The following is a 56,136-nucleotide window of genomic DNA, read 5'->3' as shown; positions in this document are numbered from 1 at the left end:
CTGTGGTTGAGGACGCCGAGGCAGCGGAGCGAGACCAGCGAGAGTTCGATGTCATCCTGTACGGGGCGACCGGATTCGTGGGTGAACTGACCGCGCAGTACCTGGCCGCGCATGCGCCCCGTTCCTGTCGCTGGGCGCTGGCCGGGCGCAGTCAGCAGAAGTTGACGGCTCTGCGCGACCGTCTGGCCGCGGCGCACCCGCACACTGCCGAGCTGCCCTTGGTGACCGCCGACGCCGACGATGCCCGCTCCCTGGCCGAACTGGCGGCCCGCTCCCGGGTGGTGGCCAGCACCGTGGGCCCCTACCTGCGGTACGGCACCCGGCTGGTGGCCGCCTGCGCCGAAGCCGGTACGGACTATCTCGATCTCACAGGCGAGCCGGAGTTCGTGGATCTGATGTATCTGCGGCACCACTCCCGCGCCAAGCAGACCGGTGCGCGGCTCGTGCACGCCTGCGGCTTCGACTCGGTACCGCACGACCTGGGCGCCCGCTTCACCGTGGAGCAGCTGCCGGTGGGCATGCCGCTGAGCGTGGACGGCTTCGTACGCTCCAACGCGGCCTTCTCCGGCGGTACGTGGGGAAGCGCGCTGCTGTCCTTCTCCCGTGCCGACCGGATGCTCCGCACCGCCAAGTCCCGCCGCGCCGCCGACCCACGCCCTGTGCACCGTACGATCCGCACACCCACCGGCAGGGTGCACCGCGAGGACGAGCTGGGTCTGTGGGCCGTGCCGCTGCCGACGATCGACCCGCAGATCGTGGGGCGCTCGGCCGCCGCGCTGGAGCGGTACGGTCCCGCCTTCACCTACCGCCACTACGCGGCCGTACGGCGGCTGCCGGTCGCCGTCGGCGGCATCGCGGGCGTGGGCGGCCTGTTCGCCGCGGCGCAGCTGCCGCCCCTTCGGCGCTTCCTCGCCGCGCGGCTGGCCCCCGGCGAGGGACCGGACGAGCAGCGGCGGGCGCGCAGCTGGTTCTCGGTGCGCTTCGTGGGCCGGGGCGGCGGGCGCCGGGTGGTCACGGAGGTCGCGGGCGGTGACCCCGGCTACGACGAGACGGCCAAGATGCTCGCCGAGGGTGCGCTCTGCCTCGCCCACGACAACCTGCCGCCCACCTCGGGCCAGGTGACGACCTCCGTCGCGATGGGCGAGGCGCTGACCGGCCGACTGATCCGCGCCGGACTGGAGTTCCGCGTACTGGAAGACTCCGAGGACTGAGCTACGGCAACGCCGGCGAGCTGTGCTGGTACCCGCAGGACGTCGCGGGGACTGACGCCGGGCGTCAGGCCACGGTTCCGTCCACATACATCCAGACACCGTCCACCCGGGTGAACCGGCTGCGCTCCTCCTGCACTCCGGGCTCGCCGTCAGCTCCGAGATAGTGCGCACGGAACGTGACCGTTCCCTCGTCGTGGAAGGCGCTGCCGCCGGAAGTGGCGAGGATCTCCAGTCCGGTCCAGCGGGGGCCACCGCTCAGGTCGAGGGTCGCCGGGCGGGTGTCCGGGTGCCACGTGCGCAGCAGATACGCCGTCTCCCCCAGCGCGAACGCGGCGTAGCGGGAGCGCATCAGCTCCTCCGGGGTGGCGGGCGCCGCATCGCCGCGGTGGAAACGGCCGCAGCACTCTGCGTAGCGGGCGGCTCCGCAGGGGCAGACCGAAGGCGGGGCGGGGCGGCGTGCTGGGCGGGCGGATTTGCGTCGGGCCATGTGTTCATGATGCCGGACCTATGGACAGCGGGCTGTTCTCGAACCAACCTTGCGGAACGATCAGTTCGGCACGGGTCTGTTCGAGGGCGAGGGTGAGATATGTACCGGCCTGACCTGTCCCCCGTGGCCGACAGCCTCGCGCTGTCCGCCTTGGTGGGAGCGCTGCCCCTGCTCACCCTGTTCGTACTGCTGGGGGGTCTGCGGCTGAAGGCCCACTGGGCAGGGCTCGCCGCGCTGGGCACCTCGGTGGTGGTGGCGGTGTGGGCTTACGGGATGCCGGTGGACCTGGCGCTGCTGGCCGGGACGGAGGGGGCGACCTTCGGACTGTTCCCGATCATGTGGATCGTGCTCGCCGCGCTGTGGGTGCACCAACTCACCGTCACCAGCGGCCGGTTCGCGGATCTGCGGCGCGCCTTCAACCTCGTCAGTGACGATCCGCGAATCCAGGCCCTCATCATCGCCTTCTGCTTCGGCGCGCTGCTGGAGGCGCTGGCCGGGTTCGGCGCCCCGGTGGCGATCACCGGTGTGATGCTGATGGCGCTCGGCTTCTCGCCGGTGCGGGCCGCCGTCACGGTGCTGGTGGCCAACACCGCTCCGGTGGCGTTCGGGGCGATCGCGACGCCGATCATCACCGCGGGCACCCTGACCGACATCGACTACACGGACATCGGTGCGTACGTCGGCCGCCAGACACCGCTGCTGGCGCTGTTCGTCCCGCTGCTGCTGGTGGCGCTGGTGGACGGGGTGCCGGGCCTGCGGCAGACGTGGCCCGCCGCGCTGGTGTGCGGAGGGGCTTTCGCCGTGGCGCAGTTCGTGAGCGCCAACTACATCTCCGTGGAGCTCACCGACATCATCGCCTCGCTGGTCGCGCTGGGGGCCGTCGTCGCCTTCCTCCGCGTCTGGCGGCCGGCCGAGAGCGAGCGGGTACGGGAGGAGCTGCGCCGCGCGGCGGAAAGCGAGCGCCAGGAGGCGGCGGGCGGCAGCACCGGGCCGTCCGGCGCGGGGCCGACCGGCGCCGGGGTGCCCGACGAGGGGGTGCCCGGCGAGGGGTCGCCCGACGGGGTGGAGCGGGACGGTGGGGCCCGGCCGCTGTCCGGGGCCCGGATCGTGCTGGCCTTCGTTCCGTATCTCATCGTGATCGCCGTCTTCTCGGTCGCCAAGCTCTGGGAGCCCGCCAAGGAGTTCCTCGCCGACAGCGATGTGTCGGTGCCGTGGCCGGGGCTCGACGGGGAGGTGCTCACGGCCTCCGGGGAGCAGTCCTCCACCACCACGTACGTCTTCCCGTGGCTGTCCTCCCCCGGCTCGCTGCTTCTGCTGTGCGGGGTGCTGGTGGCCGCCGTCTACCGGGTGCGTGCGTGGGACGCGGTGCGGGAGTTCGCCCGTACGGTGCTTACGTTGCGTTGGGCGCTTCTCACGGTGGGTTCGGTGCTGGCGCTCGCGTATGTGATGAACCTGTCCGGCCAGACCATCACCATCGGCACCTGGATCGCGGGCGCGGGTGCGGCGTTCGCTTTCCTCTCACCGCTCCTCGGCTGGCTCGGCACCGCGGTGACCGGCTCGGACACCTCGGCCAACGCGCTGTTCGCCACCCTTCAGCAGACCGCGGCCGACAAGGCGGGGCTGGACCCGACGCTGCTGGTCGCCGCGAACACCTCCGGCGGGGTCGTCGGCAAAATGATCAGCCCGCAGAATCTGACGATTGCAGCTACTGCGGTGGGGTTGCTCGGCAAGGAGGCCGTCCTTTTCCGGAAGGCCATCGGCTGGAGCGCGCTGCTTCTCCTGGCCATCTGCCTGTTGGTGCTGCTCCAGTCGCATGCGCTGGCGTGGATGCTGCCGTAGCCGGTCGGTCCGGAACAGGGCGTAGCCGGTCGGTCCGGAACAGCGCTGAGGCCCGCACCTGGTCGGTGCGGGCCTCAGTGATGGTGCTATGCGTCAAGCGTCAGCTTCACGCGGGGGTGATGTTCTCCGCCTGCGGGCCCTTCTGGCCCTGCGTGACGTCGAAGTTGACCTTCTGGCCTTCGTGGAGCTCACGGAAGCCCTGGGCCGCGATGTTCGAGTAGTGGGCGAAGACGTCGGCGCCGCCGCCGTCCTGCTCGATGAACCCGAAGCCCTTTTCCGAGTTGAACCACTTCACGGTGCCGGATGCCATCTTCTTCTCCTTCAGGGTGGCTGGGAGTCGCACACCTCGTACGCTCCGCGTCGCCGCAATGACCCCTTCCAGAAAGGCTCCGGAAGACAAAACACGCCCGAGCCACAAAGCTCAGGCGCGCATAAGTATGGGTACCAAAACTGCAACAACTTCACCCTACCACGCCCGACGCAGGGGTGCGTTGTCGCAGTTCAGCGGCCTCGGCGCGCAGCGGTCAGCGGTGGCCCGCATGGCCCCCATGACCCCCGTGGTCCCCATGGTCCCCGTGGCCCGGCACGGTGCCGTCCGGTTTGGCGATCAGCAGCAGGCCCGCCATACCCATGTCGGAGTGGCTCTGGACGTGGCAGTGGTACATCCATGCGCCCGCTCCCACGCCCTCCCCCGCGATGAGCTGGAAGCCGAAGGAGTCCGCGGGGCCGGTGATCTTGTTGTCGATGATCCGGCTGGTGTCCTCGGGGCCCTCCAGCAGTCCGGTGCGGTTGTCCGCCCAGCGGTGACCGTGCACATGGAAGGTGTGGTAGTACTCACCGTGCGTGATCATGATGATCTCGATGCGGTCGCCCACCGTCGCCTTGAAGTCGGGGCCCTTCTTGAGGTTGTTGGTGGTCATGTCGTTGAAGACGATGGTGAACTGCCGGTCGGGGTCGGGCAGGATGTCGCCCTCGCGGCGCACGATCACGGGCCCGTAGAGGCCGTTGCGGATTCCTCCGGTGCCGTGCTCGGTGCCGACGACGTGATCGTGGTAGTGCCAATAGCCGGCGCTGCCGGGGCGCCAGGTGCCGTCCTTGCGGCGGCCGGGCTTGTGGGTGCGCCAGGTGTAGGTGCGCTTGCCGCCGGGCTCGACGTGGCTGTTGTTCATCTTGGTGCCGTCGTTGGCGATGTCGTAGTCCACGCCGTGCGGGTGGAGGCTGGCGGCGACATCCATGGTGTTCTCGAACTCGATGTGCAGGGTGTCGCCCTCGATCAGCTCGATGAGCGGGCCGGGGACGGTGGCCTTGCCCTTCTCCAGGCCGTAGCCCATCTGCCCGTCGGAGAGCTTCTCGGCATACATCTTGATCCGCCGGGTCTCGCCGCCCTTGCCCGCCCGGCGTACGGCCGCGGAGCGGACGGGTGCGGCCGTGGACGACGTGGTCGCGGCGGTCAGCGCGCTGCCGCCGACCGCTGCGACGGCGCCTGAAGCCAGCAGACCTCTGCTGAAGGAACGGCGGCTCGGGGTGCTGGAGTTTCCGCTCATCGTTCTCGTTCTCCCCGGATACGTGAGGCGTGAGGCGTGGCGTGAGGTGTACGGGGTGCTGAACGGTGCGCCGTACGAGGCGAGTTGAGGACGGCCGAGGGGGACGGTAGCGCCGACGGCACTGTTTATCCACACTCAGGACAAAGTTCGTCGAGTTGTGGTCATAGACCTTGGCGAGCCGCCGAAAGAGGTCTAGCTTCTGCCACGTTTCTGTGACGGAAGAGGGGTGGATCACGCATGCGGCTCCAACCGCACCCAAAACGGGCGAGACCCCGGCGCAGAAGGATTGCCGCGCTGCTGGCCGGTGCACTCGCCGCCGGGCTGCTCGGCGCACCGGCGCTCGCGGCTCCGCCGCCGGGAGCACCCGCACCCAAGTTGGCGCTGCCGAGCCCGCCGGGCAGCGAGGACGTACGCGTCCTGGTCTTCCACGGCGCGACGGGTGAGGAGTCCCCCACCGTCGACGCCGCGATCGAGGCCATCGAGAAGATCGGGCAACAGGGGCCGGTCCAGGAGCGGTTCACGATCCAGGCCACCGACGACCCGGCGATCTTCACCAAACCGCGGCTGGGCCGCTTCAACGCGGTTGTCTTCCTCACCGGTGACGGCGATGTGCTCGACCCCGAGCAGGAGGCCGGGCTGGAGAGCTTCATGGAGGCGGGCGGCGGCTTCCTCGGTATCCATGATGCGGCGCGCGCCGAACCGTACTCGGACTGGTACTCCGGGCTGATCGGCGCCCGCCCCGCCGAGCACAGCCCGGCGAAGGTGCAGCGTGCCGTCGTCGAGGTCGGCGACCGGCAGCACCCGGCGACCAAGGAGCTGCCCGTCGAGTGGAAGCGCCCCGACAAGTGGCTCAACTGGCGGGAGAGCCCCTCAGGGAAGGTGCACACGGTCGCACGGGTCCGTACCAACAGCTACGACCCCGGTCAGGACGCGGGCAGTTGGGACCACCCCGTCTCCTGGTGCCGCGACTACGACGGCGGCCGCTCGTTCTACACCGCCATGGGCGGCACCAGGTCCAGCTTCGCGGAGACCGACTTCCGCAGCCATCTGCGGGGTGCGCTGATGTGGACGACACGGCTGGCGCGGGCCGACTGCCAGGCGGCGATCTCGTCCAACTACGAGGCGAAGCGGTTGACCAAGCCCAACCAGCCGGGCCAGTCGGACCAGATCGGTGAGCCGCACGGTGTGGTCACGGCGAAGGACGGCCGGGTCTTCTACATCGGCCGCGGCGGCGGCGACGCCGACCAGCCGGTGGTCACCGACTGGAACGACCCGGACATCGGCAAGGGCAAGGGCCAGGTGCACATCTGGAACCCGAAGACGGAGAAAGTCACCCTCGCGGGCGAGCTGACGGTCTTCGGCAACAAGGGCGGCGGCGACGAGCTGGTCAAGAACGAGGAGGGGCTGCTCGGCATCGAGCTGGACCCGGACTTCGCCGAGAACGGCTGGGTCTATCTGCACTACACGCCGCACAGCGAGATCGACCGCGAGACGCATATGGCCGAGCGACGCGTCTCCCGCTTCACCCTGGACAAGGCGACCGACAAGCTGGCCCTGGACTCGGAGAAGGTGCTGCTCAAGTGGCCGGTCCAGATCCACAGCTGCTGCCACGCGGGCGGCGGCATGGCCTGGGACTCCAAGGACAACCTCTACATCGCAACGGGGGACAACAACTCCTCCCGGTTCAGCGACGGTTACTCGGGCAACAATCCGGAGCCGAACTTCAAGGGCGTCTCCTTCGCCGACGCGCGCCGTACCGCGGGCAACACCAACAACCTCAACGGCAAGATCCTGCGTATCCACCCCGAGGACGACGGCACCTACACCCTCCCCAAGGGCAACCTCTTCACCGGCAAGGAGACCGATGAGGGCGGCGGCAAGACCCGCGGGGAGATCTATGTGATGGGCGTGCGCAATCCGTCGCGGATCGCCGTCGACAAGAAGACGGACACCCTGTACGCGGGCTGGGTCGGCCCCGACGCGCAGACGCCGAGCCCGACCTGGGGTCCCGCGAAGTACGACACCTTCGCCAAGATCACCAGCGCGGGCAACCAGGGCTGGCCGTACTGCATGGGCAACAAGCAGCCCTACCGCGACCGCAATCTGCCCGACCCGAGCAAGCCGCTGGGCTGGTACGACTGCGACCATCTGAAGAACGAGTCGCCGAACAACGACGGTCTGGTCAACATCCCGCCGGCCCGCAACAACAACATCTGGTATTCCCCGCAGGGCGGAGGTCCCGACTTCCCCCGCGACGAGAACGGCGTTCCGAGCTACCAGCAGGCCGAGCAGAAGCTCACCCTCTCCTGGCTCAAGGGCGGCGGCCAGGCGGCGATGAACGGGCCGCTGTACCGGTACGACGACGAACTCCCGTCGCAGCAGAAGTGGCCCTCCTACTGGGACGGCAAGTGGTTCGTGGGCGACTTCTACGACGGTGACCAGCCACGGCACGCACTGGTGATGCCCGAGGGCGACACCGTGGGCGCGCTGCCAGCGCACCCGGAGAGCCTGGACCGGATCGTCCCCGTCGGCGAGGGCGGCATCCGCAACCTCATGGACTGGAAGTTCGGTCCGGACGGGGCGCTGTACGTCCTGGACTACGGGCGCGGGTTCTTCACCTCCGACGAGAAGTCGGCGCTGTGGCGGGTGACGTACAAGGGCGGCGAGCCGACGCCGAGCCCTGAGGACATGGCCGAACCGGCACTGCGGAAGGGGACGGGCCGATGACGGCGAGCGCACGGGTGAGGCGCCGGCAAAGACGGGAGCGGCGCAGACTGCTGACGGCCCTGCTGGCGGCGCTGCTGATGGTGCTCGGTCTCACCTCCGCCACGGCGTGGGGCAAGGGCTCTGCTCCGGCCGGGACCGCAGGCGCCCAGCGGGGCGGGGCCGGGGCAGCTGAGCAGGTGCTGACCTGGACCGCCGACGACGACATGACGAAGTACGCCTCGGCGCCGACGACCGCGGTGGCGGGCAAGGCGACGATCGTCTTCGAGAACAGCGCGGCCACCGGCAACACCTCCGGTATGTCGCACACCCTCACCTTCGTCACCTCCGACCCGGACTACAACCAGGACGTCGACCTCAACATCCTGGCCTCGCCCAACGACGCGCAGGGCGGCAAGCACACGGCGGAGGTCACCCTGACCCCGGGAACCTACAAGTACCACTGCACCATCCCGGGGCATCAGCAGATGCAGGGCACCCTGGTGGTGACCGGCGGCGATCCGGGTGAGGACACCACGCCGCCGCAGACCTCCGCCACGGTGGAGGGCGACAAGGACGAGGCCGGCAACTACCTGGGCAGCGCGACGGTCACGGTGACGGCCTCGGACGCGGGTTCGGGCGTCGACACCGTCGAATACGCCCTCGGCAGCGGTGACTTCCAGCCCTACACCGCCCCCGTGACGGTCACCGACCCGGGCACGCACACCGTCCGCTACCGGGCCAAGGACAAGGCCGGGAACACGGCGGAGGAGAAGGCGGTGAGCTTCACCGTCGTCGAGCCGCCGGATGTGGACACCACGCCGCCGACGACCCAGGGCAAGGCCGAGGGCAGCAAGAACTCGGACGGCAACTTCGTCGGCAAGGCCACGGTCACGGTGACCGCGGCGGACGACAAGTCCGGCGTGGCGAAGATCGAGTACTCGCTGGACGGCGCGCCGTACGTCACCTACTCCGGGCCACTGGTCGTCGACCGGGCCGGCCATCACGCGGTGACGTACCGCGCAACCGACAAGGCGGGCAACACCTCCGAGCCGCAGAAGGTGTCCTTCCGCGTCGTGGCGGGCGGCGGGGTGCCCGCTCCCGACTGTCCGGAGTACGACGAGCGGGAGACGGTGATCGTCGGCACCGTCGACACCGGCGTACCCAATCGGATGACGAAGCGCCGTTGCACCGTCAACGAGTTGATCGAGGACGAGAAGGAGTGGACGTCACAGGCTCTGTTCCTCAAGCACGTGCGCGGTGTCACCGCGCAGCTCGTCAAGGAGGGCGTGATCGTCGCCCGCGAGCAGCAGCTCATCAATCGCGCCGCGAAGAGTTCCGGCATCGGCACCCCCGGCCAGAACACCGGCTACCGCGATCTGTTCGACGGCAGCAAGGAGTCCTTCGCCAACTGGGAGCAGGTCGGCGGCGGCAGGTTCGGGCTCAACGACGACGGCACCATGACCAGCGATGCGAAGGTCGACGGCATGGGGATGCTGTGGTATCCGAAGCGGAAGTACGCGGACTTCTCGCTGAAGCTCCAGTTCCGCGACGACGCACCGGGTGAGGGCCGGGCCAACAGCGGCGTGTTCGTGCGGTTCCCCGATGTGCACGACCACCCGGAGGAGTCGCGTCCGGAGTGGGTGGCCATCAAGTACGGCCACGAGTTGCAGATCCTGGACCGCCCGGACGGGGACATGTACAAGACCGGCTCCGTCTACGGGTTCGACCGCGTCGGCCTGGCGGGCGCGGGCGTCACCCCGAAGGGCACCTGGAACGACTACGAGATCCGGGTGATCGGCCAGCACTACGAGATCTACCGCAACGGCAGGCTGATCAACGAGTTCGAGAACGACCGCGGCCAGGTCTTCGAACCGCCGCGGGGCGACGACCCCGGCACCGACGGTCGCCGCTACGCCTCCGGCTATCTCGGCCTCCAAGTCCACGGGGCCACTGACGTGGTGTCGTTCCGAAACGTGCGGCTCAAGGAGTTGTAGGGCCCCGCATGGTGTTGCCCTGCGTTGCGCTGCGCGGTGCTTTGCGGGGCAACGCTTGGGCTGCGCGGCGCTTTGCGGCCCAGCGCTTGGGCTGCGCAGCGCTTTGCGGCGCAGCGCTTTGCGGCGCAGCGCTTTGCGGCGCAGCGCTTTGCGGCGCAGCGCCGGCTGCGCTTGGGCAGTCTGCGCCAGGGGCGCAGGGTGGGCAAGCGCAGCGGCCACCGGGCCGCAGACGGCAAAGAAACGGCCCGCACCCCCCGGGCGACGGCCGCCCCTCGGAGGGGCCGGCGCATCGTCGCCGGGTGCGGGCCGGTGGGCTGCGCTTGCCAGCCCTGCTCCCCCAAGCTCTTCGAGCAGGGGGTACCCCCACGCGCAGACCTCCCAAGCACAGCAGCGCAACGCGGCGCGGCGCGGCGCGGCGCGGCGCGAGGGCGGCACCGCACAGCGCAGCACAGCGCGAGGCGGCACAGCGCAGCGCAACGCGCGCGGGGAGTCAGGACGGGCGTTGGTCCGGGATGCCCATGTGGGAGGCGAACTCTTCGGGGGCGCCGTCATAGCCGCGGAGCACGACGGTGTGGTGCCACTCCCCCGCCTCGCCGCGGACGAACTCGGCGACCGTCGCGGCCGTGGAGCGCGCGACGCCGGAGAAGTCGTTCGCGGACAGCTCCTCGTAGCCCTCGCGGATCTGCACCGCTGTGTTGGGCACCTGGTCGAACGTCTTGCGGCCCTCGCCCTGCTGGATGGCGACGCCCACGACCACCCGTGCGTAGGTGTCGGCCAGCCGCTCCAGTTCGAGGGTCATCACCTCGTCGGAGCCGAACCCCTGGCCGGTCTTGCTGTCCCGGTTCAGGGTGATGGTGCCGTCCGGCGAGCGGCTGTCGAAGTGGACGAGGTAGGCGGGCTCACCGTAGGGGGCGTCCGCGGTGTACGTGGCGGCCACTATGTCGAGGTCGTGCGGGGGCTCCCCCATGGGGCTGGGGTCCCATTTGAGGGTGACCTCCACCTTGCCGATCCCTTTGTTGAGACTGCTCATCCTGCCCCCTCCTGCTGACGGGCCGCGCGCTGCAACCGACCGAACGTGCACGGCAGTTCCATCCTGCCATGTCGATCGTGTCCCGCTCAGGGCCGCTTCCGGGTGACACGGGAGCGCTCGAAGCCGGTCCACACGGCGTCGACCGCGGCCGACACCACCTTTTCGCGGGGCACTTCGGGGCGTTCGTGCCACCACAGGGCCAGCCCCTGGAGCACGCTGCGGCACACCTCCCAGGCCATCTCCGCCTCGATCCGGGTCTCTTCGTCGGGGGCCTTGTCGGGGGCCTCATGGAGGGGGATGCCGACCAGCCGGGCGAAGAAGGGGAGCAGCGCGTCGCGGCTCTCGGCGATGACGGCCTGGTGGTCGGCGCGGACCGCGGCGTCCCCCGTGGTGTCGCGGAAGAGCATCCGCCAGGCGTAGGGGTGGGTCTCGATGTAGCGGAACCAGGCGTCGAAGGCCCGGGCCACCTCCTCGGTGCCCAGCTCCTTTGGCGCACCGCCCGCGCCGGGGTCGGGGAGCCGCTCGCGCCACAGTCGGCGCAGGTCGGCGAAGTGCCGTTCCAGCAGGCGGCGATGGAGCTGGCGCTTGGAGGAGAAGTGGTCGTAGACGACGGGCACCGAGACGCCGGAGCGGCGGGCGATCTCCTCCATCGAGGCGCGCTGGTAGCCGTGCGCGGCGAAGACCTCGGTGGCGGCCTCCTCGATGACGGTACGGCGCTGCTCCGCGCTCATGCGCTTGCGGGGCTTGTCGGTTGACAACCTAGCAGTCCTTAGGTTTAGTCAGCTCAGAAGAACCTAGCAATGACTAGGTTACTGGTCAGGCTACGGCACGTGCAGCACGCGGACAACGCGAGGGGCAGCGATGAGCAGCGGTGACGAGCAGTACGACGTGGTCGTGGTCGGGGCCAGATGCGCGGGGGCTCCGCTGGCGACGCTGCTGGCCCGGGAGGGGTTCGAGGTCTGTCTGGTGGAGAAGGCGGAGCTGCCCTCCGACACCCCCTCGACCCATGTCTTCGAGGCCGACGCGCTGTCCTTCCTCGACTCGCTCGGCGTTCTGGACGAGCTGCGCGCGACGGGTGCCCCGATGATCGCGCGGGCCGACGCACGTGTGGGCGATGTGCGCTGGCCGGCGACCTGGCCGGTGCGCCCGGGCGATCCCGGCGGAGTGATGTCGGTGCGCCGCTTCCGGCTCGACCCCGTACTCGTCAGGGCCGCCCAGGACGCGGGCGCCGCGCTGCTGACCCGTACCGCGGTGACGGACCTGGTCAGGGCGGAGGACGGCAGGGTGACGGGAGTCCGGGTCTCCTCGGCCACGGGGGGCGAGGAGACCCGGAGCGGCACCGGGACGGCGACCCGGGGCGGCGCCGGCGAGGAGCGGGTGCTGCGGGCCCGGCTGGTGGTGGGTGCCGACGGCCGCGCCTCCACCGTCGCGCGGCTGGCGGGCGCCCGTTCCTACCATGTGACGCCCAATCAGTTCGCCTTGTTCTGGGGCTACTTCGCGGACGCCGAGATCGGGGATCCGACCTTCGTCTTCCACCGCTGGGCCGACCGCGTGGTGCTCGGACTGCCCACCGACGACGGGCTCTACCAGGTGCAGGTGGGGGTCGATCCGGCCCGGCTGCGCGAGTTCCGCGCCGGGCTGCCCGGCAGCCTGCTGGAGTACGCACGGGCCTCCGAGCCGGTGGCCAAGGCGCTGGCCGGCGCCCGGCTGGTCGGTGAGCCGCACGGGACGACCCACTGGAAGGGATACTTCCGCGAACCGACCGGCCCCGGCTGGGTGCTGGTGGGCGACGCGGGCCACTTCAAGGACCCGACAGCAGGACGTGGTATCGGCGATGCCTTCCTCCAGGCGGCTCGGCTGGCGGAGACCGTCGCCAGGCAACTCGGCGCGGGCGGCGGGGACACGGCAGAGCTGGACGAGGCACTGCGCCGCTGGGGCGCGTGGCGGGACGCGGAGTTCGTGGAGCCGTACTGGTTCGCGACCGACATCGGCAGCCTCGCACCGCTGCCCGCCGTCCTGCCCGAGGTGCTGCGCGGGATGCGTCGCGCAGGCGTGGCCGACAGCCTCTTCGAGATGGTCAACCACCGGGCGATGCCCACCGACATCGTCACCCGGCCCCGGCTGCTCGCAGCGGTCGGCCGACTGCTGGCCCGCGGCCGGGTGGGCGTCCTGCGGGAGGTCGCCCAACTGGCCGCCACCGACCGTCGGCGAGCTGCCCTGGGCCGCCGCCCCCGGTACGAGACGGACTGAGCCGAACCTTCAGCCGCTGCCCTCCCTCAGAAGGGCCAGCAGTTCCTCCTCCGTCGGCTCCTCGTGCAGGACTTGGCGGCCGTCGAGGAGGAAGACCGGGCCCGTTTCGCTGCCGAGCAGCCGCGTGTGGGCCAGTTCGGCATCGAGCTGGCCGGTGAGATCCGGTTCCTGTCGTACGCCCTCCTCGGCTGCCAGCCCGGCCAGCACCGTGGGGTCGGCGATATGCAGGCCGTCGGTGAAGTAGGCGCGGAAGAGGCGGGCGGCCATCCGGAGCGCGCGGCCCTGGGCGGCGGCCTGGGCCGTCAGATGGTGGGCCGCGTAGGTGTTGGTGAAGACCGCGCGGTCGAAGCGGAAGGTGAGGTCGTCGGCCGCGCCCAGGGTGCGGTCCGCGCGGATGGCGCGGGCGATCTCCTCGCCACGCTCGCGGCGGTGCACCTCGAACAGCGGCTCGCCCCGGGCCGGTGCCTCGGGCCGGATCCGGAACGGGCGCAGGACGAGTTCGGCCGCGCCGCCCTCCGCGCGGTGACGCGCGACGGCCCGCCGCAGCCGGGTGAAGGCCAGGTAGGAGCGGGCGCAGACGAGGTCGTGGACGAGCTCGACACGGGGCACGTCGTGCGTCCCCCGGCCGCTCACCACGGCAGTGCCCCGTGGTCGGCGAAGCAGCCGCCGGTGGGACCGTCCGGACCGACGCGGGCCATCCGCACGATGATCTCGGCGCCCTCGGAGACCGTCCGCCGACCGCGGTGGCCGTTGAAGTCGGTGGCGGTGAAGCCCGGGTCGACGGCGTTGATCCGGAAGCCGGGCAGGGCGTGCGCGTACTGGGCCGTGACCATGTTCAGGGCCGCCTTCGACGAGGCATAGGCGAGCGCCGGCAGCCAGTCGGGCACGGCGACCTCGCGGACCTTCGGGTCGCCCACGGCCCCGATGCAGCCCAGCCCGCTGCTGACGTTCACCACCACGGGTGCCCGCGAAGCGCGCAGCAGCGGCAGAAAGGCGCGGGTGGTGCGGACGACGCCGAAGACGTTGGTGTCGTAGACCGTGCTCATGTTGGCGGCCGTCGTCTCCTCGGCCGTCATGACAGCTCCGGAGACGCCCGCGTTGTTGACGAGGACGTCCAGGTGCTGCTCGCGTGCGCCGAGCAGTTCGGCGGCGGCTCGTACGGACTCCTCGCTGGTGACGTCGAGCGGCAGCAGGCGCCCGCCCGTCTCGCGTACCGCGCGCTCACCGCGTTCCGGGTCGCGGGCTCCGAGATAGACGATGTGGCCCTCGGCATGCAGCCGGCGGGCCGTCTCCAGGCCGAGGCCCCGGGTGGCGCCGGTGATCAAAGTGACCGGGCCGGTCGGTGTTGTCGGTGTGTTGCTCATGGCTCCCACCCTGGTGCGGGACGGCGATCACCGGGAGTAGCCGGTTCTTCCTGGGAAAAGCAGTACCAGGGCCGGCCCTTGCCCTCCGCAGCGCGGCCCGCAGACTGGACGCATGAGCGAGCTGGGCCGCACGTTGCGGCGGTGGCGGGACCGGGCGGACCCGGCCGACTCCGGGCTGCCCACGGGCCGGGCGCGCAGAGCAGCCGGGCTGCGGCGCGAGGAGCTGGCCGGGCTCGCGGGCATCTCGGTGGACTACGTCGTACGGCTGGAGCAGGGCCGCGCCGCCTCGCCGTCCGGACAGGTGCTCGCGGCGCTGGCGCGGGCGCTGCGGCTGTCGGAGGACGAGCGGCGCCACCTCTTCCTCCTGGGGGGCCGCGCGCTGCCGGACGGCGGACGGCTGCCCAGCCGGCTGTCGCCGGGCGTGCGACGGCTGCTGGAACAGCTGGCGGGCACGCCGGTCAGCGTCTACGACGCGGCGTGGACACTGCTGGAGTGGAACCCACTGTTCGCCGCGTTGATGGGTGATCCCTCGCCACTGCGCGGGCGGGAACGCAACGTGCTGTGGCAGCACTTCACCGGGCGGCCCACTCGCGTACGGCACACCGCCGAGCAGGCGGCGCGATTCGAGGTGGCCGCGGTGGCCGACCTGCGCGCGGCGACCGCCCACTATCCGTCCGACCCCGGACTGCACGGCCTGGTGGCCGAACTTTCGCAGCGCAGCCCCGTATTCCGGCAGCTGTGGGAGGAAGGCACGGTCGGCAGGCACACCATGGACACCAAGACGGTGGACCATCCGGAAGTCGGCGCGATCGTGCTGGACTGCGATGTCCTGGTAGCGCCCGACAGCGATCTGCGGGTGGTGCTCTACACGGCGGCGCCGGGTACGGACGCGGCGGAGAAGCTGGCGCTGCTGGGCGTGGTGGGTATCCAGCCGCTCTGGGCGTAGCCGAGTGCGGGAGGGAAGATTCCGCCCCGGCGTCCGGCCACCCCGCCAAGAGCGGTAGCGTGACCGTTCGATCATGGTCAGGGGCCTCGGTACGGGAACGGCGGGGCCGGGAACGGGGCGCGAGGGTGTACGCGGTAGGCGAGCAGGACGATCACGACGACATCTTCCCCGTGATCGAGTACGCGGGTGACGAAGGCTGTTGGAAGGCCCCGGCCGATCTGGAGCGGCGGCTGTACAAACTGCACGAGGTCGACGAGAGCTACACCTATCTGCGCGCCCTCGCCGAACACGGCGTCTACCATCCGGTGCCGATCGAGCAGGCCGATCGGAACCCCGCCGAGCGGCAGATGCTCACCAGCGAGATCACCGGTTCCGACGGCATCGCCAGGACCATCACCCAGGTCTACACCGACGGCGTGCTGCCCCGCCCGCACCCGTACGTCGTCTACGAGTTCATCACGCTGGGCACCCTCGCCGACATCCTGCCGCCCGAGGTGGATGTGCTGGTCGTCAACGCGGCGACGCCCTGCCAGGAGATGTTCCAGGTGGACGACGAGGAGCGGGAGGTGTGGTCGGACCTGCACGAGGAGCTGTTCGACCCGCATGCGCTCACCGACCGCCTCGTCACCCGCCGCACCGGGGCCCCGGAGCAGGGCCCGTTGCTGCACGGCCTGGCCTGCGGGGCCCACCTGTGCTACGGCAACGGCGACCCGTGGAACACCCTGGACTGGCACGGCGCCGGCTACAGCGCCGAGATCGAGCGGCTGGAGGAGAGCTGGGGAGTCAGCAGCAGGGAGGACTGGCTGGAGACCCAGCAGCGGCTGCTGGAGTGCGAGATCAGCCCCTGGTTCTGGGACTTCGTGCTGGGCGCCCGGATCGCGCTGCAGAAGGAGCACGGCGGTCGCGGCCCGGTGGACGCGGGTCTGTGGCGGGACAGCGTCGAGGCGACACTGCGGCACGTCATCGACGCGCCGCCCGGGCCGGAGTTCGAGACCTTCATCGCGGACATGCGCGAACTCGTCGGCAAGATCCTGCGCTACGAGGCCCGGTTCCGCGCCGACGAACTGCTCGGTCCCGACGAGATGGTCCGTACGATCGCGGCCTGGGATCTGGGCCGGGCCTCCAAGATGGCCCGCTGGGGCCGTGGCGCCCGCTATGCGACCCGCGCCGAGATGTACGACGCCATCGACCGGGTGAGCGCAGGCGTACGGAGCACCTACCGCTCCTGGGCGGAGTTCTCGGCGGCGTATGTGATGGGCCGCTGTCTGCACTTCGACGAGGAGCGGTTCGGCGAGTGGTACACCGAGGTGCTGGAGGCGCACCGCGCGCTGCTGCGGGCGCCCGCCGGCCCGTGGAACACGGTGCCGTTCCAGCTGCCGGGCTAGCGCCGTAACCGACTGCGGGTCCTTTGTGGCTGGTCGCGCAGTTCCCCGCGCCCTTCGGGGCGCGTCTCCCCCTGCTGTGCTTGGGAGGTCTGCTCCCCCAAGCTCTTCGAGCAGGGGGTACCCCCAGGGCGCAGGGCTGGCAAGCGCAGCCCCCGCGCCGGGTGCGCAGCGAAGTGGGCCCGCCTGGTCAGTCCCGTACTGCCGCTATCGCCTCGATCTCGACCAGCTGATCGGTGTAGCCGAGTACGGTGACGCCCATCAGTGTGCTGGGGACGTCGTGGGCGCCCATGGCGTCGCGGTAGACCTCCCAGGCCGCCACCAGGTCTTCCTGCCGGCTGGAGGCGACCAACACCCTGGTGCTGATCAGGTCCTGGAGGTCCGCGCCCGCCTCGCCGAGGGCGGTGCGCAGGTTGTCCACCGCCCGGGCCGCCTGTCCCGCGTAGTCGCCGACGGGGGTGACGGTGCCGTCGGCGGCCAGCGGACAGGCCCCCGCGAGGAAGATCAGACGGGCTTCGGGTGGTGCCGTGGCCGCGTAGGCGTACTCGGCCACGTCGGAGAGGGTTTGGGAGCGGATCAGGGTCACGGCTCGCGCCACGAGGGGTCCCTTCGGGGGCGTCAGTTGGGTCCTCCGGTACCCCAGCGCAGGGCCGCTGCCCGCGCAACCGGTTATTCGCCCCGCTTGAGGCGTCCGATCAGCTCCGCGTCGCAGAAGTCCAGGAAGCCCCTGGGATCCGGGCCCGCGTTCATCAGGACCAGACGGTCGTAGCCGGCCTCCGCGAAGGGCTTGGCGACCTCCAGGAAGCGCTGCGGGTCGTTGCCGCAGGCGAAGCGCTCCCGGATGTCCTCCTCGCGGACCTGCGCCGTGGCGGCCTCGAAGTTGACCGGGTTGGGGAGTTCGCTCATCACCTTCCAGCCGGCCAGCGCCCAGCGGAAGTACTTCAGCGCCGACTGGGCGCCCTCGCTCTCGCTCTCCGCCCAGGCCATCGGCACCTCGGCGTAGCCGGGCCCGGTACCGCCCGCCTCCCGGTAGTGGCGCACGATCTCGGGTTTCTCCTCGGTGGCGAAAAGCGCGTCGCCGAGTTCGGCGGCGATCCGGCAGGAGGCGGGGCCGCCGGCGGCGACCGCCATCAGCGGCGGTTCGGGAGGCAGGTCGAAGACGCGGGCGTCCTCGAGGCTGAGGTACTTGCCCTCGTAGGAGCGGTAGCCGCCCTGCCACAGCAGCCGGATGATCTCCAGGGCCTCGCGCAGCCTGGCGTGCCGTTCCGACACGGCGGGCCAGCCGACCCCGGTCACGTGCTCGTTCAGACGCTCCCCCGAGCCGACGCCGAGTACGAAGCGGCCCTCGGAGACGAGCGCCATCGTCGCGGCGGCCTGGGCGACGATGGCCGGGTGGTAGCGCATGCTGGGGCAGGTGACACCGGTGACCAGCCGGATACGCTCCGTCTTGGCGGCGATGGCGCCGAGCACGCTCCAGGTGAACGCGGAGTGGCCCTGGTCGTCCAGCCACGGATGGTAATGGTCGCTCATCTCGACGAAGTCGAATCCGGCGGCCTCGGCGGCGATGGCCTGGCGGATCAGTTCCTGGGGACCGTACTGCTCGGTGGCGAGCTTGTAACCGATCTGCATGTGTGCTGCTCCTTGGTCGCTCTCCCCCCTCGGGTACCTCCGCTTCCTCTCGCACACTCGCACCGTCCCACTGCCTGCGACGGGTGTGACACGGCGGATGCGGGGAACCGCCGGGTACCGACACCTCCGTCCGAAGGAGAGCGGGCATGGACACACTCTCGGATCTGTCGGTGCTGGTGACAGGCGGCTCACGGGGGCTGGGGCTGCTGCTGGCCCGGCAGTGCGTGGAGCGACGCTGCGACGTGACTGTCGCGGCGCGGGACGAGGAGGAGCTGGACCGCGCCGTCGGACTGCTCCGCCGCAGGGCACGCGGCACCACCGTGACCGGACGGGTGTGCGACGTGACCGACCGGGCGGCCGTCCATGAGCTGGTGGAGGGCACCGCGACCGACCAGCGGGGCCTCGACGTGGTGATCGCCAACGCCGGGAACATCCAGGTGGGGCCCGCGGAGGAGTCGGGCACCGAGGCGTTCCGCAGTGCGATGGAGACGATGTTCTTCGGCTCGCTGCACACCGCGATGGAGTCCCTCCCGCACCTGCGGGACAGCCCGGCGGGCGGACGGCTGGGGGTGATCGGCTCGGTGGGCGGACTGCTGCCGGTGCCGCATCTGCTGCCGTACTCGTGCGCGAAGTCCGCCGTCGCAGCACTCGCGGACGGGCTGCACGCCGAGCAGGCCGAGCACGGGGTCAGCGTCACCGCCGTCCATCCGGGCCTGATGCGGACAGGCTCGCACCACCAGGTGGAGCTGTCCGGCGACGAGGGCAAGGAGTTCGCCTGGTTCGCCACCCTCGCCGGGCTGCCCGGCCTGTCCATGGACGCGCTGCGCGCCGCCGAGCGCATCGTCCGGGCGCTCGAGCAGCGCCGGACGCGGGTGGTGCTGACGCCTGCGGCGCACTTGGGTGCCAAGGCGTACGGGGTCGCCCCGGCGTTGGTGACCCGCACCAATGAGCTGGTTTCTCGGCTGCTGCCCGAGCCGGACGACTCCGGCCGGGAGGGCCGTTCCCGTTGGCAGTCCGCGGTCAGCGCGCTGAACGACCGTGCGGCGCAGCGGTTGAACCAGACCCGTGCGTAGTGGTTGCGGCCGTCGCAACTTCCGCCCGACCCTCGCCGTCGTGGCGCGCCGCCGTACCACGGCCGCAAAGAACCTGGAGGACACATGAGGGCTCTCACCTATCAAGGGAAGCGGAACGTCAGCGTCGAGACGGTGCCGGATCCGGAGATCACGGAGCCGGACGACATCATCGTGCGGATCACCACGAGCGGGATCTGCGGATCGGACCTCCATGTGTACGAGGTGCTGGGGCCATTCCTTGCCGAGGGCGACATCCTGGGGCATGAGCCGATGGGGGTGGTCGAGGAGGTGGGGCCGGAAGTCGCGGCCCTCTCCCCCGGGGACCGGGTGGTCGTGCCGTTCAACGTCAGCTGCGGCACGTGCTGGATGTGCCAACAGGGGCTCCAGTCGCAGTGCGAGACCACACAGGTGAGGGAGTACGACAGCGGCGGTGCACTGTTCGGCTACAGCAAGCTGTACGGCCAGGTGCCGGGCGGCCAGGCGGAGTTCATGCGGGTGCCGTTCGGCAACCATCTGCCGGTGAAGGTGCCGGACGGGCCGCCGGACGAGCGGTTCGTGTATCTGTCCGACGTGCTGCCGACCGCGTGGCAGGCGGTGGCCTACGCCGACATCCCCAAGGGCGGCAGCGTCACCGTGCTGGGTCTGGGCCCCATCGGCGACATGGCGACCAGGATCGCGCTGCACCAGGGCGCTGAGCTGGTCATCGGCGTGGATCTGGTGCCCGACCGCCTGGAGCGGGCCCGCGCGCACGGCGTACACACCCTGGACCTGCGCGAGTATCACGATCTGGGCGCTGCCGTACGGGAGTTGACGCAGGGCCGGGGCACGGACGCGGCCATCGATGCGGTCGGCATGGAGGCGCACGGCGCACCCCTGGCCAAGGCCGCGCACCAGGCGGTCGGCCTGTTGCCGGATGCACTGAGCGCCAGGGTGATGCAGCGCGCCGGGGTCGACCGGCTGGCAGCGCTGAACGCGGCGTTCGACGTCGTACGACGCGGCGGCACCGTCTCGGTCTCCGGCGTCTACGGGGGCGCCACCGACCCGCTGCCGATGCTGAAGCTGTTCGACAAGCAGATCCAGCTGCGTATGGGCCAGGCGAACGTGCGCAACTGGGTGGACGACATCATCCCGCTGCTGACCGACGAGGACCCGCTGGGCGTCGACCACTTCGCGACCCACTCGCTCCCCCTGGAGAAGGCGCCGCGTGCCTACGGCACGTTTCAGCGCAAGGAAGACGGCATGGTCAAAACACTGCTGAAGCCATCGGCGACCTGAGCTGCCGCCCCTACGCCGGGGCAGCGGCGTCCTCCCCGCGCAGATCCCTGATCCGGCGGAACTTGCCGACGGAGCGCTCGATCGTCTCCGGATCGACGACGCGGGCCTCAACCGTCACCCCGATGCCCTCCTTGATGCGGCGGACGATGGTGGCTGCCGCCTTCTCCCGTTCCGCGGTCGTCGCCACCGGGCGGGCTTCCACCAGGACGGTGAGGTGGTCCAGCCGTCCCTGCCGGGTGAGCTGGAGCTGGAAGTGCGGGGCCACAGCGGGGATGTCGAGGACGATCTCCTCGATCTGGCTGGGGAAGACGTTGACGCCGCGCAGGATGATCATGTCGTCGCTGCGTCCGGTGATCTTCTCGATACGGCGGAACGCCGGCCGCGCCGTACCCGGGAGCAGCCGGGTCAGATCCCGGGTGCGGTAGCGGATGACGGGCAGCGCCTCCTTGGTGAGCGTCGTCAGCACCAGTTCGCCCTGCTGCCCCGCGGCGTACGGCTCCTCCCCCAGCGGGTCGACGATCTCCGGGTAGATGTGGTCCTCCCACAGGTGAAGCCCGTCCTTGGTCTCCACGCACTCCTGGGCGACCCCGGGCCCCATCACCTCCGAGAGCCCGTAGATGTCCACCGCGTGCAGAGCGAACCGCTCCTCGATCTCCCGCCGCATCGCCTCCGTCCACGGCTCGGCCCCGAAGATGCCGACCCGCAGCGAGGTGCCGCGCGGGTCGACGCCCTGGCGTTCGAACTCGTCCAGCAGCGTGAGCATGTAGGTCGGCGTCACCATGATGATCTCGGGCCGGAAATCCTGGATGAGCTGCACCTGCCGTGCCGTCATCCCGCCGGATGCCGGAATGACGGTGCAGCCGGCGCGCTCGGCGCCGTAGTGCGCCCCCAGTCCGCCGGTGAACAGCCCGTAGCCGTACGAGACATGCACCTTGTGCCCGGGCCGGCCGCCCGCAGCGCGGATGCAGCGCGCCACCAGGTCGGCCCAGGTGTCGAGATCGCGCTGGGTGTATCCGACGACCGTCGGGCGCCCGGTCGAGCCGCTGGAGGCGTGGATACGGCGCACGTCCCCCATGGGCACACCGAACATGCCGAACGGGTACGTCTCGTGCAGGTCCGCCTTTGTCGTGAAGGGGAACTTCGCCAGATCGTCCAACGTGCGGCAGTCCTCGGGCCGCACCCCTGCCGCGTCGAACTTCTTCCGGTACAGCTCCACGTCCGCGTACGCGTGCCGCAGTGTGCTCTGCAGCCGCTCCAGTTGCAGGTGGCGCAGCTCCTCGGCGCTCAACCGCTCGCCGGAATCGAGTAGTTCGTCCGTCATCTCCGAGCCCCCGTTTCGGCGGTGATCCGCATCCGCACGGTCGCAAACCCTTCGCCCATCTCGACCCGTTCGGTGCCCGGCGCGGTGGCGGCCCGGTCGGCGCCGAGGATCGCTTCCGCAGGTCCGCGCTCGGTTTCCGCACCGTCCCCCACCTGCGACCTCCCGCCCCTCGGCAGATACCGACCGACCATTCGGTGAGCCCAGTAATCCAGCGCGGACTCCGGCCTGTCAAGGGAGCCGCAGCGGCCTCCTCGGCAAACTGATCGTTTTCGTCCGCGATCGGAACCGAACAGATGCCGGGCTGCGTGGATGTTCACGTTCAACTATTCGAGAGATTAGTTTTAATGTCTGTGGGATCAGAAGATCCCGCGAGACGTGCCGAGGCATCGGTTGCGGGGGGCGGAGGGGAACGACGGGCGATGGATGTGACCTTGGAGATAGCCGCGATGCGTGCAGGGACCGGGGATCCCGGCACGCTGCTGGGGGAGTTCCGGCGTGCGGCGGTGCTGGTGCCCACGACGGGTGAGGACCAGCTGCTGACGCGGTCCTTCGGCGGGGTGCGCTGGATCCTCGCGTTCACTCACGAGGCGGCGCTGGCGCGGTTTGCCATCGAGAGCGGCGGTGCGCCGGACCAGCCGTGGGAGTACGTGTCCGTCCTGGGCGCCCGGCTGCTGGACGCCGTCGTACCCGCGCTGGACGGCCCGACGGGCGTGGCCGTCGACATCGCGGACGAGGACGGCTCCATGCTCTTCCCGCCCGCGCGGGGGATCGTGCCGGACGAGGTGGCTGTGGGGAGCAACGACCAGGTGGGGGACTTCTGATGGGTGCCGGGGGCGGCAAGGGCGACGGAATCAACTGGAACGAGGAGTCGCTCAATCTGATCGAGAAGGGGCTCAAGGGCGCGATCGACGAGCTCAAGAAGTCCGGCAGCTCCGCCACGTCCTCCTTGCAGGGCGCGGGCTTCGAGGAGCTGTCCCTGACCGGGATGGAGGCCGGGGACGGCGGTGTGGCGGGCGACTTCGAGGACTTCTGCGAGAAGTGGGAGTGGGGCGTACGTGCCCTGGTGCAGAACGCCAACGGGCTGGCCGAGCGGCTCGGTCTGTCGGCGGGCATGGCGCACGAGGAGGACCGGTACGCGGAGGGGGCGCTGAAGGTCGGCCTCAACTCGGTCATGGTGACCGGCAATCCGCATGCGACCGAGGAAGAGATCGCCAAGCAGGGCTGGGGCGACATCATGACGCCGGACGCGCCGGACTACAGCTCGGAGTCCTGGAGCAAGGCGAAGGACGACATCACCCAGGACTGGAAGGACACCGGCCGGGAGTTGAACACCAAGGGCTACGGCGGCAGGCAGATGGACCTCATTCAGGACGCCTCCGGTATGAGCGACGAGCAGCTCGAGGCCGCAAGGGACAGGGCCTTCGGACCGTCGCCGGAAGAACGCGCGGCAGCGGCAGCCCAGCAGCAGAACGGTCAGCAGGGCGGCGGGGGTAACGGCTGATGGGCTTCGATCTGATCCCGGATTCCTGGGAGGACAAGGCCGAGGAGGTCACCGAGGACATCGGTGACGGCATCGAGGGCGCGGGCAATTGGTCGGCCGACCGGTTGGACGATGCCGGCTGGGAGAGCGGCGGGGACTGGGTACGGGACAAGTCCCGTTCGGCAGCGAACCGGCTCGGCGCGGAGACCTCCGAGTTCCAGCTGGACGAGACCGAGGACCCGAAGAAGCTGATCTTCGGCAGCCCGAGCAAGCTGCGTGCGACGGCCAAGCATCTGAAGAGTTTCCAGACGGCGTTCGACAATGTCGCCAAGGGCCTCAAGGGCTTGCACAAGGGCACGTTGAAGGGGAAGGCCGCGGACGCCTTCTGGGAGAAGGTCGGCCTGGAGCCCGCCAAGTGGATCAAGGCAGCCGACGCCTGCGAGAAGGCCGCCGGAGCGCTGGAAGACTTCGCCCACACCGTCGAACGCGCCCAGTCCCAGGCCCGCGAGGCGATCGCCAAGTACAAGGACGACAAGAAGGACGAGGCCCAGGAACAGCTGGACCGGGCCCGCACCCAGCGCAACACGGCCGCCGGCATCGCCCAGACCGCGATCAAGGCAGCGCGCGATGCAGCGCCGCCCAAGCCCGACTACTGGGACCAGGCCGGAGATGGCCTCCAGGGCCTGCAACTGGACGCCACCCACTTCTCCGGCGGCCTCATCAAGGGCACCGCCGGACTGGTCAACTTCGTCCGCGGCCTCAACCCCGCTGACCCGTACAACATCACCCACCCCGCCGAGTACGTCACCAACCTCAACTCCACCGCCACCGGCCTGCTGCGGGTCGCCAACGATCCGGTCGGCACGGGCAAGCGGATGTGGGACGCGTTCCAGAAGGACCCCGCGGAGGGTACCGGCCGCCTCATCCCCGAACTGCTCGGCACCAAGGGCGCCGGTATAGCGCTCAAGGCGGGCCGGGCCGGGAAGCTGGCCAGTCTCGCCGACGATGTGCCCGGCGGGCGCGGTGCCCTCGACGGGAAGGGTGCCGAGGCCGCGGCCAGGGGCGCGAAGGAGACACCGTGCAAGGGCACCGACCCGGTCGACCTGGCGACCGGGCGGATGTATCTGTCGCAGACCGATCTGTCCCTGCCCGGCGTCCTGCCGCTGGCGTTCACCCGCCGCGTGGAGTCCGGCTACCGGCTCGGCCACTGGTTCGGACCGTCCTGGAGCTCGACGGTGGACCAGCGGCTGGAGGTCGACGCCAAGGGCATCGTCTTCATCGGCGAGGACGGCCGGCTGCTCTCCTTCCCGCACCCGGCACCCGGGGTCCCCACACTGCCGTCGGCGGGCCCGGTGAACATGCGGCTGGAGCGCACACCCGACGGTGGCTACACCCTCACGGACCCGGACACCGGCTGGGTGCGGCACTTCGCGCCGCCTGAGGGCGGGCCCGACTCGGAGGACGACGGCGCGGCGCGGATCGAGCAGCTCACCGACCGCAACGGCAACAGCATCACCTTCGAGTACGACACGCAGACGGGCGCACCCTCCCGACTCGTACACAGCGGCGGCTACCAGGTGCGGCTGACGGTCGAGGGCGACCGCGTCACGGAACTCGCGCTGCTGAGCTCCGCCGACCCGGCGCTCTCCGTCATGCGCTACGGCTACACCGACGGCAACCTGACAGAGGTCATCAACTCCTCCGGCCGGCCGCTCCGGTTCGAGTACGACGACGAGAACCGCGTCATCGCCTGGACCGACACCAACGAGCGCCGCTACGACTACGTCTACGACAACCTGCACCGCGTCATCGCCGAAGGCGGCACCGCGGGCCACATGCAGATCCGTATCGACTACGACGGCATCGACGAGGCGACCGGCAACCGAGTCACCACGGTGACGACGCCCGAGGGGCACGCCACCCGGCATCTGTTCAACGACCGCGGCCAATTGACGGGCCAGATCGACGCGTTGGGCCACCGCACACGCATCGAGCGGGACCCGCACAACCGTCCGCTGGCCCACACCGACGCGCTGGGCCGGACCACGACACTGACCTACGACGGGGCAGGCCGCCTGGCGTCGGTCACCCACCCCGACGGGTCGACGGTCACCATCACCCGCAACGCGCTCGGCCTTCCGGTCGCCACGGCGGAGCCGGACGGCTCGGTGTGGCGTCAGGAGTGGGACGCCTACGGCAACCGCGTCTCGTTGACCGACCCGGCGGGCAACACCATGCGCTACGCCTACGACGGCCGGGGCCACCTCGTTTCCGTCACCGACGCCCTCGGCGCCACCACCCGGATACGCTGCGATGCCGCCGGGCTCCCGGTGGAGGTCACCGATCCCCTGGGCGGTGTGACGCGGTACGAGCGCGACGCTTTCGGCCGCCCCGTCCATGCCACCGACCCCACGGGCGCCCGGACCGAGCTGGAGTGGACCATCGAGGGCCGCCCCGCCCGGCGCACCGGCCCGGACGGAACGACGGAGCGCTGGGAGTGGGACGGCGAGGGCAACTGCATACGCCATCTGAACGCGGCGGGCGCCGAGTCGACGTACGAGTACGGCGACTTCGATGTGCTGTCGGCCCGCACGGGCCCGGACGGGGTGCGGTACGCATTCGCCTACGACGCGGAACTCCACCTCACCCGCGTCACCAACCCCCAGGGTCTGACCTGGGACTACTCCTACGACCCGGTGGGCCGACTGGTCACCGAGACGGACTTCGACAACCGTACGCGCCGCTACGAGCACGACGCCGCCGGCCAGTTGACGGCGCGGATCACCCCGCTGGGTGACCGGATCAGCTACGAGCACGACGTGCTGGGCCGCACGACGCGCAAGGACGCGGCGGGCAAGGTCACGACGTACGCCTACGACGCGGCGGGCCGGCTGGCCTGGGCAGTCGGCCCGGACGCGGAGGTGCGCTACCACCGCGACAAGCTGGGCCGCATCAAGACGGAGCTGGTCGACGGCCGCGTGGTGACCCATACCTATGACGCGCTGGGCCGCCGTACCCGCCGCACGACCCCCACCGGCTCCGTCTCCACCAGCACCTACGACGCGGCAGGCAGCCGCACCTCGCTGACGGTCAACGGCCACGCCCTCGACTTCGTCCACGACGCGATGGGCCGCGAGACGGAGCGCCGCATCGGTGACGCGGGGCTCGCCCTCACCCACGTCTGGGACCGGGCCGGACGGCTGACGGACCAGTCCCTGGCCCTCGCCGGAACGGAGACCGTCCAGGAACGCCGGTACTCCTACCGGGCCGACGGCCATCTGACCGGCATCGAGGATCTGCTGGCGGGCCCCAGCACCTTCGATCTGGACGCGGCCGGGCGGGTGACGGCCGTCAACGCCCGCAACTGGTCGGAGACTTACGCCTACGACGAGGCCGGCAACCTGACCCACGCGTCCTGGCCCGGCAAGCACGCGCCCGAGGCCACAGGTGCCCGTGCCTACAACGGCACCCAGGTCACCACGGCGGGCAAGGTCCGCTACGAGCACGACGCCGCCGGCCGGCTCACCCTCCGCCAGAAGACCCGGCTGTCGAAGAAGCCCGACACCTGGCGCTACACCTGGGACGCCGAGGACCGGCTCACCGAGGTGACCACACCCGAGGGTTCGGTCTGGCGCTATCTGTACGACCCGCTCGGCCGCCGTACGGAGAAGCGCCGGATGGCGCCCGACGGCGAGACGGTGCTGGAGCGCACGGTCTTCACCTGGGACGGCTCGACCCTCATCGAGCAGACCACCACGGGCGCCGACCTCCCCCACCCGGTCACCCTCACCTGGGATCACGACGGCACCACGCCGCTCAGCCAGACCGAGCGCCGCACGGAAGAGGCCACGCAGCAGGAGATCGACGCACGCTTCTTCGCCATCGTCACCGATCTGGTGGGCACCCCCACCGAACTCGTCGACGAGAGCGGCGGGATCGCCTGGCGCAGCCGCTCCACTTTGTGGGGTGCCACCGGCTGGCGTGCCGACAGCACCGCCTACACCCCGCTGCGCTTCCCGGGCCAGTACCACGACCCGGAGACGGGCCTCCACTACAACTACTTCCGCTACTACGACCCGGAGACCGCGCGCTACACCACGCCGGACCCCCTGGGCCTGGCCCCCGCGCCCAACCCGGCCACCTACGTCGACAACCCGCAGGCTTTCACCGACGTCCTCGGTCTGGCCCCCAAGTGCGGGCCGTCGCTGAAGGACCGGCTCAAGTCGCTCTTCGGCGGAGGCGGAAGCGACGAGGCACCGGCCCCGGAGCCGCCCAGGGAGCCACTGGCCCTCCCCCCGGGCCGCCCGGACATCGGCGAGCCCGCCACCCTGTACGGGCCCTTCCATCGCAAGGGCTCCCCGACGCAGACCCCCGAGGTGGTGCAGCAGGTGCTGGACAGCGGTGAGCTGTGGGGACGGCTGCCGCGTACCGGCACGGTGGAAGCAGCCCAGGCACACATCGGACGGCTCCCGGCCGATGCCGTACCTGGCAGCTTCGAGTTCTACACTTCCGTCAAGCCGACAGGAATGTCCCACATGACGGGCTACTCAAGCTGGGAGTTGGGGGGCCAAGGCGTCGGTCACACATTCCACAACGGGGATGACTTCGCCCGCATCCCGGTCTTCGTCACGGAGGTGAGATGACGATGGAGCGCGTCGACGCTTCGCTGCTGCGCCGTAACGTGCAAGTCGCGTATCTCGACCTGAGCACGGAGGAGGCCATCCGACGCTGGGGTGAGCCCGAGATCACCTGGGACGACCTCGGCCCCTGGAACACGTTCGTCTTCCGGCTGGCGGACGGCACCCTGGCCGGGCTGGTACGGGAGGTGGAGAACGCCCCCAAGCCCGGGTACTTCCTGCTCGCCGGCAACGAGGAGTCCGGTACGCCGGAGGGCATCGACACCACCGAGGCGCTGGCCGCGTTTCTGTCGGAGGCGCCCTTCGAGGAGGAGCGGGTGTTGGAGCGTTACCCCCTTAACCGGTGATGACTTCTCGGGGGTGTTTCGGGGAGGGCCGAAAGTCCTGGAGCTGACGCATGGGGCGCGACGAGCATGTGTGCCGCAGAAGGCGAACAGGAGGGGGAAACCACATGCTCAAGATGCGCACAGCGGCGATCGGCGTCACCTCGCTGCTGCTGGCCACCAGCGGACTCGCCGTAGCCACCTCGCCGGCCGGCGCCCAACCGGCACCCGACAAGGCGGCTCCCAGCACGACGGGGGAGTTCGAGCGCGGCTGCGACGCTTATCTCTGGCTCGGCATCTACGGCACCACCGACACCTTCAAGCACAAGGGCCGGAAGACCAGCCTCCAAACCGAGAAGGCGCCCGACTGGCACGCCATCACCGAGGCAAAGAACGTCGCGTGGGGGGACGCGATCTCGGTCCAGCGAAGCCTGAAGCCCTTCAAGATGGGCGACAAGCCCAGGTACCCCTCCACCGTCGAAGTGACGGGCGAAGGCGGCGGCATCAAGTCCTGCGACCACGACGTCACCTTGTGGGAGGCAGGCGTCAAGGACAAGGCCACGACCGACACCGTCTGGCTGCAGAGCGATGACTCACACAGCTACGCGGTACGCGCCTGCGTGCACCCTGACGGTGAAGAGTCGCAGTGCGGGCGCTGGTACATCGACCACAAGTAGGCCGCCGTTCACGGTTGTTCTGTACGGCCCCCGCCGGGGCCGTACAGAACGCCCTGCCACTCAGTCGCGCCCTGCGTGCGCGACAAACGCCGACCACGCGGCCGGTGAGACGGAGAGGGAGGGGATGGTGGTGTCCTTGGAGTCCCGGACGTGGACACATCCGGGGAGGGTCGCCACCTCCACGCAGTTGTCCCCCTGGGAGCTGCTGTAACTACTTTTGAACCAGCTCAGCTCGGCGTCGTTGCTCATAGCGCTCCTCGCATTCGCTTCAGCAGGCTCAGTGAATCTGCTGGGGTCAGAGCCTGTGAACGCAGTTTTGCATACCGCATGTGGAGGCGGCTAAGAGCCGTGTCATCCGAGATCAACTGCCCGGTCTCCTGGCCCTCCGCATAGCCGAACCAGCGGTGCCCGGGGGTCTCCAGCAGGTACAACGGTCCATCCATACCCGCGTGTTCGGGCTGCACGAGCGGCATGATCTGCAACTCGACGTGGGGCAGCTCAGCGCGGGCGATCAGGTACTCCAGCAGCTCCTTGGTGACTTCTGCACCGCCCGTCTGCCGTTCAAGGAGAGCTTGTTCGACGATGAAGCTGAACGTCACGGGCCGCTTCCGCTGGAACAGCGACTGCCGCTCCATACGGAGCGTGACCCGCTGCTCGATCTCCTCCTCAGGTGGCATTGGAGGTACCTGCCTCACAACCGCCCGCGCGTATGCCTCGGTCTGCAGCAGCCCCGGCACCATCCGGCAGTCATACGCGTACAGGCTGAGCGCCGTGAGCTCCATCTTGGCCCACTGGCTGAACCAAGCAGCCATACCCGGGCCCCGCGACAAATGCTTCGCGGCCTCCCTCAACGCCCCGCCCGCATCGAACTCAGTCTCCGCCAGTTCGATGAACCGAGGCGGCGGAAACCTCCGCCCCTGCCCAACTCCCGCACACGTGCTCAGCGAATAGCCGGACTTCTCGGCCCAAGCCTCCTGCGTCAACCCAGCCCGCTTGCGCAGCTGCTTCACAACGGCGCCGAAGGTGCGGAGACTGTCGGAGCGTTCCGGTTCTTTGCCGCCGCAGCCGCGCTCCTCGTCGTCCTCGTCGTAAGCATCCAATTCGGGCCACCTCCCTGTGGCGGGGGAACATCCCCAACTCACCCAGGGTTACGGCTCATTGACAGCACTGTCTACAGTCCGCGCCCCTACGCTTGCGCAGCGTAGGGGTTGCTGAACTGGTCATCGGCGGGGGCCAAGCGCCAGCGTGACGCGCATGTATCAGCGTCAGCCACTCTCCCCGGCTCGCTCGGCCGCTACCGAGCGTATGTTCGTACAGCGGTTCTCCGCCACCCGGCGCGGCGCCCGCCTGGCGCGACTTCTCGCGCTGCATCAGTTCGACGCATGGGGCATCCCCTACGGCAGCGAGCCGTCCGACAACGCGGCGGCAATCGTGGCGGAGCTGGCCGCGAACGCGGCACTGCACGGCCGCGTTCCGGGGCGGGACTTCGAACTCGCGCTCAGCGTCCCGGAGCTGGGGTCCTTGCTCATCGAGGTGACGGACACCCGGGGCGAGGCTGCGCCGCGGGTTGCCGCGCCGGCGCAGCCGGACCCGTGCCACGAGTCGGGCCGCGGGCTGCTGCTGGTTGCTGCGCTCGCGACCAGCTGGGGCGTGCGTCAGCGCACCCCGGGCAAGACCGTGTGGGCGCGGTGCCCCGCATAGGGGTGCTGCGCTTGCCCACCCTGCGCCCCTGGCGCAGACTGCCCAAGCACAGCAGGGTGGCGCGGACGCGCCCCGTAAGGGGCGCGGGGAACTGCGCGACCAGCCACAACGGCACCCGCAGCCCGCAGACGTCAGCCAGTGGCAGCCCGGCGGCGGAACCAGTACGCGGCGCCGGCCGCAACGAGCAGCGCCGTGGAGCCGACGGCCCACGGCAACGCATCCGCGGCGACGCGGCGGGCCCGCAATTCCGTGGTGACCCCCGAGACGCGCAGCGGCACCGAATCGGTGTCGTTGGCGCGTTCCGGATCGCGCGCGGAGTACGTATCGCTGTGGTGGATCGCGACGCGACCCACCGCGCCGGGGACCTCGCGGTCGATGCGGAGGCGGATCTCCTCGCCGTCCATGTTGCCCGGGCAGTGCACCGTGCGGCGGTGGTCGCGCAGCGAACACATGGGTTCGCCGGAGTCCTCGGGGACGCCGACCACCGTCGTGCCCTTGGGGGCGGTGAACCGGTAGGTGTACTCAACGTAGTTGGTGCTCGCCTTGTTGCCGTCGGGCCACCGCTCCCGGACGCGGATCGGGACCTCGACGGTCTCGCCCTCCTTGCCTCGTACCGTCGTGCCGAGGGCCGCCACATCCAGGTGGTTGTCCACCTTGACCGTCAGGCGCGCGTGCTTGCGGAAGGGGCCGAGCCCGGCGGCCTTCCCCGGGCGGAGGCGCAGCGTCGGCGCGTCGGGCTTGCCGTCGCGCCAGTCGTGCCAGCGTTTCCGCTCGTAGCGGTAGGAGCCACGGGGGTTGAGGTCCGGGTCGTCCGGAGCGCCGATGGCGTAGGCGTGGTGGTCGAAGCCGGTGTAGAGGATGTCCCGCGGCACATGGAAACCGACCGGCCGGTCAACCATCGCCGTCTCGCCGGGGTCCGGCGCGCGTCCTTCAAGCTTGCACAACGTCATCTCGTGCGTTTCGGCGGTGGCGCCGCAGTTGCGGTACAGGGGTGAGAGGAGCATGCCGTCTTTCGGTTCCATGGTGAGGCCGACGCCGTTCGCCGCACGTACGGGCCCGGAGGCGCGGACGCTCAGCCGCAGCTGGGCCTTGCCGCCGGGCTGCTGGCGCTCCCGGTCGAACTTCCCGCTCACCTCGAAGCGGGGCACGCCGACGACGAGGTCCGTCGTGCGCCGTACGGGGGCGTCGTCGGGGCCCGCCGTCGCGGCGACGGTGATCTTCCCCCGGTCCCTGACCTCGCTGCCACGGGCGGTACTGATCTCCAACGGCTGCACGGCCGTACCGGACTCCTTCGCACGATAGGAGCACTCGATCCGCTCCTTGCCGTCGCGATGGCAGTGCTTGCTCAGCCCGCTCACCTCGGCGACGCCGGAGAGGCCGCCGGTGTCGATCCGTACGGTTACCTGCTGGGTGTGCCCCTTGCCCTTCAGCAGGAACCCGAAGCCCTGCTCCGGCTGGTCCTTCCCCTTCCGGTATTCGTCCAGGTAGCGGGTGGGCTGCGGCCCTTCCAGCGTCACGGCCGCCTCGCCGTCGCCCGGCGCCGCGACGGCGGGAGGTGGAACGAGGGCCGGGGCGAAGGACAGGGCAAGCACCGCGCCGGCGGCGGTCGCCGCCCGGCTGCCGAGTCTCCGAAGTTGTAGCCGCATACGGTGTATGACTCCGCGCGGGAACGATCGGTTCAATCTCCGTCCTTGCCCCGGCAATGGGTGCTGCGCTTGCCCACCCTGCGCCCTGGGGGCACCTCCCGGCCGGAGGCTGGGGGAGCAGACTGCCCAAGCTTTGCGGGGTAGCAATTCAGGGGCGCGGGGAACTGCGCGACAAGCCACAACGCACCCGCAGCCCGCGTCAAGCGGACAGGGGCACCCCCTCATCGGCCATAGCGGCGCCTCTCAAGCGCGGCGGCGATCAGCACCAGCAGCCGAAGCCCGATCACCACGGGAGGGAGCACAAACGCGACCGTGCGCCATGCGCCCGTCTCGGCGAGCATCGCCGTCGGCTTGGGGTCGAGCCGACCACGCGGATCGTAGGTCACCCCGATCCGCTCGCCCTTGTCCGCCCGCTTCTTGTCGAGGGTCATGGAGTCCGGGCGCCCGGCGGCGCAGTCGAGCTTGTGCTTGTAGTCGACGGTGGTGGACGTGTGGGTCACCCCGTTGCTGTCGGTGTACGTGCTGGTGTGCACCTGGCGGTCGACGTCGAGCACCGTGCACCGCGTGGCCTCACCACGGGTGCGCAGGATGTTGTTGCTCACCTCGTCGGCGAGTCCGATGACGCTCAGCGCCAGGAGCACGCTGGTCACGATCGCCACGAGGGGCTGGAAGGGATGGTCCGGATCGAGCAGGAATCCCGTGCCGAACGCGGTGATGAACGCGACGATGACCAGCACGTTACCGATGAACACACTGCTGCCCGGCGACCCGTTGGCCGCGTACCGGGCGCCTCCGTAGGCCATGCCGAGAACGAGAAGGGGCGCGACGACGGCGCCCAACGTGTGAAAGACCACTGCCTGCCAGATCCGTCGCCGCGGCTTGTGCACGTACACGGCAACCACCCCCTGTCACAGGGTGTTTACCCCGCGGTGAGCGTCAACCGCCAGTCCCGGACAGCCTTTTGGCCGCCTCGTCCAGCCACTGCTCCTCCCACCGGTCGCGCTGCCAGGAGTGCTCGCGGTGCCGCAGACGGAAGGCGACCAGCAGCGGCAGCACGTCCGCCAGGGAATGCTCGGTGCGGCCCAGCACCTCTCGGGTGACGACCAGTGCGGACTCCGGTGGTACGACGCCGGTGAACAGCCGCTCCAGCACGGCGGGCAGCCCCTCCTCGGCGTACGTCGCGCGGCACGCGTCGGTCAGCGGCGCGAGCCAGCGGACGAACTCCAGATAGCAGGCGGGCTCCCCCGTACCGTCGTGTTCCGTGGGCAGCGCGAAGGTGGCGGCGAGGGCGTGGGCGAGGCGTTGCCCCCAGTCGTGGTCGGGCACGGTGAGGTGCGGATACTCCTTGGTGAACTCCGACCAGTCGGTGCTGCTGCCCACCTCTTTGGCGAACCGGTCGAGGAGCACCGGATTGCGGTCGTAGTAGCCGTAGTCCACCCCGCGGAAGACCTCACGCAGCAGTTCGAAGGGCAGCGAGACCGTCTCGTCCTCTGCGAGCAGGACCGCGTCGTAGAGGTCCTTGGCCTCGGGATGCATATCGCTGGCCAGCCACAGCACCTTCCAGGCGAGGGAGAGTTCGCGGGTGGCCGCCCGTATGGACAGCGGCGCGTCGCCGTCCGCTCCCTCCGGGCGCGGGACGGCGGTACGGGCGGCAGGCGCCGGGAGCGGTTCGTTGAAGACGAAGTCGAGCTGGATCGTGCCGCCGGGCACGCCCTCGGCGGACCATGGGATGACCAGCCGACGGCCCGGTACCCGGTCGTACGTCCAGATCTCGTCGCGCACCGCGCCCCGCGAGTCCAGCCGGACGTCACCGGCCGCTTCGTGGGAGCGGAGGTCGGCGCGGTGGGCGAGCTCGTCCAGCATCCGCTCGGTGCGCTCGTCCTCCAGCTGCCAATCCGCCGGCTCCACCACGAAGTCGAGGTCGCCGGGCTCGCGCGCGGCCTCCCCGTACCAGGCGCGCAGCAGCACGCTCCCCCGTAGCACCAGGTGCTCGGCCCACGGTGAACCGGCGACGGTCGCCAGGACGAGATCCAGTGCGCGGCGGCGTGCCGCGAACCAGCGCTCACCGGTCTCGGCGTCGGCGAACTCCGGGTTCCCCAGCCGCATCGCGTTGGCGTAGTGGAGCGCCGACGGATCGAAGACGGCACGCTGTACGACGGCTTCCCCGCGCACGGGTCGCAGGGTGGGCGGCAATCGCAGAAGGTTCCGGGTCCGCTCGGCCGGCCCCTGCTGCGGCACGGCCTTCTCGGCGGACCAGGGGCCGTGGCCGAGCCTCTCCCACGCCGACTCGTTCATGGCTGTCCCGCCCCTTCCGCCTCGGCTTGCTCTTCGGCGATCCACCCGGCGTCCAACGCCTCCGCACTGTCGTACACCACGAACTCCCGTTCGACCGAGAGGATTTCGTACGGGAGGGAGGAGAGCGCGGTGAGCAGCGCGGCCAGCCGCCGCTCGGCGGTTGCGCTGCCGACACTCCGGCAGCGCTGGGTGACGAAGCGCTCCTGCTGTCCGTCGTCGCGGACACGGCGGGCGTTGCGGGAGAGGTGCGCGGCGTGCCGGACCGCGATCCGGGTCGCTGCTGCCGTGTCCGCATCGTTCGGCAGCAGCAGCTTCACATGGTGCTCGAAGTAGTACGCGGGGCCGAGTGCCGCCCCCTCGGGGTCGGTGGCCGGTACGCCTCGCGCCCACGGCGCCGCCTCCACCTTGACGCGGACGACCGGGCAGGACGCGGCGGCCAGTTCGGCGGCCGCCGACTGCGCTGCCGCCCTGGCCGTGCCGAGCGTGCCGTCGGCGGCGAGGGTGACCATCGGCTGGTCGGGGGTGCGGCCCCGGTCCAGCACGATGTGCGCGTACTTCCAGCCCTGTTCGGCCGCATGGGCGGCAAGCGCGCCGGAGCATACGGCGGGGCAGGAGCCGTCGACGGTCAGATGGATCTCGAACTCGCCCGCGAACGGGTCCATGAACACGGACGCGGACGCGGGCGCCGGGGAGGGTTCGGATGCGCGCACGCGTCCGATCCTCTCAATCCCGCGGCGGCCCCGGGCGTAGGGGGAGAACCCGGGAGGTGCTCGGCGGGCGCCCGTGGTCCCGCAGGTATGTGTGCAGCAGCCCTGAGCCCTCCAGCATGGCTGTCGTCCGTGCGGTCAACTCCTCCTCGCGGCGGGCCAGCGCGGCACGCAGCTCCGCCGTGCTGCCGGACTCGCGCAGGCCGTCCAGGACGGTACGGATCTGGAGCAGCGGATAGCGGCTCTGGCGGAGCAGGGCGATCAGCCGGGCGTCGCGGATCTCGGCGGGGCCGAAGCGGCGGTAGCCGGTGCCCGGTTCCCGGCGCGGGGCCAGCAGCCCGGCCGACTCCCACACGCGCAGCGCGGAGGGCCGCAGCCCCAGCTGGTGTGCCAGCTCGCCGATGCGCAGGGCGGAGCGGGGCGGCGCCGCTCCCTCGGGGGCTCGCTCGGCCACCGCCGTCAGCGCCTCGCCGGCCGCCCGCAGGGAGCGGCGCTGTTCGTGCAGGGCGGCATGGCCCTCGTTCACCAGGGCCAGCGCGGCGGGTACGTCGCCCGCGTGCACGGCGTGCAGCATGCGCTGGGCCGGGCCGGTGCCGTAGCCCTTCGCCAGCGCGCGATAGGTGAGCAGTGCGGCACGGTGACGCGGGGTGAAGGCGCGGTACCCGGAAGCGGTGCGGTCGGCGGGCGGCAGGATGCCCGCCTCCTCGTAGTTGCGTACCTGCTGCGTCGAGATCCCGGCGGCCCGCGCGAGGTCCACGGAGCGCAGGATCCGCCGCCGCCCCTCCTTCGCCGCGTCAGCACCCATGCCCTGCTCCTCCCTCACAGTGCTGCGAGCGTACGGGGGTCCTCCTGCGGCGACAGCGGTGAGGGCGGTCATCCAAGTGGGGGATTTGTCGGGTGCCTTGAGGCGCACCCGTTCCCTGGAGCACCCCGGAAGGCGGACGATGCGGTCACCGGGTCCCATCCGGGACAGCGCCGACAAAAGAGGTGTCCGCATGCTCCGTATCACCCGCGCCACGTTCCGTACCACCCGTACCCGTAGTGCCCTCACGCTGTCTGCCGCTGCGGTGGCGGCACTGGCGCTGTGTGTGCCGGCCGCGCAGGCGGCGCCGACGACAGCGGCGCAGACCGCGGAGGCGCAGTCCGCCGCGCAGCTGGACGGGAGGGTGGCCAAGCACCGGCACACCGGCCCCGAGATCCACCGCTTCCTCAGCTGGTTCTACGGCGACCACGGGCCGAGCGACTCCAAGCGGGAGCACTTCGTCTCGGACTTCCTGAAGCAGAAGCAGGCGGAGAACCCCGACCACGACGTCATCCTGTGCGCCCAGAACACGCCGCAGAACATCGAGGTGGGGCCGGTGACGACCGCCCAGTCCGCCGGGTTCGGCTGGGCGACGGTGACCGCCTACTGGGCGGACGGCACCACCAGCACCTTCACCGCCTACGTCGCTCTAGACTCCCATCCGATCGAGCTGCACGAGGTCGTGTGCGCTCAGTGAGGTCCTGCGACAGCGGAGTGACATGGGTGTAGGGACAGACGCGGAGCCGGAACCGGGCGGCTGGCCCGCCGACGAGGCGGAGGCGGTCGCCGCGCAGGAACGGCTGCGCGAGGCCGCCGACCTGGTCGGGCCCGGACCGGAGCCCGACCAGGTACGGACGGTGGCCGGGGTGGATGTCGCCTATGCGGACGACGGCGGCCTGGTGGCCGCCGCCGTCGTGCTGGACGCGGCGACGCTGGCGGTGGTGGACGAGTCCGTGCACGTGGGACGTACGGACTTCCCGTACATCCCCGGACTGTTGGCGTTCCGCGAACTGCCGTCCGTGACCGCCGCGTTGCGCGGGCTGTCGCACCAGCCCGAGGTGATCGTGTGCGACGGCTACGGCGTCGCACACCCCCGGCGCGCCGGACTCGCCGTCCACCTCGGGGTGTTGACCGGTATCCCCTGCTTCGGGGTCGCCAAGACGCCGTTCCTCTTCGACTATGCGGAGCCGGGGCCGGAGCGGGGCGGGTGGACGCCGCTGACCATCGACGGCGAGCAGGTGGGGCGTGCGCTGCGCACCCAGGACGGGGTCAAGCCGGTCTTCGTCTCCGTCGGCAGCGGCATCGGCCTCGACAACGCCACCGCGCTCGCCTTGCGGCTTGCCCCCGACTACCGCCAGCCCGAAACCACCCGCAGAGCTGACCACTTGGCGCGTCAGCGGCTGGCCGCACGGTCCGGCTGAGCCCGCTCGCGGGCGGTCTTCGTGCTGCGGGTGGCGGCGCTGTCCGGGCCGTGGGTGACGCGGATCTTGGACTGACCGTGCGGCAGTTTCTCCCAGTCGGCCATGAAACGCGCTGCCAGGCCGAGATGTCGATGCCGTAGTAGTGCCCCGGCTCCAGATGCCGGATGAACCGCCACCCCGCCCGCAGGTTGCCGCAACCGATCTCCAGCATCCGGTGCTCGGGGCGCAGGCCATGGTCGAGCAGGTAGTCGAACTGCATCGCTCCCAGCGCCAGCCACCGTTCGTGGCTGGCGCTGCCGACCGCCGCTTCCGGGTCGGCGCGGGTGTCGGACCGCATCACCGCCCGGTAGTAGGAGATGTGATCGGGCCAGCGGTAGCGCAGCCACGCGTCCCTGGTGGCGCGGACCAGATAACGGGGGACCCGCTGAGGGTGGCGCAGCGCGTAGGCGACGCGATGCGCCAGGGCGGAACGGTTGACGGTGACGTTCTTGGCAGGCACGCCGATCACTCCCCTTGTCGGATTTCCGGCCCTTCTCGGGTTTCCGGGCTTGCTGCCAGCTCCGTCGCCAAGGAACAGCGCCTGCTCCCGTGAGGCCCAAGCGCCGCCGGGGCACGCGCCCCGCAGGGGCGCGGGGAACTGCGCGACAAGCCACGGGGGTACCTCCCTGCTCGAAGAGCTTGGGGGAGCACCCGCAGCCCGCATACAACGGACAGGGGCACCCCCTCCCCGGAACAACGGGCCGCGCGCTCAGAAGAGGGCAAGGTCACACCGATGAGCTGGTGCTACTCGCCGGTCACCTCACCTAATCTGCGGCCATGACGGTCCCGCCTGAAGAAGCGCTCCCCCTCGCGCAGGACTTTCCGGAGGCTACGTACGAGCAGTGGCAGCAGCTCGTTTCCGGGGTCCTGGGCAAGACGGGAGCGAAGGTCCCGGACGCATCCGTGCCCGAGTCCGCCCTCGCCACGACGCTTGCCGACGGCATCGAAGTACGCCCCCTCTACACGAGGACGAACGGACACGGCGTTCCGCGCGGTTACCCCGGGTTTGCACCGTTCACCCGAGGTGCGCGCCCCGAAGGGAACGCCGCGCTGGGCTGGGACATACGGCAGCGGCACACGCGTGCCGACGCCGCGGGGACCCGCGAGGCCGTGCTCGGTGACCTGGAGAACGGCGTCACCTCGCTGTGGCTGACGGTGGGCGAGGGAGGGCTGCCCGTCGGGGAGCTGGAAGGCGCGCTGGAGGGCGTCTATCTCGACCTCGCACCGATCGCGCTGGACGCGGGTGCCGAGTTCGGGCAGGCCGCGGCCGAACTGCTGCGGCTGCGCGGACAGCTGGCGAACGGTGCCGAGCCCGCGGCCGGAAGTGTGCTGGGTGCCGACCCGTTGGGGTACGCCGCTCGTACCGGCGCACACGGCGCGGCGTCCGCGCTGCGGCAGGAGGCCGCCGCGTTGGCGGCGCGGTGCGCCGGTGAACACCCGGGTGTGCGTACCTATGTGGTGGACACGCTCCCGTACCACGAGGCGGGTGGCACGCCCGCGCGGGAGCTGGGGTGCGCGCTGGCGACCGGGGTCGCGTATCTGCGGGACATGACCGAGGCGGGGCTCCCGGTCGAGGCGGCCTGCGGGCAGCTGGAGTTCCGGTACGCGGCGACCGCCGACCAGTTCACCACCATCGCGGCGTTGCGTGCGGCGCGCAGGCTGTGGTCGCGGGTGGTGCAGGCGTGCGGTGCTCCCGCGCACACGGGCGCGCAGCGGCAGCACGCGGTGACCTCGCCGGTGATGATGACCCGCCGCGACCCGTGGGTGAACATGCTGCGTACGACGGTCGCCACGCTGGCGGCCGGAGTCGGCGGCGCGGAGGCGGTGACGGTGCTGCCGTTCGACGACGCGCTGGGCCTGCCCGACGCGTTCGCCCGGCGCATCGCGCGCAACACCTCCACCATCCTGCTGGAGGAGTCCCATCTGGCCGGGGTCATCGATCCGGCGGGCGGCTCCTGGTATGTGGAGGAGCTTTCCGATGAGCTGGCGCGTGCTGCCTGGGCCTGGTTCCAGCAGATCGAGGGCGCCGGCGGTATGGCGGCGGCGCTGCGCGGTGGGCTGGTGGCCGAGCAGCTGTCCGGGGGCTGGGCGGAACGCAGCAGGGCGCTGGCCCGCAGAACGGAACCGGTCACCGGGGTCAGTGAGTTCCCGCTGCTGGACGAGCGTCCCGTCGAGCGCGAGCCCGCGCCGCAGCGGCCCGGCGGCGGACTGCCGCGGGTACGGCGGGACGACGCGTACGAGGCGCTGCGTGCCCGCTCGGACGCGCACCTGGCAGCGACCGGCGAGCGCCCGAAGCTGTTCCTGGCGGCGCTGGGCCCGGCCGCGGCCCACACGGCGCGGGTGTCGTTCGTCGCCAACCTGGCCCGGGCGGGCGGCATCGAGCCCGTACACGATCCGGTGACGGTGGATGCTGCCGGCGCGGCGGACGCTTTCCAGGACAGCGGCACCCGCGTCGCCTGCCTGTGCTCCAGCGACGCGCTCTACGCCGAGCAGGCGGCCGGGGCCGCCGCCGCGCTCAAGGCGGCCGGCGCCGCGCGGGTGCTGCTGGCGGGGAAGCCGAAGGAGGCCGAACGGCGCGCGGAGTACCAGGACGCCGGGGTCGACGAGTTCGTCCACGCGGGCGGCGACGCGGTCGCCCTCCTCACGTCCCTTCTCGACTGCATGGGGGTCGACGCATGAGCCAGGAGCCGACACCGGACCGGGCCGCAGCAAGCACCGGTGCCGTACCGGACTTCACGGCCGTCAGCCTCGACCCCGAGCAGCCTGCCGAGGGCTCGGCGGAACAGTGGAGCGAGGCCGTCAAGGAGCGCTCCGGGCACAGCGTGCCGGATCTGGCCTGGCACACGCCCGAGGGCATCGCCGTCAAGCCGCTCTACACGGACGAGGATCTGGAGGGGCTCGACTTTCTGGGCACCTATCCGGGCATCGCCCCGTATCTGCGCGGCCCGTATCCGACGATGTACGTCAACCAGCCGTGGACGATCCGCCAGTACGCGGGCTTCTCCACGGCCGAGGAGTCAAACGCCTTCTACCGGCGCAACCTGGCGGCCGGGCAGAAGGGCCTGTCCGTCGCGTTCGACCTGCCCACCCACCGGGGCTACGACAGCGACCATCCGCGGGTGACCGGCGATGTCGGCATGGCGGGCGTGGCCATCGACTCGCTCTACGACATGCGGCAGCTCTTCGACGGCATTCCGCTGGACCGGATGACCGTCTCGATGACGATGAACGGCGCCGTGCTGCCGGTGCTGGCGCTCTACATCGTCGCCGCCGAGGAGCAGGGCGTGCCGCCTCAGAAGCTGGCGGGGACCATTCAGAACGACATCCTCAAGGAGTTCATGGTCCGCAACACCTACATCTATCCGCCGCAGCCCTCGATGCGGATCATCTCCGACATCTTCGCGTACACCTCGCAGAAGATGCCGCGCTACAACTCCATCTCCATCTCCGGCTACCACATCCAGGAGGCCGGGGCCACGGCCGATCTGGAGCTGGCGTACACCCTGGCGGACGGGGTGGAGTATCTGCGCGCCGGGCTGGATGCGGGGATGGACGTGGACGCGTTCGCACCCCGGCTGTCGTTCTTCTGGGCGATCGGCATGAACTTCTTCATGGAGGTCGCCAAGCTGCGCGCGGCGCGGCTGCTGTGGGCGAAGCTGGTCAAGCGGTTCGACCCGAAGAACCCCAAGTCGCTGTCGCTGCGCACCCATTCGCAGACCTCGGGCTGGTCGCTGACGGCGCAGGACGTGTTCAACAACGTCACCCGTACCTGTATCGAGGCGATGGCCGCCACCCAGGGCCACACCCAGTCGCTGCACACCAACGCGCTGGACGAGGCGCTGGCGCTGCCCACCGACTTCTCGGCCCGGATCGCGCGGAACACCCAGCTGCTGCTCCAGCAGGAGTCGGGCACCTGCCGGGTGATCGACCCGTGGGGCGGCAGCGCGTACGTCGAGCGGCTCACCCACGATCTGGCGCACCGCGCGTGGCAGCACATCGAGGAGGTCGAGGCGGCGGGCGGCATGGCCAAGGCCATCGACGCGGGCATCCCCAAGCTGCGCGTCGAGGAGGCAGCGGCCCGCACCCAGGCCCGGATCGACTCGGGGCGGCAGCCGGTGATCGGCGTCAACAAGTACCGGGCGGCGAGCGACGAGCAGATCGATGTGCTCAAGGTCGACAACTCCGCGGTGCGCGCCCAGCAGATCGAGAAGCTGCGGCGGCTGCGTGCCGAGCGCGACGAGGGCGCCTGCCGTGCCGCGCTGGACGCGCTCACCCGGGCCGCGGAGGCGGGCTCCGGGCCCGGCCTGGAGAACAATCTGCTGGCGCTGGCGGTGGACGCGGCGCGGGCCATGGCCACCGTCGGGGAGATCTCGGACGCCTTGGAGAAGGTGTACGGACGGCACGCGGGGCAGATCCGTACGATCTCCGGTGTGTATCGCGAGGAGGCAGGAGTGTCGTCGTCCCTGGCGCGCACCCGGGAGCTGGTGGACGCCTTCGAGGAGGCGGAGGGCCGCAGGCCGCGGCTGCTGGTGGCCAAGATGGGGCAGGACGGGCACGACCGGGGCCAGAAGGTGATCGCGACCGCCTTCGCCGACCTGGGCTTCGATGTGGATGTCGGCCCGCTGTTCCAGACCCCGGCCGAGGTGGCGCGGCAGGCGGTCGAGGCGGACGCACACATCGTGGGCGTCTCCTCGCTGGCGGCCGGGCACCTCACGCTCGTACCGGCGCTGCGGGACGAGCTGGCCGCGGCGGGGCGGGACGACATCATGATCGTCGTCGGCGGGGTGATCCCGCCGGCCGATGTGGAGCCGCTGCACGAGGCGGGCGCCACGGCCGTCTTCCCGCCGGGCACGGTCATCCCGGACGCGGCGTACGACCTGGTACGGAAGCTGGCCGCCGAACTGGGCCACAGTGAGCTCGCCGAGCGCCCGGACCTGCCGGACTCCGAAGGCTGAGCGCGTGCCCCGGACCATCGACCTCGACAGCTATGCCAAGGGTGTCCTGGAGGGTTCCCGCGCGTACATCGCGCGCGCCATCACGCTGGTGGAGTCCCGCCGGGCGGACCACCGCGAGCTGGCCCAGCAGTTGCTGACGACGCTGCTGCCGCACGCGGGCGGCGCCCGGCGGGTGGGGATCAGCGGAGTGCCCGGGGTCGGCAAGTCGACGTTCATCGACGCGCTGGGCACGCTGCTGACCGGGCGCGGACACCGGGTGGCTGTGCTGGCGGTTGACCCCTCCTCCAGCCGTACCGGCGGCTCCATCCTGGGCGACAAGACCCGCATGGAGCGGCTCGCGGTCAATCCCGACGCGTTCGTACGCCCCTCCCCCACCGCCGGGACGCTCGGCGGCGTCGCCAAGGCCACCCGCGAGACGATGATCGTGATGGAGGCCGCCGGCTACGACGTCGTCCTGGTGGAGACGGTCGGCGTCGGCCAGTCGGAGGCGACCGTCGCGCAGATGGTCGACTCCTTCCTGCTGCTGACCCTGGCCCGCACCGGCGACCAGCTCCAGGGCATCAAGAAGGGTGTGCTGGAGATCGCCGACGTGCTGGCCGTCAACAAGGCCGACGGGCCACACGAGCGCGACGCCCGCTCGGCAGCGCGTGAACTGGCGGGCGCGCTGCGGTTGATGAGGGCCGGCGACGCCGACGTCTGGGACCCGCCCGTTCTCACGTGCAGCGGCCGGGAGGGCATCGGTCTCGACGAGGTGTGGGAGCGGCTGGAGCGGCACCGCGCCGTGCTGGAGTCCACCGGGGAGCTGGCCGCCAAGCGGCGGGACCAGCAGGTCGAGTGGGTGTGGTCGATGGTCCGCGACGATTTGCTGAGCCGGCTTTCACAGCACCCCGCGGTGCGAGGGCTGGCGCCCCTGCTGGAACAGCGCGTCCGCGAGGGCTCTTTGACAGCAACCATGGCCGCCCAGCGGATCGTTGAGGCGTTCGGCCTGGAGTGAGGGGCCGGGCCTGTGCCCGGTGGCCGGTGCGGGTGGGTTGGCGGGTGCCGCCCTGTGCGCCCGCCCGTGCCGCCCCTCGGGCGGCCCGATCGCCCGCACAGGGCATAGCCCAGGCGCAGCAGGGCGGAGGGGGGACATCACGTGTTTCCGTGATCCGTTGGCCCGCGCGTGCGCGCTACGTTCGCAGCGCTCGGCAACGGTTCCGCTAAGGAGGCCCACATGATGGACCGCAGGAGATTCATGGCGCTGGGCGGGCTCACCGCCGCCGGCACCCTCGGCGCCGCGCCGGTGGTGTCGACGGCGACCGCCAGGCCCCGTGGCTCCACCCGCGGTAAGCCCGACTGGAAGGCGCTGCGCCGCAGCGTGGCGGGCAGCGTGCTGCTGCCCGGCGACGAGGGCTACGAACTCGCGCACGGCACCTACCTCAAACGGTACGACGCGATACGGCCGGCCGCCGTGGTGCAGCCCGCACACGCGGAGGACATCTCCGAGACCGTACGGTTCGCGCAGCGGTTCGGCGTACGCTCCGTCGCCCGCTCCGGAGGACACAGCTTCGGCGGCTACTCGACGGGGCCCGGCATCGTGGTCGACCTGTCCTCGATGGACAGGACCGCCCTCGTGGAGGGGCGGGCCCGGGTGCAGGCGGGCAGCAAACTCGTCGACATGCAGGACGCGTTACTTCCGCGCGGCGTGACCATCAGCGGCGGGATGTGTCCCACCGTCGGCATCTCGGGGCTGACGCTGGGCGGCGGCTTCGGAATGGCGGGCAGGCGGCACGGCCTCACCTCCGACCGGCTCACCTCGATCAGGGTGGTGCTGGCCGACGGCCGGATCGTCACCTGCGACCGGCACCACCATCCGGATCTGTTCTGGGCGCTGCGCGGCGGCGGTTGCGGCAGCTTCGGCTTCGTCAGCGACTTCGAGTTCGAGACCTTCCGGGCCGACGACCCGACGGTCTTCGAGCTGCACTGGCCCTGGTCGCGGGCGGCCGAGGTGCTGCCCGCCTGGCAGCGCTGGGCACCGGAGGCGCCGGACGAGCTGAGCTCGGGCATGTTCGTCCGCACCCCCGACCCGGCCGTCGAGCCGCAGCTGTACGCCTTCGGCCAGTGGGCCGGCGCCCCCGGCGATCTGGACCGGCACCTCGACCGGTTCACCGCCATGGTGGGGACCGACCCGGTCAAGGTGGTGCGCAAGACCATGTCGTACATGGACGCGGTCATGCACTGGGCGGGCTGCTCGGAGTTCACCGTCTCGCAGTGCCATGGTGAGGGTCAGACACCGGACGGGAAGCTGCACCGCTTCGAGTACGCGCTGACCAAGTCCAGCTTCTTCACCGACGTCATGCCCGAGCGGGCCGTCGAGACACTGAAGGCCAAGTTCACCGCACCCGGACCGGGCGCGCAGCTGCGCGGGCTGGAGTTCCACGCCTTCGGCGGCGCGTACAACAGGCCGCGGCCGGGGAAGACCGCGTTCGTGCACCGCAGGCAGCGCTTCTTGGTGCAGTACCTGGCGCAGGTGCCGATGAGTTCGCCCGAGGAGCACAAGGCGGGCGTCACCGACTGGGCGCGGCAGCTGCACGCGGCAATGCTGCCGTGGGCCTCGGGCGAGGCGTACCAGAACTACACCGACCCCGACCTGCGGGACTGGCGTCGGTCCTACTACGGGAGCAACTACGGGCGGCTCGTAGGAGTCAAGCACCGCTACGACCCGGGCCGATTCTTCGACTTCCCGCAGGCGATCGGCCACTGACGACGGCCATGGCGCATGGGCCCGCACCCGGCCGGGTGCGGGCCCTTTCATGGGCGGGCGGCGCCGGGGGCCCGCATGGTGACGACCTTGCCGTGGGTGCCGTAGGGCAGGACCTCCTCCTCGTACATCGACTCGTCGAAGGTGACCAGGAGCCAGTCGTCGCTGCCGGGCCGTGGGTCGGGGAAGACCTGCGGGAAGGGCGTGCCCGACGGATAGGGGGCGTCCAGGGTGCCACGCTGCCGCATCGTGAGGTCCAGCCGCGGATACGTCCTGCGGGCGCGGTCGCTCACCAGCAGATACGGCCGGCCGGCGAACCGCTGCCAGCGGCAGCCCTCCGTCTGCGCCGGTCCGGCGGGCACCGGGAGCCGGGCGATACCGTCCGCGTAGTCGCCGCCGCGCTCGGCAGCGGCCAGCACCGGGCGGAAGCGCAACTCGGGCTCGTGCTCTGTGACATCGGCGTACGCCCACAGCCACCGGCCACCCGCGCGCAGCAGGGCCGGGTCCCAGGCGCTGCGGGTGACCGGTGCGGCCAGCGGCCTGTCGTGCAGGACGTGTACTCCGCGCAGTACGTCGGCGGAGGTGGTGGTGTGGTAGAGCCGTACCCCGGGAGTGGGCAGATTGCCGCCGACGGTGAGGACGATGAACCGGTCGCGGGCCGGGTCGTGCACGATCTGCCCGCCATGGTCGCCGACGAGCAGCCCGTCCCGGGAGAAGAACACCTTGGCCACCTGTTCCAGGCTCCCCGGGTCCGCCGGGTCCATGGCCCACACGCCGGTGTGCGCCTCCTGTGAGAAGCCGGCGCCCGCGCATCCCGCGGTGAAGAACACTCTGCCGTCCCGTACGTGGGGGCGTCCCTCCGCCTCCCGCACCAGATGCAGATCGCGCAGCCCCAGCTGCCCGAAATACCCGCCGTGCACCCGGCGCAGGACAGCGCCCTCGCTACGGCACGCGTAGCGCAGCCGGCGCACGAGCGCGGGCTGCTGCAGATCGAGCAGTCCGGCAACGGCGCCCTTGTCGGTGAGCAGGGGCCGCCAGGGCAGGCCGGGACCTTCGGTGGCGGCGAAGACGGCGACGGTGCGGCCCGTCACGGTGCAGGCGAGCCGGAAGGGTGCCCGGAGCCGCGGGGCGGCGGTGGCGACCACCGTGGTGCCGTGTGCCGTACGGACTTCCAGCGATACGGTGCCCTCCGCGTCGCACCGGGCCCGTACCGCCCGACTGCCGTCGGCCGTCTCCAGCCCCGGCGCGACGGTGCCGCCGGGCCGCAGAGCGGTGACCTCCGCGACGACGGTCGCGTACGGCGCGGCCGGCCCGGCGGGGGCCAACAGCCGTGCGGGCGTGGTGGCCAGCGGCCCGGTGTCGTGGTCGACGAAGCGCGGCGCGATCAGATCGACGGGCCGGTGGCGGTGGGTGACGGTGAAGTGCGGGTCCGGGAACGGGCGTTCCCGTTGCCGGTCTCCCGGGGCGACCGGTCGTGCTGCCGTCAGCGCGGTGACACCGGTCGATGCGGCCAGCGCGGCGAGCGCCTGTCGCCTGCGGGGCCGCCATTCGGCGCTCACCGCTGAGGCACGGCAGGCAGTTCGGGCGCGTTCTCGATGGCCTGCCGGTCCATCCGGAACTCCGCGGGAAAGTGCTCCGCCGTCGTCCTCTCCGGCGGCTCGGTGCTGCGCCACGCGTACCAGCAACACGTGCACTGCCGCACCTCCCACGCCCCGTCCGCCGCGACGGTAACCGTCTCGACCCGCTCGGACTGACACCTGGGACAGCTCATAACTGTTCTCCTTTCATTTGCAGGAACCCGGCAAGCGCAAGGGCCGGCCTTTCAGGGGCGCGGGGAACTGCTCCCCCTGGGGGCACCCCTCGCCGGATCACGTTCGCCCTCCACCAGTCAGCGCGCGGAGCCGCTCCAACCAGGCGGCGGCCTCCGGCAGATCGCGGACCGGGGTGCCGTGCCGACCACGGCGGTCCGGAGGGACCGGCGTGGTGGCGTCGAGCACGATCTTGCCGCTGACACCGGTCGGGTCCGAGGAAGGATCCAGCGGCAGGATCGACATCTTCGGCAGCTGGATGACGTCGTCGCTCGGGTTGAACTTGGTGGACAGCGCCCACATCACCTGCGGCAGATCGAACGGATCGACCGTCTCGTCCACCACGATGACGACCTTGCAGTAGCCGAGGCCGTGCGGGGTGGTGGCGACCCGCAGCCCCACCGCACGTGCGAAGCCGCCGAGTCGGGAGCGGGTCGAGACGATCGCGACCAGGCCGTGGGTGTACATCGCGTTGACGGCGACCACCTCAGGGAACTCCGCGCGCAGTTGCTGCAGCAGCGGCACACAGGTCGCGGGGCCCATGAGGTAGTCGATCTCGGTCCAGGGCTGGCCGAGATACAGCTGCTCGAAGAGCGGGTCCGTGCGGTAGGAGACCCGGTCGATCCGGACCACCGGCATCCGGCGACCGCCCGAGTAGTGGCCGGTGAACTCCCCGAAGGGTCCCTCGATCTCCCGGACCCGGGACTCGATCACCCCCTCCATCAGCACCTCGCAGCCCCACGGCACATCGAGTCCCGTCAGCGGCGCCCGGGCGATCGGTGCCGGCGCCCCGCGCAGCGCACCGGCCAACTCGTACTCGGACTCGTCGTAGGCCATGGGCGTGGCGGCGACGACGGAGATCACCGGCTCGTTGCCCAGCGCGACGGCGACCGGCAGATCCTGGCCGCGCTCCTCGGCGACCCGCAGATGGCGCGCGATGTCGTGGATGGAGCCGGGCTGGATGCCGAACCGTCGTCTGCCCTTGCACTGGAGGCGGTAGATGCCCACGTTCTGCTTGCCGAAGTGGTCGGGATCAGCGGGGTCCCGGGTGACCACGGCGGCCTTGTCGACGTAGCAGCCGCCGTCGTGCGCGTTGAGCCGGAAGAGCGGCAGCACGCGGTAGAGGTCGATGTCGTCGCCCTCCACGGTGTGGGCGAGGAACGGCGGTGCCGCGCGGCGCTCGGGCGGCACCGGGAAGGATTCCCAGCGGCGGCTGAACTCCGCCACCTGTCGGCGGACCGGGGTGGCGGGCGGCAGGTCGAGCGCGATCGCGTGGTTGGCCCAGGAGCCGTGCACATTGAGCGCGACCCGGCCGGTGGGGTAGCCGGTCACCTGCTCGAAGCAGAGCGCAGGCGCTCCGGCGCCCAGCCGGGCCGCCGCGTTGGCGGCGGCGGCCAGGTCAGGCTCCGGGTCGACCGGTTCGGTGAAGCGCAGCAACTGGCCGTGTTTGTCGAGGGCTTCGAGGTAGCCGCGCAGATCGTCGTAGGGCACGGATCGCCGCCTTCCGGCAGAGAGGTCGGTCAGGGACGGTGGTGCGCGAAAGCGGTCAGGACGTGGCGCGCAGCCGGGCGGCGCGCATGCCCTCCCAGCGGTGCGCGGGCGCCGGAAGCCCGACGGGGGCTTCCAGCCCGAACTGGTCCAGCACCCGCGACACCAGATGGGCCACGAGCTCGTCGATGGTGCGCGGCCGGTTGTAGAAGGCGGGCACGGGCGGCATGACGACGGCGCCCATCCGGGCGAGCGTCAGCATGTTCTCCAGGTGCACCTCGCTGACCGGCGTCTCGCGGGGCACCAGCACCAGTCGGCGGCGCTCCTTGAGCGTGACGTCGGCGGCGCGGGCGACCAGGCCCTCGGTGTAGCCGGTGCGGACCGCAGCGAGCGTCTTCATGCTGCACGGCGCGATCACCATGCCGTCGGTGCGGAACGAGCCGCTGGCCACGGTCGCGCCCAGATCGTCGGGTGCGTGGCAGACGTCGGCCAGCGCGGTGACCTCGCCCGCCGTCCACTCCGTCTCCAGGCCGATGGTGGTGCGGGCCCATCTGCTGAGTATCAGATGGGTCTCCACCTCGGGCACCGCGGCCAGGGCCTGCAGCAGCCTGATCCCGTAGACGGCGCCGGTGGCCCCGGTGATGCCGACGACGATCCGCCGCCGTGCGGGCTGCGTACGGCCGCCCGCCGGCTCAGCCCGCACGGCCCGCTCCGGCAGCTGCCCGCTCGCTGTGCAGCGCGCGGAGGAGTTCGGCGGTGGTGGGGGTGGCGGCACAGCGGTCGGTGGCGTAGTCGAGGGCGAGTTGGTGGAACTCGGGAGTGAAGTCGGCGATCGCGTCGGCCACCAGGAAGGGCTGGATGTCGTGGGTGAAGGCGTCCACGGCGGTCATCAGGCAGCCGATGTGCGCGTAGACGCCGCAGATCACCAGCTGGTCGCGCCCCAGCCGGGCGAGCCGCTCCAGCAGGTCGGTGCGGGCGAAGGCGCTGTAGCGCCACTTGGTGAGGACCGGCTCGCCCTCACGCGGCGCCACCTCGGGGAGGATGGCCCGGTGGACGGGGTCGGCGGACATGCCGGGCCCCCACACGTCGTACAGCAGCCCGCGCTGCCGCCGGGTCATATCGCCCGGCTGCGCCGTGTAGAGGACGGGCAGGCCCGCGTCCCGGGCCGCTGCGACGAGCTGCGCGGTGTGCGCCACCAGCTCCCGGCGGGGCGAGCTGCCGGGTGGGAAGAAGTCGAGGAAGTAGCGCTGCATGTCGTGCACCAGCAGCGCGGCGCGGCCGGGGTCCGGCCGCCACAGGCCGCCTGAGGCGGCGCCCCGCACCTCGCGGGGCATCGGGTAGGTCACGTTGTCGGGTATCCGCACCGCGGAGCCTCCTTGGGTGAGTGATCGGCGGCGCGGTCAGCGGCCGAGCGCGGCGCCGCCGTCCACGAACAGGTCGTGCATGGTGATCTGGGACGCCGCGGACGACAGCAGGAAGACCACGGCGTCGGCGACGTTGTGCGGCTCGGCGATCCGGCCCAGCGGGATGCCGACGCGGTAGGCGGCCGGATCGCCCTGCAGGGTGGCCTGTTCGCTCCGCTCGTCCTGCCAGAGGCTGTGCAGCATGGGGGTACGGGTGGAGCCGGGCGCGACGATGTTGCAGCGCACCCCGTACGGGGCGAGTTCGAGCCCGAGCGTCTTGGTGAACGAGGTGGCGGCGGCCTTCGAGGCGCCGTATGCCGCCATCTGCGAGCGGGGCACGGACGCGGCGTTGGAGGCGACGGTGACGATGGCGCCGCCCCGCCGCCGCGCCATCCGGCGTCCGACGGCCCGGGAGACATGGAAGACGCCGGTCGTGTTCACGGCGAAGGTGGTGGTCCAGTCCTCGTCGCTCAACGCGAGTGCGGGTGCTGCGCGTAGCACGCCCGCGACGTTGGCCAGCACCTCCACCGGGCCCAGTTCGTCCTCGATCCGCGCCACTGTGGTGTCGACGGCCACGCTGTCGGAGACATCGAGCGCGTAGGCGTGCGCGTACCCTCCCGCTTCCGTCACCTCCTTGACCAGCGACGTGAGCGGCTCGGCCGCGGAGTCGGCCGCCGCGACCCGGAAGCCGCGTGCCGTGAGTGCCCGTACGACGGCGGCACCGATGCCCCCCGCGGCACCGGTGACGAGCGCGACGGTGCCGCGCGCGGGATCGTCGGGCGTACTCTCCTGATCCGTATGCGTGGTGTGCGTGGTGTTCATCGGTTCCCCCTTGGACGGGCCCGAGGCCAGCGCCTCGGACCCAAATGTGTGCGGGCCCAGGAGCGTTCGGGCCCAGGTGCCTTCAGGCCCAGGTGTTCAGAAAGCGGCGGGCCTGTTCCGGGTTGAGGCGTGGGTCGCACAGCGTGGTGTACCGCTCGCCGAGCCCCTCCGCGGAGCCGACGGGCCCGCCCACGCACTCGGTGACGTCGGATGCGGCGACCTCCAGGTGGACACCGCCCGCATGCTGGCCCTGCCGGTCGAGCACGGTGCGGAAGGCCGCGGCCTCGGCGATGAGATCGGGCAGATAGCGCGTCTTGAGCCCGCTCGCCGCCCGCACGGTGTTGCCGTGCATCGGATCGCACAGCCACACCACGGGGTGCCCCGCCCTGCGGACCGCCGCGACGATCGGCGGCAGCGCCTCGGAGATACGGGACCGTCCCATCCGGACGATCAGCGCGAGCCGGCCCGGCAGCCGGTCGGGGTCGAGCAGTCGGCACAGCAGCAGGACCTCGTCGGGGGTGGCCGTCGGGCCGAGCTTGCAGGCGACGGGGTTGGCGACCGACGCCAGCAGCGCCAGGTGCCGGGACCCGGCCCCCCGGGTGCGCTCCCCCACCCACGGCAGATGGGTCGAGGTCAACAGCGGCGCGTCGACGTCCCGGTCGGCGCGGCTTTCCCGGCCCTCCCGGTCTCCCCGTCCGCCCCAGCTGTCCCGCACCAGCGGATGCTCGTAGTCCAGGACCAGCGCCTCGTGGCTGGCCCATGGGCCCGCGGTCCGTGGGCCCCGGCGGTTCCGCAGGTCTTCGAGGACGGTGGTGGCGGCTTCGTAGGCGCGGAGCATCCGGCGCGGGTCGGGGCGGCGGGCCGATGCCGTCGGCACCTCCGAGTTGACCATGTGGCCGCGGAAGACCGGAAGTTCGCGGTCGCCGACCCGTTCGGTGGGCTGTGAGCGCGGCTTGGCGAACTGGCCCGCGAGCCTGCCGATACGTACGACATGCCGCCCCGAGCTGCGCTCCAGGTGGTCGCCGAGCTCGTCGAGGACCGCGATACGGTGCGCCGCCTGATCGGGCCCGCACTCGTCCAGGCTCTCCGCGCAGTCACCGGCCTGGAGCACGAGGCCGTCGCCGCGGGCGACCGAGGCGAGCGCCTGGCGCAGCTGCCGTACCTCGTCCACGTGCACCAGCGGCGGCGCCGCGGCGAGCCGCGCGGAGACCTCGCCCAGCGCCGGGTGATCGCTCCACTGCGGCTCTTGTCCGTGCCCGCCGGGCGGGGCGAGCTGCTGGACGCCCATGGGGGCCTCCGGTGCCGCCGGCCGGCCCGCTGTGCCGTTCATGTGCTCCTCCGTGCAGTGCTCAGGGTCGGGTCCGGGGTCGCGAGGGCTGTGCGGGCGAGCTGCGCCACCAGGTCGATGCCGTTCCTGGTGAGTACCGACTCGGGGTGGAACTGGGCCGAGACGAAACCGGCCCCCCGCAGCGCGTGCACCTCGCCGGTCTCCCGGTCCCGCGCCACCTGCACCTCGCCGGCAGTCCCGGCACAGCGCACACGGGACGAAGCGGAGTGCGCGGCATAGGAGTTGTAGAAGCCGACGTGTTCCCGGCAGCCGAAGAAGTCGATCTCCTGCTGCACGCCCTGGTGCGGTACGGGCCGTGGGCGCAGTTCGAAGCCGAGCAGCCGGGCGAGCACCTGGTGGCCGAGGCAGACGGCGACGAACGGCGTCGGCCCGTCGAGCAGTTGCGCCACGGTGGTGCGGACGGCCCGGATACGCGGGTCGGTGTCGTCCCGCGGGTCCCCGGGGCCCGGGCCGACGACGACGAGAGCGCCGGGGCCGGAGCGCGCGAGGTGCTCCGCAGCCCGGTCGTGGGGCACGACGGTGGTGTGCGCGCCGAGTTCCCGCAGTTGGATGGCGAGCATGCCGGTGAAGGTGTCCTCGGCGTCGACGACGAGCGTGTCCACCCCCGTGAGTGGCTGGGTGCGGCGGCCGGTCGGCCGCCGGTCAGGTGCGGGCGGCTGCGCCAGCCAGAAGTCGGCCAGCGGTGCGTTACGCCGCTGGAGTGCCTCCCGTACCCGTGGGTGCCCGGCGAGCAGCGCGTGCGCCGGGCGCAACCGCGGGTGGGGCGGGGTGACCGGGCCCGGGGCGCCGGTCGGTGCGTCGGGCGGAGTGGCGGTCGGCGTGGCCGTCCGGCCGTCCGCCGGGCCGGTACCGCCCGGGACCGCCGGACCGTGGCCGGGTGTGGGCTGTGGCTCCCCCGCGAGCCGCAGCCCCGCGGCGTCGAGCAGTCCGGCTGCCTTGGCCCGGGTCTCGGCGGCCTCCGAGTCCGGGTCCGAGTGCCGTACCAGGGTGGCTCCCACGCTCAGCCGCAGCATGCCGCCGGAGTCGATGTGTGCGGTACGGATCAGGATCGAGGAGTCCAGCGCGGGACGCCCCAGGTGGTCGTTGTCGATGAGCGCGGCGACACCGCTGTAGTAGCCGCGGCTCTCCCGTTCGTGTCGTGCGATGACGCGGCAGGCGTTCTCCAGCGGGCTGCCGGTGACGGTGGGCGCGAACATGGTGGCCCGCAGGATGTCCACCGGGTCACGGTCGCTCTCGCCCTCCATGAGGTACTCGGTGTGCGAGAGGCGCTCCATCATCTTCAGATTCGGCCCGTGCAGCCGGGCCCCGCGCGGGCACACCCCGGCCATCATCTTGAGTTCCTCGTCGACGACCATGGACAGTTCGTCGGTCTCCTTGCGGTCGGACAGGAAGGCGACCAGACCGTCGAGTTCGGCTCCCGAGGGCGGGTGCCGGTAGGTGCCGCTGATCGGGTTCATCACGGCCCGGCCGCCGTTCAGGCAGATGTGCCGCTCCGGGGTGGCACCGACGAAGGTCTGGTCGCCGGTGTGGATCACGAACGTCCAGTAGGCGCCCGGCTGGCGCAGCAGGCGGCCGAACATGGCCAGCGCGCCGAGGTGTGCGGGGCCGGGCAGCTGTGCGCTCAGGGTGCGGCAGATGACGAAGTTGGCCCCGGCTCCGGTGGCGATCTCCTCGTCGACGACCTGGCGTACCCGCTGCGCGTACTCGGTGTCGTCGAGGTCGAAGGCGGCCTCGGCCGCCGTGGCGGGCAGCCGCTCCAGCAGGGGCAGTACGTCCTGCACGGCGGCCTCCGCCCGCTCTTCGACCTGCATGGCCAGCACGGGCTCCTTGCCGTCGTGGCAGGCGAAGCCGCGTTCGGTGATCTGGCGGAAGGGCAGCAGGGCGAGCACCGCCCGGGAGGCCGGCATCCCGGTGCAGTGCCACGACAGTTCGCCCAGTTCCCGTAGTTCGGCCACGGGCCCGGTGAGGAGCTCCAGGGCGTCCCGGCCGTGTGCGGCCGGTCGCCACAGCAGGGCGAAGGGCCCTGGGTCCGGCCCCAGGAGGCGCTCGATCGTCCTGGTGGTGGCGGAGCGCTGTGTCCGGGGCGCGGAGTCGGCGGATGCGGATGGTAGTCCCACGATCGTTCCCTCCAGCGAAAGGAGGCCCCCTGTCCGTCGTGCGACCGGTGCGGCCGCGGCCAAAGGACCACGCGCGGCGCGCTGTCAGGGGCGCCGCTGCATGGTCACTCTCTCCCGGCCCGCGCCAGGGACACATCACGTGTTCTCGGGATTATCGGAAGTGTGGTGTTCCAGCACGGCTCGTGTCAGTTCCACCCGGTTGTTGACGGCGAACTTGGCGAAGCACTGGCGCAGATGGCTGTCGACGGTGTGCGGGGAGAGGAAGAGCCGCTTGGCGACCTCGCGGTTGGTCAGTCCCTGGGCGACGAGCATGCCCACGCGGCGTTCGGACTCGGTCAGCGACTCCCAGCCGGGAACGGGGACCTGCGGCTGGTTTCCGCCGGTGCGCGCCGGCTGCTCCTTGAGCCGGCCGCGGACCCTGCGGGCGAGGAGGCTTGCGCCGGCCTTCTCGTAGAGGCACAGCGCCTGCCGCAGCCGGGTCGTCGCCTGCTGACCGGCTCCGGCGGCCCGCGCCAGCAGACCGCTGTCCTCCAAGGCCGAGGCCAGCGCGAGCGGCCGGGCCGCCAACCGCTGCTCCTGGTGGGCCAGTTCCACCAGCCGGACGTCGTCCCGCAGTACGCCCTCCGCGTGCATGGCGGCGCCCTGCAGCGAGCGCACGGCCGGGTGCCGGCCGGTCAGGTCCCGCATCACCGCCACCACCGTCGCCGCCTGTTCCCGGGCTCCGGCGCAGCGGGCGATACGGACCAGTGCCGCTGCGGCCTCCGGCTCGCGGCCCAGCAGCCGGGGGCGGGTCGGCAGCGTTCCGTAGAGCGGGCGCAGGGTGCAGAAGGCGCCCGGGGTGTCGCCCTCCGCGTGCTGGAGCAGGCCGCGTCGCCACAGCAGGTCCTCGGGGGCCGAGTCCATGGTGTCGAACGGGCCGAGCGCGGCGCAGCGCAGGTGGTAGCGGGCGGTCGGCACATCGTCGCGCAGCAGGGCGAGATGGCTGAGCAGCGCGAGCGTGGTGGAGCCGACCGGGCTGTGCGGCTCCGCGCAGGCGACGGCGGCCTCGGCGGCCTGCTCCGCCTCGAACAGCCGGCCGGCGGCGAACCGCACCAGGGCGCGCTGGAGGTCCCACATCGGCCGCAGCCAGGTGTCTCCCTTGCGCCGGGCCTGCTGCTCCCCGAGCCGCACCATGGTTTCGGCCTCGGCCAGTTCGTCGTACGCGGCGAGCGCTGCCGCCATCATCAGATGGGGGTAGTGGTGGGCCGTCTCCCGGCCGCCGAGGTGTGCGAGGTGCATGGCCTCGCAGGCCCGCGTCACCGCCTGGTCGAGGTCGCCCGTGTTCAGCGCGCACCGGCTGAGGGTCATGTCGGCGACCAGCCGGGTCAGCAGGTCGGCGCTCTCCTCGCCCGCCCGCAGCGCCCGGCGGCCCGTCTCGACGGCGGCGTCCGGCTGCATGTCGCACAGGTGGGCGACGCTGCGGGCTGCCAGCAGCCTGGCCCGCTGGGCGGGAGAGTGCACGGACTCGCCGAGGAAGCCGACGGCCTGGCCGGTCAGTCCGTCGTTCCGGCCGGTGTAGAGCCAGGCCGAGGCGACGGCCAGCAGGGTGCGCACCTGGACGGCGCTGTCCGCGGCATTGGTTCCTGCCCCGCGCAGCACGCCGGCCACCAGGGCGCGGGCCTCCTCATGGTGCCCCG

The 56,136-nt window shown here is 71.2% G+C and carries 49 protein-coding genes and 1 pseudogene (1 of these 50 running past the window's edge); 21 read left to right on the top strand and 29 right to left on the bottom strand.

The genetic code is table 11. The features are described 5' to 3' along the window. Positions 1-2 precede the first annotated feature (2 nt). Positions 3-1,211, top strand: a complete 1,209-nt coding sequence (locus tag ACTWP9_RS04565) for a saccharopine dehydrogenase family protein (protein WP_443244646.1) — start codon at positions 3-5, stop codon at positions 1,209-1,211. A 64-nt stretch (positions 1,212-1,275) separates the two neighbouring features. On the opposite strand, the gene ACTWP9_RS04560 is transcribed toward ACTWP9_RS04565, so the two are convergent. Beyond that, positions 1,276-1,698 (bottom strand): YchJ family protein, encoded by a 423-nt coding sequence (locus tag ACTWP9_RS04560; protein ID WP_443244645.1) that lies wholly within the window; start codon positions 1,696-1,698, stop codon positions 1,276-1,278. A gap of 99 nt (positions 1,699-1,797) precedes the next feature. Here ACTWP9_RS04560 and ACTWP9_RS04555 point away from each other — a divergent pair, with 99 nt between their 5' ends. Beyond that, positions 1,798-3,537, top strand: coding sequence for an L-lactate permease (locus ACTWP9_RS04555; protein ID WP_443244644.1), 1,740 nt, complete (start codon positions 1,798-1,800; stop codon positions 3,535-3,537). 106 nt (positions 3,538-3,643) lie between these two features. On the opposite strand, the gene ACTWP9_RS04550 is transcribed toward ACTWP9_RS04555, so the two are convergent. Together ACTWP9_RS04550 and ACTWP9_RS04545 are read right to left on the bottom strand one after the other, a co-directional pair. Beyond that, entirely contained in the window at positions 3,644-3,847 is a 204-nt protein-coding gene (locus ACTWP9_RS04550; protein WP_030405997.1) for a cold-shock protein, read from the bottom strand. Between the two features lie 214 nt (positions 3,848-4,061). After that, the gene (locus ACTWP9_RS04545) at positions 4,062-5,081 is read right to left on the bottom strand and encodes a multicopper oxidase domain-containing protein (protein ID WP_443244643.1); all 1,020 of its coding nucleotides are present in this window, start codon (positions 5,079-5,081) and stop codon (positions 4,062-4,064) included. A gap of 237 nt (positions 5,082-5,318) precedes the next feature. Between ACTWP9_RS04545 and ACTWP9_RS04540 the strand changes: the two genes are divergently transcribed. Both ACTWP9_RS04540 and ACTWP9_RS04535 read left to right on the top strand, forming a co-directional pair. Continuing rightward, the gene (locus ACTWP9_RS04540) at positions 5,319-7,808 is read left to right on the top strand and encodes a ThuA domain-containing protein (protein ID WP_443244642.1); all 2,490 of its coding nucleotides are present in this window, start codon (positions 5,319-5,321) and stop codon (positions 7,806-7,808) included. Beyond that, positions 7,805-9,781 (top strand): OmpL47-type beta-barrel domain-containing protein, encoded by a 1,977-nt coding sequence (locus ACTWP9_RS04535; protein ID WP_443244641.1) that lies wholly within the window; start codon positions 7,805-7,807, stop codon positions 9,779-9,781. Before ACTWP9_RS04540 ends, ACTWP9_RS04535 begins: the two co-directional genes overlap by 4 nt. A 490-nt stretch (positions 9,782-10,271) precedes the next feature. On the opposite strand, the gene ACTWP9_RS04530 is transcribed toward ACTWP9_RS04535, so the two are convergent. Beyond that, on the bottom strand, positions 10,272-10,811 hold the full coding sequence (locus ACTWP9_RS04530) for a TerD family protein (RefSeq protein ID WP_443244640.1): 540 nt from the start codon (positions 10,809-10,811) through the stop codon (positions 10,272-10,274). A gap of 86 nt (positions 10,812-10,897) precedes the next feature. Continuing rightward, the gene (locus ACTWP9_RS04525; protein ID WP_443244639.1) at positions 10,898-11,569 is read right to left on the bottom strand and encodes a TetR/AcrR family transcriptional regulator; all 672 of its coding nucleotides are present in this window, start codon (positions 11,567-11,569) and stop codon (positions 10,898-10,900) included. 103 nt (positions 11,570-11,672) lie between these two features. On the opposite strand from ACTWP9_RS04525, the gene ACTWP9_RS04520 reads away from it, so the two are divergent. Continuing rightward, positions 11,673-13,061: an NAD(P)/FAD-dependent oxidoreductase gene (locus ACTWP9_RS04520; protein ID WP_443244638.1), complete on the top strand. Its 1,389-nt coding sequence runs from the start codon at positions 11,673-11,675 to the stop codon at positions 13,059-13,061. Between the two features lie 9 nt (positions 13,062-13,070). On the opposite strand, the gene ACTWP9_RS04515 is transcribed toward ACTWP9_RS04520, so the two are convergent. Together ACTWP9_RS04515 and ACTWP9_RS04510 are read right to left on the bottom strand one after the other, a co-directional pair. Beyond that, on the bottom strand, positions 13,071-13,670 hold the full coding sequence (locus tag ACTWP9_RS04515; RefSeq protein ID WP_443244637.1) for a DsbA family oxidoreductase: 600 nt from the start codon (positions 13,668-13,670) through the stop codon (positions 13,071-13,073). A 20-nt stretch (positions 13,671-13,690) separates the two neighbouring features. Next, positions 13,691-14,425: an SDR family NAD(P)-dependent oxidoreductase gene (locus ACTWP9_RS04510; protein ID WP_443244636.1), complete on the bottom strand. Its 735-nt coding sequence runs from the start codon at positions 14,423-14,425 to the stop codon at positions 13,691-13,693. 112 nt (positions 14,426-14,537) lie between these two features. Here ACTWP9_RS04510 and ACTWP9_RS04505 point away from each other — a divergent pair, with 112 nt between their 5' ends. Both ACTWP9_RS04505 and ACTWP9_RS04500 read left to right on the top strand, forming a co-directional pair. Beyond that, positions 14,538-15,371: a helix-turn-helix transcriptional regulator gene (locus ACTWP9_RS04505; RefSeq protein ID WP_443244635.1), complete on the top strand. Its 834-nt coding sequence runs from the start codon at positions 14,538-14,540 to the stop codon at positions 15,369-15,371. A gap of 59 nt (positions 15,372-15,430) precedes the next feature. After that, complete coding sequence (locus ACTWP9_RS04500; RefSeq protein ID WP_443244634.1) at positions 15,431-16,756, top strand: DUF1266 domain-containing protein; 1,326 nt, start codon at positions 15,431-15,433, stop codon at positions 16,754-16,756. 187 nt (positions 16,757-16,943) lie between these two features. Here ACTWP9_RS04500 and ACTWP9_RS04495 read toward each other — a convergent pair whose 3' ends face one another. Both ACTWP9_RS04495 and ACTWP9_RS04490 read right to left on the bottom strand, forming a co-directional pair. Further along, complete coding sequence (locus tag ACTWP9_RS04495) at positions 16,944-17,351, bottom strand: RidA family protein (protein ID WP_443244633.1); 408 nt, start codon at positions 17,349-17,351, stop codon at positions 16,944-16,946. Positions 17,352-17,422: 71 nt separating this feature from the next. Continuing rightward, positions 17,423-18,382 carry a TIGR03557 family F420-dependent LLM class oxidoreductase gene (locus ACTWP9_RS04490; RefSeq protein ID WP_443244632.1) on the bottom strand — a complete coding sequence of 320 codons (960 nt, stop codon included), beginning with the start codon at positions 18,380-18,382 and terminating at the stop codon, positions 17,423-17,425. A 146-nt stretch (positions 18,383-18,528) separates the two neighbouring features. On the opposite strand from ACTWP9_RS04490, the gene ACTWP9_RS04485 reads away from it, so the two are divergent. Together ACTWP9_RS04485 and ACTWP9_RS04480 are read left to right on the top strand one after the other, a co-directional pair. Further along, a complete protein-coding gene (locus ACTWP9_RS04485; protein WP_443244631.1) occupies positions 18,529-19,455 on the top strand; it encodes an SDR family NAD(P)-dependent oxidoreductase in 927 nt (308 codons plus the stop codon). A gap of 84 nt (positions 19,456-19,539) precedes the next feature. Continuing rightward, on the top strand, positions 19,540-20,730 hold the full coding sequence (locus ACTWP9_RS04480) for a zinc-dependent alcohol dehydrogenase (RefSeq protein ID WP_443244630.1): 1,191 nt from the start codon (positions 19,540-19,542) through the stop codon (positions 20,728-20,730). Between the two features lie 10 nt (positions 20,731-20,740). On the opposite strand, the gene paaK is transcribed toward ACTWP9_RS04480, so the two are convergent. Together paaK and ACTWP9_RS04470 are read right to left on the bottom strand one after the other, a co-directional pair. Beyond that, positions 20,741-22,051, bottom strand: a complete 1,311-nt coding sequence (gene paaK, locus ACTWP9_RS04475; protein WP_443244629.1) for a phenylacetate--CoA ligase PaaK — start codon at positions 22,049-22,051, stop codon at positions 20,741-20,743. Continuing rightward, positions 22,048-22,203 (bottom strand): hypothetical protein, encoded by a 156-nt coding sequence (locus tag ACTWP9_RS04470; RefSeq protein ID WP_443244628.1) that lies wholly within the window; start codon positions 22,201-22,203, stop codon positions 22,048-22,050. Before ACTWP9_RS04470 ends, paaK begins: the two co-directional genes overlap by 4 nt. A 267-nt stretch (positions 22,204-22,470) precedes the next feature. Between ACTWP9_RS04470 and ACTWP9_RS04465 the strand changes: the two genes are divergently transcribed. The 5 genes from ACTWP9_RS04465 to ACTWP9_RS04445 all read left to right on the top strand — a co-directional run bounded on the left by ACTWP9_RS04465 (position 22,471) and on the right by ACTWP9_RS04445 (position 29,168). Further along, positions 22,471-22,872 (top strand): hypothetical protein, encoded by a 402-nt coding sequence (locus tag ACTWP9_RS04465; RefSeq protein WP_443244627.1) that lies wholly within the window; start codon positions 22,471-22,473, stop codon positions 22,870-22,872. After that, the gene (locus ACTWP9_RS04460) at positions 22,872-23,552 is read left to right on the top strand and encodes a hypothetical protein (protein ID WP_443244626.1); all 681 of its coding nucleotides are present in this window, start codon (positions 22,872-22,874) and stop codon (positions 23,550-23,552) included. Before ACTWP9_RS04465 ends, ACTWP9_RS04460 begins: the two co-directional genes overlap by 1 nt. After that, positions 23,552-28,174: a putative T7SS-secreted protein gene (locus ACTWP9_RS04455; protein ID WP_443244625.1), complete on the top strand. Its 4,623-nt coding sequence runs from the start codon at positions 23,552-23,554 to the stop codon at positions 28,172-28,174. Before ACTWP9_RS04460 ends, ACTWP9_RS04455 begins: the two co-directional genes overlap by 1 nt. Beyond that, positions 28,171-28,515: a hypothetical protein gene (locus tag ACTWP9_RS04450; protein WP_443244624.1), complete on the top strand. Its 345-nt coding sequence runs from the start codon at positions 28,171-28,173 to the stop codon at positions 28,513-28,515. Before ACTWP9_RS04455 ends, ACTWP9_RS04450 begins: the two co-directional genes overlap by 4 nt. 104 nt (positions 28,516-28,619) lie before the next feature. Beyond that, positions 28,620-29,168 carry a hypothetical protein gene (locus ACTWP9_RS04445; protein WP_443244623.1) on the top strand — a complete coding sequence of 183 codons (549 nt, stop codon included), beginning with the start codon at positions 28,620-28,622 and terminating at the stop codon, positions 29,166-29,168. Positions 29,169-29,228: 60 nt separating this feature from the next. On the opposite strand, the gene ACTWP9_RS04440 is transcribed toward ACTWP9_RS04445, so the two are convergent. Next, on the bottom strand, positions 29,229-29,417 hold the full coding sequence (locus ACTWP9_RS04440) for a DUF397 domain-containing protein (protein ID WP_443244622.1): 189 nt from the start codon (positions 29,415-29,417) through the stop codon (positions 29,229-29,231). Then, the gene (locus ACTWP9_RS04435) at positions 29,414-30,268 is read right to left on the bottom strand and encodes a helix-turn-helix domain-containing protein (protein ID WP_443244621.1); all 855 of its coding nucleotides are present in this window, start codon (positions 30,266-30,268) and stop codon (positions 29,414-29,416) included. The genes ACTWP9_RS04440 and ACTWP9_RS04435 overlap by 4 nt, the downstream gene beginning before the upstream one ends. A gap of 205 nt (positions 30,269-30,473) precedes the next feature. Between ACTWP9_RS04435 and ACTWP9_RS04430 the strand changes: the two genes are divergently transcribed. Continuing rightward, positions 30,474-30,869, top strand: a complete 396-nt coding sequence (locus tag ACTWP9_RS04430; protein ID WP_443244620.1) for an ATP-binding protein — start codon at positions 30,474-30,476, stop codon at positions 30,867-30,869. A 131-nt stretch (positions 30,870-31,000) separates the two neighbouring features. On the opposite strand, the gene ACTWP9_RS04425 is transcribed toward ACTWP9_RS04430, so the two are convergent. From ACTWP9_RS04425 to ACTWP9_RS04405, 5 genes are all read right to left on the bottom strand, one after another. Beyond that, complete coding sequence (locus tag ACTWP9_RS04425) at positions 31,001-32,515, bottom strand: hypothetical protein (RefSeq protein ID WP_443244619.1); 1,515 nt, start codon at positions 32,513-32,515, stop codon at positions 31,001-31,003. A 221-nt stretch (positions 32,516-32,736) separates the two neighbouring features. Continuing rightward, a complete protein-coding gene (locus tag ACTWP9_RS04420) occupies positions 32,737-33,408 on the bottom strand; it encodes a hypothetical protein (protein ID WP_443244618.1) in 672 nt (223 codons plus the stop codon). Positions 33,409-33,451: 43 nt separating this feature from the next. Beyond that, positions 33,452-34,810 (bottom strand): nucleotidyl transferase AbiEii/AbiGii toxin family protein, encoded by a 1,359-nt coding sequence (locus tag ACTWP9_RS04415; protein ID WP_443244617.1) that lies wholly within the window; start codon positions 34,808-34,810, stop codon positions 33,452-33,454. Beyond that, the gene (locus ACTWP9_RS04410) at positions 34,807-35,520 is read right to left on the bottom strand and encodes a hypothetical protein (RefSeq protein WP_443244616.1); all 714 of its coding nucleotides are present in this window, start codon (positions 35,518-35,520) and stop codon (positions 34,807-34,809) included. Before ACTWP9_RS04410 ends, ACTWP9_RS04415 begins: the two co-directional genes overlap by 4 nt. A gap of 13 nt (positions 35,521-35,533) precedes the next feature. Then, positions 35,534-36,322, bottom strand: coding sequence for a MerR family transcriptional regulator (locus ACTWP9_RS04405; protein ID WP_443244615.1), 789 nt, complete (start codon positions 36,320-36,322; stop codon positions 35,534-35,536). Positions 36,323-36,512: 190 nt separating this feature from the next. Between ACTWP9_RS04405 and ACTWP9_RS04400 the strand changes: the two genes are divergently transcribed. Both ACTWP9_RS04400 and ACTWP9_RS04395 read left to right on the top strand, forming a co-directional pair. Continuing rightward, complete coding sequence (locus tag ACTWP9_RS04400; protein ID WP_443244614.1) at positions 36,513-37,016, top strand: hypothetical protein; 504 nt, start codon at positions 36,513-36,515, stop codon at positions 37,014-37,016. Positions 37,017-37,038: 22 nt separating this feature from the next. Beyond that, positions 37,039-37,740: an endonuclease V gene (locus ACTWP9_RS04395; RefSeq protein WP_443244613.1), complete on the top strand. Its 702-nt coding sequence runs from the start codon at positions 37,039-37,041 to the stop codon at positions 37,738-37,740. On the opposite strand, the gene ACTWP9_RS04390 is transcribed toward ACTWP9_RS04395, so the two are convergent. Further along, on the bottom strand, positions 37,713-37,844 hold the full coding sequence (locus ACTWP9_RS04390; RefSeq protein ID WP_443244850.1) for a hypothetical protein: 132 nt from the start codon (positions 37,842-37,844) through the stop codon (positions 37,713-37,715). The two genes, ACTWP9_RS04395 and ACTWP9_RS04390, sit on opposite strands and share 28 nt — an antisense overlap. A 17-nt stretch (positions 37,845-37,861) precedes the next feature. Continuing rightward, positions 37,862-38,239, bottom strand: a pseudogene (locus ACTWP9_RS04385) (methyltransferase); the annotation flags it as partial. Positions 38,240-38,556: 317 nt separating this feature from the next. Between ACTWP9_RS04385 and ACTWP9_RS04380 the strand changes: the two are divergent. The 4 genes from ACTWP9_RS04380 to ACTWP9_RS04365 all read left to right on the top strand — a co-directional run bounded on the left by ACTWP9_RS04380 (position 38,557) and on the right by ACTWP9_RS04365 (position 45,477). Continuing rightward, entirely contained in the window at positions 38,557-40,458 is a 1,902-nt protein-coding gene (locus ACTWP9_RS04380) for a methylmalonyl-CoA mutase family protein (protein WP_443244612.1), read from the top strand. Further along, positions 40,455-42,734, top strand: coding sequence for a methylmalonyl-CoA mutase (scpA, locus tag ACTWP9_RS04375; RefSeq protein WP_443244611.1), 2,280 nt, complete (start codon positions 40,455-40,457; stop codon positions 42,732-42,734). Before ACTWP9_RS04380 ends, scpA begins: the two co-directional genes overlap by 4 nt. A gap of 4 nt (positions 42,735-42,738) precedes the next feature. After that, positions 42,739-43,728, top strand: a complete 990-nt coding sequence (meaB, locus tag ACTWP9_RS04370) for a methylmalonyl Co-A mutase-associated GTPase MeaB (RefSeq protein ID WP_443244610.1) — start codon at positions 42,739-42,741, stop codon at positions 43,726-43,728. Positions 43,729-43,947: 219 nt separating this feature from the next. Beyond that, on the top strand, positions 43,948-45,477 hold the full coding sequence (locus tag ACTWP9_RS04365; protein WP_443244609.1) for an FAD-binding oxidoreductase: 1,530 nt from the start codon (positions 43,948-43,950) through the stop codon (positions 45,475-45,477). 47 nt (positions 45,478-45,524) lie between these two features. Here ACTWP9_RS04365 and ACTWP9_RS04360 read toward each other — a convergent pair whose 3' ends face one another. The 9 genes from ACTWP9_RS04360 to ACTWP9_RS04320 form a co-directional block, all read right to left on the bottom strand. Continuing rightward, complete coding sequence (locus ACTWP9_RS04360) at positions 45,525-47,033, bottom strand: hypothetical protein (RefSeq protein WP_443244608.1); 1,509 nt, start codon at positions 47,031-47,033, stop codon at positions 45,525-45,527. Beyond that, positions 47,030-47,245: a non-oxidative hydroxyarylic acid decarboxylases subunit D gene (locus tag ACTWP9_RS04355; RefSeq protein ID WP_443244607.1), complete on the bottom strand. Its 216-nt coding sequence runs from the start codon at positions 47,243-47,245 to the stop codon at positions 47,030-47,032. Before ACTWP9_RS04355 ends, ACTWP9_RS04360 begins: the two co-directional genes overlap by 4 nt. A 97-nt stretch (positions 47,246-47,342) precedes the next feature. Next, on the bottom strand, positions 47,343-48,773 hold the full coding sequence (locus tag ACTWP9_RS04350) for a non-oxidative hydroxyarylic acid decarboxylases subunit C (protein WP_443244606.1): 1,431 nt from the start codon (positions 48,771-48,773) through the stop codon (positions 47,343-47,345). A 55-nt stretch (positions 48,774-48,828) separates the two neighbouring features. Continuing rightward, on the bottom strand, positions 48,829-49,473 hold the full coding sequence (locus ACTWP9_RS04345; protein ID WP_443244605.1) for a UbiX family flavin prenyltransferase: 645 nt from the start codon (positions 49,471-49,473) through the stop codon (positions 48,829-48,831). Beyond that, on the bottom strand, positions 49,463-50,134 hold the full coding sequence (locus ACTWP9_RS04340) for an isochorismatase family protein (RefSeq protein WP_443244604.1): 672 nt from the start codon (positions 50,132-50,134) through the stop codon (positions 49,463-49,465). The genes ACTWP9_RS04345 and ACTWP9_RS04340 overlap by 11 nt, the downstream gene beginning before the upstream one ends. Positions 50,135-50,170: 36 nt before the next feature. Further along, entirely contained in the window at positions 50,171-50,995 is an 825-nt protein-coding gene (locus ACTWP9_RS04335; RefSeq protein WP_443244603.1) for a 2,3-dihydro-2,3-dihydroxybenzoate dehydrogenase, read from the bottom strand. An 82-nt stretch (positions 50,996-51,077) separates the two neighbouring features. Beyond that, entirely contained in the window at positions 51,078-52,325 is a 1,248-nt protein-coding gene (locus tag ACTWP9_RS04330) for a 3-deoxy-7-phosphoheptulonate synthase (protein WP_443244602.1), read from the bottom strand. Then, positions 52,322-54,460, bottom strand: coding sequence for a chorismate-binding protein (locus tag ACTWP9_RS04325; protein ID WP_443244601.1), 2,139 nt, complete (start codon positions 54,458-54,460; stop codon positions 52,322-52,324). Before ACTWP9_RS04325 ends, ACTWP9_RS04330 begins: the two co-directional genes overlap by 4 nt. A gap of 135 nt (positions 54,461-54,595) precedes the next feature. Continuing rightward, positions 54,596-56,136, bottom strand: partial view of a LuxR C-terminal-related transcriptional regulator gene (locus ACTWP9_RS04320; RefSeq protein WP_443244600.1) — the 3' portion only. Its footprint extends 1,117 nt past the window's final position; only the last 1,541 of its 2,658 coding nucleotides appear in the window; its start codon lies off the right edge, out of view; the stop codon is at positions 54,596-54,598.

This window comes from Streptomyces sp. 3N207 (assembly GCF_052246355.1).
In the GTDB taxonomy this organism is placed as follows: domain Bacteria; phylum Actinomycetota; class Actinomycetes; order Streptomycetales; family Streptomycetaceae; genus Streptomyces.
Note: the sequence above shows the minus strand (reverse complement) of the source record. Positions and strands in the feature narration are given on the sequence as shown.

What these genes read in the sequence shown, in the direction of transcription:
- ACTWP9_RS04560 (WP_443244645.1), bottom strand. Translation starts at nt 1,698, where the DNA reads ATGGCCCGACGCAAATCCGCCCGCCCAGCACGCCGCCCCGCCCCGCCT.
- ACTWP9_RS04555 (WP_443244644.1), top strand. Translation starts at nt 1,798, where the DNA reads ATGTACCGGCCTGACCTGTCCCCCGTGGCCGACAGCCTCGCGCTGTCC.
- ACTWP9_RS04550 (WP_030405997.1), bottom strand. Translation starts at nt 3,847, where the DNA reads ATGGCATCCGGCACCGTGAAGTGGTTCAACTCGGAAAAGGGCTTCGGG.
- ACTWP9_RS04545 (WP_443244643.1), bottom strand. Translation starts at nt 5,081, where the DNA reads ATGAGCGGAAACTCCAGCACCCCGAGCCGCCGTTCCTTCAGCAGAGGT.
- ACTWP9_RS04540 (WP_443244642.1), top strand. Translation starts at nt 5,319, where the DNA reads ATGCGGCTCCAACCGCACCCAAAACGGGCGAGACCCCGGCGCAGAAGG.
- ACTWP9_RS04535 (WP_443244641.1), top strand. Translation starts at nt 7,805, where the DNA reads ATGACGGCGAGCGCACGGGTGAGGCGCCGGCAAAGACGGGAGCGGCGC.
- ACTWP9_RS04530 (WP_443244640.1), bottom strand. Translation starts at nt 10,811, where the DNA reads ATGAGCAGTCTCAACAAAGGGATCGGCAAGGTGGAGGTCACCCTCAAA.
- ACTWP9_RS04520 (WP_443244638.1), top strand. Translation starts at nt 11,673, where the DNA reads ATGAGCAGCGGTGACGAGCAGTACGACGTGGTCGTGGTCGGGGCCAGA.
- ACTWP9_RS04510 (WP_443244636.1), bottom strand. Translation starts at nt 14,425, where the DNA reads ATGAGCAACACACCGACAACACCGACCGGCCCGGTCACTTTGATCACC.
- ACTWP9_RS04505 (WP_443244635.1), top strand. Translation starts at nt 14,538, where the DNA reads ATGAGCGAGCTGGGCCGCACGTTGCGGCGGTGGCGGGACCGGGCGGAC.
- ACTWP9_RS04490 (WP_443244632.1), bottom strand. Translation starts at nt 18,382, where the DNA reads ATGCAGATCGGTTACAAGCTCGCCACCGAGCAGTACGGTCCCCAGGAA.
- ACTWP9_RS04485 (WP_443244631.1), top strand. Translation starts at nt 18,529, where the DNA reads ATGGACACACTCTCGGATCTGTCGGTGCTGGTGACAGGCGGCTCACGG.
- ACTWP9_RS04480 (WP_443244630.1), top strand. Translation starts at nt 19,540, where the DNA reads ATGAGGGCTCTCACCTATCAAGGGAAGCGGAACGTCAGCGTCGAGACG.
- paaK (WP_443244629.1), bottom strand. Translation starts at nt 22,051, where the DNA reads ATGACGGACGAACTACTCGATTCCGGCGAGCGGTTGAGCGCCGAGGAG.
- ACTWP9_RS04465 (WP_443244627.1), top strand. Translation starts at nt 22,471, where the DNA reads ATGGATGTGACCTTGGAGATAGCCGCGATGCGTGCAGGGACCGGGGAT.
- ACTWP9_RS04460 (WP_443244626.1), top strand. Translation starts at nt 22,872, where the DNA reads ATGGGTGCCGGGGGCGGCAAGGGCGACGGAATCAACTGGAACGAGGAG.
- ACTWP9_RS04455 (WP_443244625.1), top strand. Translation starts at nt 23,552, where the DNA reads ATGGGCTTCGATCTGATCCCGGATTCCTGGGAGGACAAGGCCGAGGAG.
- ACTWP9_RS04450 (WP_443244624.1), top strand. Translation starts at nt 28,171, where the DNA reads ATGACGATGGAGCGCGTCGACGCTTCGCTGCTGCGCCGTAACGTGCAA.
- ACTWP9_RS04445 (WP_443244623.1), top strand. Translation starts at nt 28,620, where the DNA reads ATGCTCAAGATGCGCACAGCGGCGATCGGCGTCACCTCGCTGCTGCTG.
- ACTWP9_RS04440 (WP_443244622.1), bottom strand. Translation starts at nt 29,417, where the DNA reads ATGAGCAACGACGCCGAGCTGAGCTGGTTCAAAAGTAGTTACAGCAGC.
- ACTWP9_RS04430 (WP_443244620.1), top strand. Translation starts at nt 30,474, where the DNA reads ATGTTCGTACAGCGGTTCTCCGCCACCCGGCGCGGCGCCCGCCTGGCG.
- ACTWP9_RS04425 (WP_443244619.1), bottom strand. Translation starts at nt 32,515, where the DNA reads ATGCGGCTACAACTTCGGAGACTCGGCAGCCGGGCGGCGACCGCCGCC.
- ACTWP9_RS04415 (WP_443244617.1), bottom strand. Translation starts at nt 34,810, where the DNA reads ATGAACGAGTCGGCGTGGGAGAGGCTCGGCCACGGCCCCTGGTCCGCC.
- ACTWP9_RS04405 (WP_443244615.1), bottom strand. Translation starts at nt 36,322, where the DNA reads ATGGGTGCTGACGCGGCGAAGGAGGGGCGGCGGCGGATCCTGCGCTCC.
- ACTWP9_RS04400 (WP_443244614.1), top strand. Translation starts at nt 36,513, where the DNA reads ATGCTCCGTATCACCCGCGCCACGTTCCGTACCACCCGTACCCGTAGT.
- ACTWP9_RS04395 (WP_443244613.1), top strand. Translation starts at nt 37,039, where the DNA reads ATGGGTGTAGGGACAGACGCGGAGCCGGAACCGGGCGGCTGGCCCGCC.
- ACTWP9_RS04390 (WP_443244850.1), bottom strand. Translation starts at nt 37,844, where the DNA reads ATGGCCGACTGGGAGAAACTGCCGCACGGTCAGTCCAAGATCCGCGTC.
- ACTWP9_RS04380 (WP_443244612.1), top strand. Translation starts at nt 38,557, where the DNA reads ATGACGGTCCCGCCTGAAGAAGCGCTCCCCCTCGCGCAGGACTTTCCG.
- scpA (WP_443244611.1), top strand. Translation starts at nt 40,455, where the DNA reads ATGAGCCAGGAGCCGACACCGGACCGGGCCGCAGCAAGCACCGGTGCC.
- ACTWP9_RS04365 (WP_443244609.1), top strand. Translation starts at nt 43,948, where the DNA reads ATGATGGACCGCAGGAGATTCATGGCGCTGGGCGGGCTCACCGCCGCC.
- ACTWP9_RS04355 (WP_443244607.1), bottom strand. Translation starts at nt 47,245, where the DNA reads ATGAGCTGTCCCAGGTGTCAGTCCGAGCGGGTCGAGACGGTTACCGTC.
- ACTWP9_RS04335 (WP_443244603.1), bottom strand. Translation starts at nt 50,995, where the DNA reads ATGAACACCACGCACACCACGCATACGGATCAGGAGAGTACGCCCGAC.
- ACTWP9_RS04330 (WP_443244602.1), bottom strand. Translation starts at nt 52,325, where the DNA reads ATGAACGGCACAGCGGGCCGGCCGGCGGCACCGGAGGCCCCCATGGGC.